General features: G+C 63.5%; 52 protein-coding genes (1 of these 52 cut by a window edge). 27 read left to right on the top strand and 25 right to left on the bottom strand.

Features of this window, described 5'->3' with window-relative positions:
- The 10 genes from ahpF to AC1RQI_RS12010 form a co-directional block, all read right to left on the bottom strand.
- Nucleotides 1-1204: the 5' portion of an alkyl hydroperoxide reductase subunit F gene (gene ahpF / locus AC1RQI_RS12055; protein ID WP_481904974.1), read on the bottom strand. It extends 353 nt beyond the left edge of the window; only the first 1204 of its 1557 coding nucleotides appear in the window; its start codon is at nucleotides 1202-1204; its stop codon lies off the left edge, out of view.
- A gap of 88 nt (nucleotides 1205-1292) precedes the next feature.
- Nucleotides 1293-1856 carry an alkyl hydroperoxide reductase subunit C gene (gene ahpC / locus AC1RQI_RS12050; protein WP_416633256.1) on the bottom strand — a complete coding sequence of 188 codons (564 nt, stop codon included), beginning with the start codon at nucleotides 1854-1856 and terminating at the stop codon, nucleotides 1293-1295.
- A 156-nt stretch (nucleotides 1857-2012) separates the two neighbouring features.
- Nucleotides 2013-2381, bottom strand: a complete 369-nt coding sequence (gene nirD, locus AC1RQI_RS12045) for a nitrite reductase small subunit NirD (protein ID WP_481904973.1) — start codon at nucleotides 2379-2381, stop codon at nucleotides 2013-2015.
- Nucleotides 2382-2393: 12 nt separating this feature from the next.
- Entirely contained in the window at nucleotides 2394-4931 is a 2538-nt protein-coding gene (gene nirB / locus AC1RQI_RS12040) for a nitrite reductase large subunit NirB (protein ID WP_481904972.1), read from the bottom strand.
- Nucleotides 4932-4964: 33 nt separating this feature from the next.
- Nucleotides 4965-6173, bottom strand: a complete 1209-nt coding sequence (locus AC1RQI_RS12035) for an NAD(P)/FAD-dependent oxidoreductase (protein WP_481904971.1) — start codon at nucleotides 6171-6173, stop codon at nucleotides 4965-4967.
- Between the two features lie 244 nt (nucleotides 6174-6417).
- The gene (locus tag AC1RQI_RS12030) at nucleotides 6418-7296 is read right to left on the bottom strand and encodes an ABC transporter ATP-binding protein (protein ID WP_481904970.1); all 879 of its coding nucleotides are present in this window, start codon (nucleotides 7294-7296) and stop codon (nucleotides 6418-6420) included.
- Between the two features lie 17 nt (nucleotides 7297-7313).
- Nucleotides 7314-8306 (bottom strand): ABC transporter permease, encoded by a 993-nt coding sequence (locus AC1RQI_RS12025; protein WP_481904969.1) that lies wholly within the window; start codon nucleotides 8304-8306, stop codon nucleotides 7314-7316.
- A gap of 18 nt (nucleotides 8307-8324) precedes the next feature.
- Nucleotides 8325-9704: a CmpA/NrtA family ABC transporter substrate-binding protein gene (locus AC1RQI_RS12020; RefSeq protein WP_481904968.1), complete on the bottom strand. Its 1380-nt coding sequence runs from the start codon at nucleotides 9702-9704 to the stop codon at nucleotides 8325-8327.
- Nucleotides 9705-9997: 293 nt separating this feature from the next.
- Nucleotides 9998-11161 carry a CmpA/NrtA family ABC transporter substrate-binding protein gene (locus tag AC1RQI_RS12015; RefSeq protein WP_481904967.1) on the bottom strand — a complete coding sequence of 388 codons (1164 nt, stop codon included), beginning with the start codon at nucleotides 11159-11161 and terminating at the stop codon, nucleotides 9998-10000.
- Nucleotides 11154-11780 carry an ANTAR domain-containing response regulator gene (locus AC1RQI_RS12010; protein WP_481904966.1) on the bottom strand — a complete coding sequence of 209 codons (627 nt, stop codon included), beginning with the start codon at nucleotides 11778-11780 and terminating at the stop codon, nucleotides 11154-11156. The genes AC1RQI_RS12015 and AC1RQI_RS12010 overlap by 8 nt, the downstream gene beginning before the upstream one ends.
- A 179-nt stretch (nucleotides 11781-11959) precedes the next feature.
- Here AC1RQI_RS12010 and AC1RQI_RS12005 point away from each other — a divergent pair, with 179 nt between their 5' ends.
- The gene (locus AC1RQI_RS12005) at nucleotides 11960-14719 is read left to right on the top strand and encodes a nitrate reductase (protein ID WP_481904965.1); all 2760 of its coding nucleotides are present in this window, start codon (nucleotides 11960-11962) and stop codon (nucleotides 14717-14719) included.
- Here AC1RQI_RS12005 and AC1RQI_RS12000 read toward each other — a convergent pair.
- Nucleotides 14670-15848, bottom strand: a complete 1179-nt coding sequence (locus tag AC1RQI_RS12000) for an MFS transporter (protein ID WP_416633246.1) — start codon at nucleotides 15846-15848, stop codon at nucleotides 14670-14672. The two genes, AC1RQI_RS12005 and AC1RQI_RS12000, sit on opposite strands and share 50 nt — an antisense overlap.
- Before the next feature lie 34 nt (nucleotides 15849-15882).
- Nucleotides 15883-16557: a carbonate dehydratase gene (gene can, locus AC1RQI_RS11995; protein WP_481904964.1), complete on the bottom strand. Its 675-nt coding sequence runs from the start codon at nucleotides 16555-16557 to the stop codon at nucleotides 15883-15885.
- Nucleotides 16558-16694: 137 nt separating this feature from the next.
- On the opposite strand from can, the gene AC1RQI_RS11990 reads away from it, so the two are divergent.
- Entirely contained in the window at nucleotides 16695-17798 is a 1104-nt protein-coding gene (locus AC1RQI_RS11990) for an NnrS family protein (protein ID WP_481904963.1), read from the top strand.
- Nucleotide 17799: 1 nt separating this feature from the next.
- Here AC1RQI_RS11990 and AC1RQI_RS11985 read toward each other — a convergent pair whose 3' ends face one another.
- Together AC1RQI_RS11985 and AC1RQI_RS11980 are read right to left on the bottom strand one after the other, a co-directional pair.
- On the bottom strand, nucleotides 17800-19017 hold the full coding sequence (locus tag AC1RQI_RS11985) for a cytochrome D1 domain-containing protein (RefSeq protein WP_481904962.1): 1218 nt from the start codon (nucleotides 19015-19017) through the stop codon (nucleotides 17800-17802).
- Between the two features lie 4 nt (nucleotides 19018-19021).
- Nucleotides 19022-19330 carry a c-type cytochrome gene (locus AC1RQI_RS11980; protein WP_481904989.1) on the bottom strand — a complete coding sequence of 103 codons (309 nt, stop codon included), beginning with the start codon at nucleotides 19328-19330 and terminating at the stop codon, nucleotides 19022-19024.
- Nucleotides 19331-19580: 250 nt separating this feature from the next.
- On the opposite strand from AC1RQI_RS11980, the gene AC1RQI_RS11975 reads away from it, so the two are divergent.
- The 13 genes from AC1RQI_RS11975 (at nucleotide 19581) to AC1RQI_RS11915 (ending at nucleotide 30145) form a co-directional block, all read left to right on the top strand.
- Nucleotides 19581-21311, top strand: a complete 1731-nt coding sequence (locus tag AC1RQI_RS11975) for a cytochrome D1 domain-containing protein (protein WP_481904961.1) — start codon at nucleotides 19581-19583, stop codon at nucleotides 21309-21311.
- Between the two features lie 13 nt (nucleotides 21312-21324).
- Complete coding sequence (locus AC1RQI_RS11970) at nucleotides 21325-21789, top strand: AsnC family transcriptional regulator (RefSeq protein WP_481904960.1); 465 nt, start codon at nucleotides 21325-21327, stop codon at nucleotides 21787-21789.
- Nucleotides 21786-22310, top strand: a complete 525-nt coding sequence (gene ahbB, locus AC1RQI_RS11965; protein ID WP_481904959.1) for a siroheme decarboxylase subunit beta — start codon at nucleotides 21786-21788, stop codon at nucleotides 22308-22310. The genes AC1RQI_RS11970 and ahbB (AC1RQI_RS11965) overlap by 4 nt, the downstream gene beginning before the upstream one ends.
- Nucleotides 22288-22767: an Lrp/AsnC family transcriptional regulator gene (locus AC1RQI_RS11960; RefSeq protein WP_416633239.1), complete on the top strand. Its 480-nt coding sequence runs from the start codon at nucleotides 22288-22290 to the stop codon at nucleotides 22765-22767. The genes ahbB (AC1RQI_RS11965) and AC1RQI_RS11960 overlap by 23 nt, the downstream gene beginning before the upstream one ends.
- On the top strand, nucleotides 22742-23257 hold the full coding sequence (ahbB, locus tag AC1RQI_RS11955; RefSeq protein WP_481904958.1) for a siroheme decarboxylase subunit beta: 516 nt from the start codon (nucleotides 22742-22744) through the stop codon (nucleotides 23255-23257). Before AC1RQI_RS11960 ends, ahbB (AC1RQI_RS11955) begins: the two co-directional genes overlap by 26 nt.
- 9 nt (nucleotides 23258-23266) lie before the next feature.
- Nucleotides 23267-24463, top strand: coding sequence for a heme d1 biosynthesis radical SAM protein NirJ (gene nirJ, locus AC1RQI_RS11950; RefSeq protein ID WP_481904957.1), 1197 nt, complete (start codon nucleotides 23267-23269; stop codon nucleotides 24461-24463).
- 10 nt (nucleotides 24464-24473) lie between these two features.
- Nucleotides 24474-25319, top strand: coding sequence for a uroporphyrinogen-III C-methyltransferase (gene cobA, locus AC1RQI_RS11945; protein ID WP_481904956.1), 846 nt, complete (start codon nucleotides 24474-24476; stop codon nucleotides 25317-25319).
- The gene (locus AC1RQI_RS11940) at nucleotides 25316-26875 is read left to right on the top strand and encodes a cytochrome D1 domain-containing protein (RefSeq protein ID WP_481904955.1); all 1560 of its coding nucleotides are present in this window, start codon (nucleotides 25316-25318) and stop codon (nucleotides 26873-26875) included. Before cobA ends, AC1RQI_RS11940 begins: the two co-directional genes overlap by 4 nt.
- 72 nt (nucleotides 26876-26947) lie before the next feature.
- On the top strand, nucleotides 26948-27088 hold the full coding sequence (locus tag AC1RQI_RS11935; RefSeq protein WP_481904954.1) for a hypothetical protein: 141 nt from the start codon (nucleotides 26948-26950) through the stop codon (nucleotides 27086-27088).
- Nucleotides 27089-27150: 62 nt separating this feature from the next.
- On the top strand, nucleotides 27151-27807 hold the full coding sequence (locus AC1RQI_RS11930) for a cytochrome b/b6 domain-containing protein (protein ID WP_481904953.1): 657 nt from the start codon (nucleotides 27151-27153) through the stop codon (nucleotides 27805-27807).
- Entirely contained in the window at nucleotides 27804-28112 is a 309-nt protein-coding gene (locus AC1RQI_RS11925; RefSeq protein WP_481904952.1) for a PepSY domain-containing protein, read from the top strand. Before AC1RQI_RS11930 ends, AC1RQI_RS11925 begins: the two co-directional genes overlap by 4 nt.
- 11 nt (nucleotides 28113-28123) lie before the next feature.
- Nucleotides 28124-28807 carry a response regulator transcription factor gene (locus AC1RQI_RS11920; RefSeq protein WP_416633227.1) on the top strand — a complete coding sequence of 228 codons (684 nt, stop codon included), beginning with the start codon at nucleotides 28124-28126 and terminating at the stop codon, nucleotides 28805-28807.
- A 6-nt stretch (nucleotides 28808-28813) separates the two neighbouring features.
- Nucleotides 28814-30145 (top strand): ATP-binding protein, encoded by a 1332-nt coding sequence (locus AC1RQI_RS11915; RefSeq protein WP_481904951.1) that lies wholly within the window; start codon nucleotides 28814-28816, stop codon nucleotides 30143-30145.
- An 86-nt stretch (nucleotides 30146-30231) separates the two neighbouring features.
- Here AC1RQI_RS11915 and AC1RQI_RS11910 read toward each other — a convergent pair whose 3' ends face one another.
- Nucleotides 30232-31509, bottom strand: coding sequence for an O-acetylhomoserine aminocarboxypropyltransferase/cysteine synthase family protein (locus AC1RQI_RS11910; protein ID WP_481904950.1), 1278 nt, complete (start codon nucleotides 31507-31509; stop codon nucleotides 30232-30234).
- Between the two features lie 76 nt (nucleotides 31510-31585).
- Nucleotides 31586-32728 carry a DUF3530 family protein gene (locus AC1RQI_RS11905; RefSeq protein ID WP_481904949.1) on the bottom strand — a complete coding sequence of 381 codons (1143 nt, stop codon included), beginning with the start codon at nucleotides 32726-32728 and terminating at the stop codon, nucleotides 31586-31588.
- A gap of 87 nt (nucleotides 32729-32815) precedes the next feature.
- Between AC1RQI_RS11905 and rpe the strand changes: the two genes are divergently transcribed.
- Together rpe and gph are read left to right on the top strand one after the other, a co-directional pair.
- A complete protein-coding gene (gene rpe / locus AC1RQI_RS11900) occupies nucleotides 32816-33493 on the top strand; it encodes a ribulose-phosphate 3-epimerase (protein WP_416633222.1) in 678 nt (225 codons plus the stop codon).
- Nucleotides 33494-33545: 52 nt separating this feature from the next.
- Nucleotides 33546-34241: a phosphoglycolate phosphatase gene (gene gph / locus AC1RQI_RS11895; RefSeq protein ID WP_481904948.1), complete on the top strand. Its 696-nt coding sequence runs from the start codon at nucleotides 33546-33548 to the stop codon at nucleotides 34239-34241.
- A gap of 7 nt (nucleotides 34242-34248) precedes the next feature.
- Here gph and AC1RQI_RS11890 read toward each other — a convergent pair whose 3' ends face one another.
- The 3 genes from AC1RQI_RS11890 to AC1RQI_RS11880 are packed head-to-tail and all read right to left on the bottom strand — an operon-like array spanning nucleotide 34249 to nucleotide 38204.
- Complete coding sequence (locus tag AC1RQI_RS11890) at nucleotides 34249-35013, bottom strand: ABC transporter permease (RefSeq protein ID WP_481904947.1); 765 nt, start codon at nucleotides 35011-35013, stop codon at nucleotides 34249-34251.
- Nucleotides 35010-35978 carry an ATP-binding cassette domain-containing protein gene (locus AC1RQI_RS11885; protein WP_481904946.1) on the bottom strand — a complete coding sequence of 323 codons (969 nt, stop codon included), beginning with the start codon at nucleotides 35976-35978 and terminating at the stop codon, nucleotides 35010-35012. Before AC1RQI_RS11885 ends, AC1RQI_RS11890 begins: the two co-directional genes overlap by 4 nt.
- Nucleotides 35979-36035: 57 nt before the next feature.
- Entirely contained in the window at nucleotides 36036-38204 is a 2169-nt protein-coding gene (locus tag AC1RQI_RS11880; RefSeq protein WP_481904945.1) for a TonB-dependent receptor, read from the bottom strand.
- A gap of 196 nt (nucleotides 38205-38400) precedes the next feature.
- On the opposite strand from AC1RQI_RS11880, the gene AC1RQI_RS11875 reads away from it, so the two are divergent.
- Nucleotides 38401-39270 (top strand): sirohydrochlorin chelatase, encoded by an 870-nt coding sequence (locus AC1RQI_RS11875; RefSeq protein WP_481904944.1) that lies wholly within the window; start codon nucleotides 38401-38403, stop codon nucleotides 39268-39270.
- Here the strand turns inward: AC1RQI_RS11875 and AC1RQI_RS11870 are convergent, their stop codons facing one another.
- On the bottom strand, nucleotides 39271-39588 hold the full coding sequence (locus tag AC1RQI_RS11870; RefSeq protein WP_416633214.1) for a DUF3301 domain-containing protein: 318 nt from the start codon (nucleotides 39586-39588) through the stop codon (nucleotides 39271-39273).
- A 92-nt stretch (nucleotides 39589-39680) separates the two neighbouring features.
- Here AC1RQI_RS11870 and AC1RQI_RS11865 point away from each other — a divergent pair, with 92 nt between their 5' ends.
- From AC1RQI_RS11865 to AC1RQI_RS11845, 5 genes are all read left to right on the top strand, one after another.
- Nucleotides 39681-41432, top strand: a complete 1752-nt coding sequence (locus tag AC1RQI_RS11865; RefSeq protein ID WP_481904943.1) for an IucA/IucC family protein — start codon at nucleotides 39681-39683, stop codon at nucleotides 41430-41432.
- Nucleotides 41425-42402 carry a GNAT family N-acetyltransferase gene (locus AC1RQI_RS11860; RefSeq protein WP_481904942.1) on the top strand — a complete coding sequence of 326 codons (978 nt, stop codon included), beginning with the start codon at nucleotides 41425-41427 and terminating at the stop codon, nucleotides 42400-42402. The genes AC1RQI_RS11865 and AC1RQI_RS11860 overlap by 8 nt, the downstream gene beginning before the upstream one ends.
- 13 nt (nucleotides 42403-42415) lie before the next feature.
- Nucleotides 42416-44134, top strand: a complete 1719-nt coding sequence (locus tag AC1RQI_RS11855; RefSeq protein WP_481904941.1) for an IucA/IucC family protein — start codon at nucleotides 42416-42418, stop codon at nucleotides 44132-44134.
- On the top strand, nucleotides 44131-45471 hold the full coding sequence (locus AC1RQI_RS11850) for a lysine N(6)-hydroxylase/L-ornithine N(5)-oxygenase family protein (protein WP_481904940.1): 1341 nt from the start codon (nucleotides 44131-44133) through the stop codon (nucleotides 45469-45471). The genes AC1RQI_RS11855 and AC1RQI_RS11850 overlap by 4 nt, the downstream gene beginning before the upstream one ends.
- Nucleotides 45472-45544: 73 nt before the next feature.
- Nucleotides 45545-47836: a TonB-dependent receptor gene (locus AC1RQI_RS11845; RefSeq protein ID WP_481904939.1), complete on the top strand. Its 2292-nt coding sequence runs from the start codon at nucleotides 45545-45547 to the stop codon at nucleotides 47834-47836.
- Between the two features lie 61 nt (nucleotides 47837-47897).
- Here the strand turns inward: AC1RQI_RS11845 and fhuB are convergent, their stop codons facing one another.
- Genes fhuB through AC1RQI_RS11825 form a run of 4 tightly spaced genes read right to left on the bottom strand, consistent with a single transcriptional unit; the run spans nucleotide 47898 to nucleotide 52361 of the window.
- Entirely contained in the window at nucleotides 47898-49901 is a 2004-nt protein-coding gene (gene fhuB / locus AC1RQI_RS11840; protein ID WP_481904938.1) for a Fe(3+)-hydroxamate ABC transporter permease FhuB, read from the bottom strand.
- Nucleotides 49901-50818 carry an ABC transporter substrate-binding protein gene (locus AC1RQI_RS11835; protein ID WP_481904937.1) on the bottom strand — a complete coding sequence of 306 codons (918 nt, stop codon included), beginning with the start codon at nucleotides 50816-50818 and terminating at the stop codon, nucleotides 49901-49903. The genes fhuB and AC1RQI_RS11835 overlap by 1 nt, the downstream gene beginning before the upstream one ends.
- Before the next feature lie 18 nt (nucleotides 50819-50836).
- Nucleotides 50837-51607 carry an ABC transporter ATP-binding protein gene (locus tag AC1RQI_RS11830; RefSeq protein WP_416633204.1) on the bottom strand — a complete coding sequence of 257 codons (771 nt, stop codon included), beginning with the start codon at nucleotides 51605-51607 and terminating at the stop codon, nucleotides 50837-50839.
- Nucleotides 51588-52361, bottom strand: a complete 774-nt coding sequence (locus AC1RQI_RS11825) for a siderophore ferric iron reductase (RefSeq protein WP_481904936.1) — start codon at nucleotides 52359-52361, stop codon at nucleotides 51588-51590. Before AC1RQI_RS11825 ends, AC1RQI_RS11830 begins: the two co-directional genes overlap by 20 nt.
- Nucleotides 52362-52685: 324 nt before the next feature.
- On the opposite strand from AC1RQI_RS11825, the gene trpE reads away from it, so the two are divergent.
- From trpE to trpC, 4 genes are read left to right on the top strand one after another with little or no spacing between them, the layout of a single operon-like run.
- Nucleotides 52686-54167, top strand: coding sequence for an anthranilate synthase component I (trpE, locus tag AC1RQI_RS11820; RefSeq protein WP_416633202.1), 1482 nt, complete (start codon nucleotides 52686-52688; stop codon nucleotides 54165-54167).
- 18 nt (nucleotides 54168-54185) lie between these two features.
- A complete protein-coding gene (locus AC1RQI_RS11815; protein WP_481904935.1) occupies nucleotides 54186-54779 on the top strand; it encodes an anthranilate synthase component II in 594 nt (197 codons plus the stop codon).
- 6 nt (nucleotides 54780-54785) lie between these two features.
- Nucleotides 54786-55826, top strand: a complete 1041-nt coding sequence (trpD, locus tag AC1RQI_RS11810) for an anthranilate phosphoribosyltransferase (RefSeq protein WP_481904934.1) — start codon at nucleotides 54786-54788, stop codon at nucleotides 55824-55826.
- A complete protein-coding gene (gene trpC, locus AC1RQI_RS11805; RefSeq protein ID WP_481904933.1) occupies nucleotides 55823-56632 on the top strand; it encodes an indole-3-glycerol phosphate synthase TrpC in 810 nt (269 codons plus the stop codon). Before trpD ends, trpC begins: the two co-directional genes overlap by 4 nt.
- A 13-nt stretch (nucleotides 56633-56645) precedes the next feature.
- On the opposite strand, the gene AC1RQI_RS11800 is transcribed toward trpC, so the two are convergent.
- Nucleotides 56646-57287 (bottom strand): hypothetical protein, encoded by a 642-nt coding sequence (locus AC1RQI_RS11800; protein ID WP_481904932.1) that lies wholly within the window; start codon nucleotides 57285-57287, stop codon nucleotides 56646-56648.
- Between the last annotated feature and the right edge of the window lie 137 nt (nucleotides 57288-57424).

Below are 57424 nucleotides of genomic sequence, written 5' to 3'. Positions count from 1 at the left end.
GACTCTTGAGCTTTTCCTGCAGTACGGCGTCGGCCTTGAGCTCGTCCATGACTTCCAGAAGGAAAACCTGCTTCACCAGGCCGGACAGGTCAATGGCGGCTTCCACGCCGGAGTTACCGCCCCCGATCACGGCCACGTCCTTGCCCTTGTACAGGGGCCCGTCACAGTGCGGGCAATAGGCCACGCCACGGGTGCTGTATTCCTGTTCGCCGGGCACTCCCATCTGGCGCCAACGCGCACCGGTCGCCAGGATCAGGGAACGGCTCTGCAAGCGCGCCCCGGAGTCGAAGACCACCTCGTGCACCCCACCGGTCTCGGTGGCCGGGTTCAGGCTGACGGCACGCTGGACGTTCATCACATCCACGTCGTACTGGCGGACATGTTCCTCCATGGCCGAAACCAGGCGCGGCCCTTCGGTTTCCGGAACCGAAATGAAGTTCTCAATGGCGGCTGTATCCAGCACCTGGCCACCAAAGCGCTCCGCCACCACGCCCGTGGTGATGCCCTTGCGAGCGGCGTAGATAGCAGCAGCCGCGCCAGCGGGCCCACCGCCAACGGCAAGCACGTCAAAGGTGCCCTTTTCGTTGAGGCGGGCTGCTTCACGCTCGGTGGCGCCGGTATCCACCTTCGCCAGGATTTCCTCCAGACCCAGGCGGCCCTGGTCGAAGAAGTCTCCGTTGAGGTAGACGCTGGGGACGGACATCACCTCCCGGTCTTCAACCTCCTGCTTGAACACGGCGCCGTCGATCGCCACATGCTCAATCGCCGGATTCAGGATGGCCATGAGGTTGAGCGCCTGAACCACATCCGGGCAGTTCTGGCAGGACTGCGAGAAATAGGTCTCGAACCTCAGCGGCCCCGGCAGCGCCCGGATCTGTTCAATGGTCTCCTCGCTGGCGCGTGGCGGATGCCCGCCCGTCTGAAGCAATGCCAGAACCAGGGAGGTGAACTCATGCCCCATGGGCAGACCAGCGAAGACCACGCCCGTAGGCCCGTCTTCCCGGTTCAGGGTAAAGGAGGGCCGGCGCGCGTCCTGACCGTCAGTGCGCAGCGTGATCCGGTCCGTGAGCGAGACGATGTCCTCCAGCAACGAGCGCATTTCACTGGACTTGTCGCTGTCATCCAGCGAGGCCACGATCTCGAACGGGTTGGTGACCTTGTCCAGATACCCCTGGAGCTGGGTCTTCAGATTCTGGTCCAGCATGAATACACCCTCACTAAAGGCTTATTGAATCCGGGATGGTGGAGCCGGGGAGACGCGGGCGCCTCCCCGGATCAGGCAATGGCAGGCTTTAGATCTTGCCGACGAGGTCCAAGGACGGTTCCAGCGTCTCTTCGCCTTCTTCCCACTTGGCGGGGCAGACTTCGTTGGGATGCGCGCGCACGTACTGGGCCGCCTTGACCTTGCGCAGCAGCTCCTCGGCGTTGCGGCCGATGTTGCCGGCATTGATCTCTTCGATCTGGATGCGGCCGTCCGGGTCCACAACGAAGGTACCGCGTTCGGCGAGGCCGTCTGCTTCCGACAGGATTTCAAAGTTGCGGGAAATGGTCAGTGTCGGGTCGGCGACCATCGGGAACTGCAGCTTGCCGATGGTGTCGGAGCTGTCGTGCCAGGCCTTGTGCGTGAAATGGGTGTCGGTTGAGACGCTGTAGATCTCGACGCCCAGCTTGCGGAACTCGTCATAGTTGTCCGCCAGGTCACCAAGCTCAGTGGGGCATACAAAGGTGAAGTCCGCGGGGTAGAAGAAGAACACACTCCACTGGCCCTTGATGGTCTCGTCGGACACCTCAACGAATTCGCCGTTGTGGTAAGCCTGTGCGGTAAAGGGTTTGATTTCGGTAGTGATCAGCGACATGGGTTGGAACCTCCTTGGTTTTGACAGTGAGCGCTAACTTTTTTAGAAGATGCTAAACTTTGCCCCTGCCGCCCATCAATCATTTTTGCCGATCCGCCCGATAAGACAGGGCTATTGCCTTGCCCTCTGCCGCCGTGCCTGATCCTGCCAGACCCGTCAGGCGACAGTGGCGGCCTGCCCGCTGCCCTGACTTACCTCAATGGCGTTGCCGGCAAGACGGACGGCGTAGACGTTGAGCCGGTAGTCATCAGGGGCTTCCACGCAACGGCCGTCCAGCAATGAGAAATGCTTCTTGTACAGCGGCGTGGCCACCACGGGTTCGCCCTCAATGTCCCCCACGATGCCCCGGGCGATGATGTTCACGCCCGAGATGGGGCAGTAATTATCCACGGCATACAGTGGCTGTTCCAGCTCCGGAATGTAAAAGATAGCGACCTGGCGGTCCCCGAAGCGGGCGCCAACGCCCGCTCCCGCAACCAGGTCCGTGTCCCGGCCAATGCAGGCCCATTCGTTATGCTGTGTCATGGTGGTTCCTCCTCAGACAGACACCGCTGGAATGCGCTCCAGCTTCTCTTCCGGCGTGGCGGGGCGCGGCTGGTCACGCTCTTCCACGGTCACCACGTAAGGGTCATCCCCGTCTTCGTTAATCATCTGGCGGAAGCGCTTGAGCTTCTCAGGGTCTTCGAGCGTGGTCTTCCACTCGCATTGGTAGTTGTTGATCAAGCGTGCCATCTGCTCGTCCAGTTCGGCGGCAATGCCCAGTGAGTCTTCCATGATCACCTCGCGCACATAGTCCAGTCCGCCTTCCAGGTTCTCCAGCCAGCGCGCGGTGCGCTGCAGCCGGTCCGCGGTGCGGATGTAGAGCATCATGAAGCGGTCGATGGTGCGGATCAGGGTGTCGGTATCCAGGTCCTGGGCCAGAAGGTCCGCATGGCGTGGACGCATGCCGCCATTGCCGGCCACATAGAGGTTCCAGCCGTTCTCGGTGGCGATCACCCCAAAGTCCTTGCTCTGGGCCTCGGCGCATTCGCGGGTACAGCCGCTGACGCCGAACTTAAGCTTGTGCGGGGCGCGGATGCCCTTGTAGCGATGCTCAAGGTCAATGGCGAGCTGCACGCTGTCCTGCACCCCGTAACGGCACCAGGTACTGCCGACGCAACTCTTCACGGTCCGCACCGCCTTGCCGTACGCATGGCCGGTCTCGAAGCCCGCGTCCACGAGCCGCTGCCAGATCGCCGGCAGGTCATTGAGCTTGGCGCCGAAAAGATCCACGCGCTGGCCGCCGGTGATCTTGGTGTAGAGTTCGAATTCCTTGGCCACCTGGCCAAGCGTGATCAGGCTGTCCGGCGTGATCTCGCCGCCGGCGACCCGGGGCACCACGGAGAAGGTGCCGTCCTTCTGCATGTTGGCCAGGAAGGTGTCGTTGGTGTCCTGCAGGCCCACGTGCTCTTCCCGGAGTACGTAGTCGTTCCAGGTGGATGCGAGGATCGAGGCCACGGTGGGCTTGCAGATGTCGCAGCCCAGGCCCTTGCCGTGGTTGCGCAGCAGCGTCCGGAAGTCTTCGATGCCCTCAACCCGGATAATGTGTTCCAGCTCCTGGCGCGAGTAATCGAAGTGCTCGCAGACGCTGTTATCCACTTCCATGCCCAGCGCCGCCATCTCGTGGTCGACGATCTCCTTGAGCTGGCCGGCACAGCCACCGCAGCCGGTACCGGCTTTGGTGGCCGCCTTAACATCGCCCACGGAGGTGTAGCCGTCATACACGCACTGGACGATGTCGCCCTTGGTGACGTTGTGACAGGAGCAGATGCCGGCGGTCTCCGGCAGGGCGTCCACGCCCAGCGCCGGGGCGCCGCCCTCGCTCGCGGGCAGGATCAGTGACTCCGGGCTGTCCGGCAGTTCCAGCCCGTTCAGGGTGTACTGCAGCAGGGTGTCGTAGTAGCTGTTGTCGCCCACCAGCATGGCGCCCAGCAGCTGCTTGCCGTCGGCGGAGACCACCAGCTTGCGGTACTCCTGGGCAATGCCATTGGTGTAGCGGTAGAACCGCGCTCCCGGGTTCTGGTTGCCGTGGGCATCGCCAATGGCGCCCACGTCCACGCCCATGAGCTTGAGCTTGGTGCTCATGTCTTCTCCGGTGAAGGCCCGATCGCCCCCGGTCAGCGTGTCCAGGGCGGCCTTGGCCATCTGGTAGCCAGGGCCGACCAGACCGAAGATGCTGTCGTTCCACAGCGCCACTTCGCCAATGGCGAGGATGTCGGGATCACTGGTGCGGCAGTGATCGTCAATCACGACACCCCCGCGTTCGCCCATGGTGAGGCCGGCCTCCCGCGCCAGTCCATCGCGTGGGCGGATGCCGGCGGAAAACACGATCAGGTCGGTCTCCAGCAGGCGATCGTCCTGGAACACCATCTGGTGACGGGCGTTGGTGCCGTCCTCAATGCGCTGGGTCGCGCGGCCGGTCAGCACCTGCACCCCCAGTTCCTCGATTTTTTCTTGCAGGATGCCGCCGCCCTCTTCGTCCACCTGCACCGGCATCAATCTGGGCGCGAATTCCACCACGGCGGTGTCCAAGTCCAGTTCCCGCAGGGCATTGGCGGCTTCCAGCCCCAACAGGCCACCACCCACCACCACGCCGGTATTGGCGCGGGCGGCAGCTTCACGAATGGCATCCAGGTCGTCCAGGGTGCGGTAGACCAGGCAGTCCTCGCGGTCATTGCCCTCGATGGGGGGCACAAAGGGATAGGAGCCGGTCGCCAGCACGAGCTTGTCGTACGCGAGTGTCTCGCCATTATCGAGGGTCAGGGTCCGGGCCTCCCGGTCAATGTTCGTGGCCGCCGTGTTCAGGCGCAGGTCAAACCCCCACTGGGCGTACTGGTCCGCCGTGGAAAACGCCAGGTCATTGGCGGATTTGCCCTGGAAGTACTCGGACAGGTGCACACGGTCATAGGCGATATGGCGTTCCTCACCCAGCACCGTCACCTGAAACCCGTCCGCCTGCCCGCTTTCGGCCAGTTGCTCCAGGAAGTGATGACCCACCATGCCGTTACCGATCACGATCAGGTTCTGTTTGCTCATGACGTTGTCCTCCGGTTGCCAGCGGGCGCCCATTCAGGCCGCCTCGCAGTATGCTTCGCCAAATGCCAGGCTGGCGCGCCAGGCACTGAGATCCGTTCCCTGGCACAGGTGCTCGAACAGCCAGGGGCCCGTTGATGCGTCGCCATAGAGCACGGCACCCACGAGGCGATTGTTCTTCAGGAAGAGGCGGCGGTATTCGCCACCGCGGCGGTCGTGGTACAGGATGGATTCCGTATCCCCGTCACGGGCGTCGATGTCGCCACAGGAGAACACTTCCACGCCGCTGATCTTGAGTCGGGTGGCCAGGGGCGCCTCGCGGTAGCTCTGGTGGCCGCCACAGAGTCGGTCGGCCAGGACGCCGGCCTGGCGGTGAACGGGCTCGACCAGGCCATAGGTCAGGTCCCCGAACTGGCAGCACTCACCAAGGGCATGGATATGGGCATCACTGGTAGTGAGCGTGGCGTCTACATGGATGCCCCGGGCACACGCGAGCCCGGCCTCCTCCGCCAGCTCGCGGTTGGGCTGGGTGCCGGCGGCGATCACCACCAGGTCCGCCGCCAGTACCCGCCCGTCGGCAAGGTGTACTGCCTCAACCTGCTGTTCCCCCTCAATCCGGGCCACGCCGTTGCCCAGGTGCAGTGCCATGCCGCGCTGGCGCAGGGTGGCCGCCAGCATGTTACCGGCAGCCTCGTCCAGCTGGCGGTTCAGGGGCCAGTCACCGCGATGCACCACCGAGACGCTCATTCCCTGGGCCCGCAACCCTTCCGCGGCCTCCAGGCCCAGGAAGCCACCACCGAGCACAATGGCATGGCCTCCGTGGCGGCTGCGCTGTGTCATCCACCGGGCGTCCTTCAGGGTCCGGAAGCCGGTGACCCCGTCCAGACCGGTCCCCTCGATTGCCGGCATCGCGGGGCGCGAGCCGGTGGCGATCACAAGCCGGTCATAGGGGATGCGGCGTCCCGCCCGCGTGATCACGACCCGGGCACCACGGTCAATCCGCGCTACGCCATCGCCGTTGTGCACATGCATTCCGTGCTCCAGGTACCAGCCGGGCGCGGCCAGCGGTAAGGCTTGCGTGGTGGTTTCCCCCGCCAGCCAGGGCGAGAGCAGGATCCGGTTGTAGGCCAGCTCCGGTTCGTCACTGATCACCGTCACGCGCCAGCCGTGGCGTGTTCCCGCCAGCTGCTCCAGCAGCCGCTGTGTGGCCATGCCGTGACCGATAATGACAAGTTCGCCACCCATTGTGTCCTCCAGGGGGTTGCCCCAATAAAAAAGGCGCCTGCCAACCTTCCCGGAGGAAGACTGATCAGGCGCCAATGCCCTTCATGGTTCGCAATGTCCGTGTCCTGAGACACATCCTTCTGGATGCAGACGGCGTGCCAACATTGACCCCACCGTGAATCAGCCACTTACACACCCAGTCTCTTCTCACCCGGGCGCAACCGGGAGCCCTGCTGGTGCACGGCTGGGTACTGTTGCACCAGAATCAGGCGTTAACGGCTCCAACGCCCGACGCCGCTGGGGTCTCCCCCTCGCCCGTGCTGTCCGGCCCCTCACGCTTGGGCATGGGGGTGACTTTCTGCTGCTTTTCGTAAAGGAAGCTGAGCACGGCCTGGCGGCAGCGGTTGTATTCCGGGCAGTCCGCCAGCGCCACACGGTCCCGTGGCCGCTCCAGTGGCACGTCCAGCACCTCACCGATGGTAGCCGCGGGGCCATTGGTCATCATCACGATGCGATCCGACATCAATACCGCCTCATCCACGTCATGGGTGATCGTGATGACGGTATTATTGAGTTCCCGCTGAATGGCCATGAGCGAGTCCTGGAGGTGCGCCCGGGTAAGCGCGTCCAGAGCGCCGAAGGGTTCGTCCATCAGCAGCACCTTGGGCTGCATGGCCAGGGCGCGGGCAATACCCACGCGCTGGCGCATGCCCCCGGAGAGCTCATCCGGGCGCTTGTCGAGCGCGTGGCCCATGTGCACCAGTTCCAGGTTGTGGATGATCCAGTCACGGCGCTGGCGGCGCGTCATGGAGCGACGGAACACCTGGCGCACCGCCAGTTCCACGTTGCCGAAGGTGGTCAGCCAGGGCATCAGCGAATGGTTCTGGAAGACCACGGCGCGCTCCGGACCGGGCTCGGTAACCTCGCGCCCATCCAGCAGGCAACCACCCCGGTTGGCCTGCATCAGGCCAGCGACGATGTTGAGCACCGTGGATTTGCCACAGCCGGAATGGCCGATCAGGGAGATGAATTCCCCCTCGGCCACGCGCAGATTGACATCCTCCAGAGCCGTGAAGGACCCACCCTTGACGGGAAAGCCCATGCCCACGGAAGACAGTTCGAGATGGGGACGTGAATGAGTCATGGGGAAACCTCCCTCGTTCAGTGTGTAGCGCTGGCGCGCTTCCAGGAAAGCAGGCGCTGCAGCATCAGCATGCCGCGATCCAGCACCAGCCCGATCAGGCCAATCACGATCACGGCCACCATGATGCGGCCCAGTGATTCGCTGCTGCCGTTCTGGAATTCGTCCCAGACAAACTTACCCAGGCCCGGGCTCTGGGCCAGCATCTCGGCGGCGATCAGCACCATCCAGGCGATGCCCAGTGACAACCGCAATCCGGTGAAGATCATGGGAATGGCGGAGGGCAGGACCACCCGCCAGACATGGGTGAAAAAGCCCAGCCGCAGGACCCGGCTGACATTGCGCAGATCCTGGCTCACCGCGTTCACACCCATGATGGTGTTCACCAGCGTGGGCCAGAGGCTGCACAGGGCCACCGTGATCATGGAGGTCACGAAGGCCCGCGAAACCATGGGGTCCTCAACGGTGTAGGTGGCGGACACCACCAGTGTGACAATGGGCAGCCAGGCCAGCGGCGAGACCGGCTTGAAGACCTGGATAACCGGGTTCACCGCCTCGTACAGGTACCGGTTCAGCCCCACCACGATGCCCAGCGGGATGGCCAGCAGCGACGCCAGGATGAAACCGGTGAACACCGTCCCCAGGCTCGTCAGGGTCTGGTCGATGAAGGTTTCCTTGCCACTGTAGGGCCGGATGCGGACCTCCGCGTCCGGGTTACGCTCCAGGATCTGCGCATTGCGCTCCTTCTGCATTTCAATGAACTCGGCCGCCCGCTGCTGTTCCTCGACATGATCCGCCCAGAGATTGCCCGCCTGCTCCCAGACGTCGGCGGGCCCGGGCAGACTGCCCAGGGAGGTGGTCACGTTCTGTGCCGCCAGCTGCCACAGCAGCAGGAAGACGAGCACACCGAGCACGGGCATGGTGATGGAGCGCACCAAGCCCTGGGGACTGAACCCGGCCATTTGCTGTTTCACAAAGTCGGTGATCCGCGCCACCGGTGCTGTCTGTTGCATAACGCCTCCTTGGATTGATCAGGGCGTTTCGTCGCCACTGAGGCCGATATCGAAACTGTTGATGTAGGCGTTGGGCTTGCGGCCGTTGTAGGCGTGGCCATCGATGAAGTTGTCCTGCACCGGCTTGAAGCCGTCGATCTCGTCGAAATCCGGGAAATCGGAGGGCTCCATGGTGCCGTCCGCCACCAGCGAGCGCGCCGCCTTCTCGTAGACGCCGGGCTTATAGACCTCGCGCGCTTTCTCCATGTACCAGTCGTTCGACTTGTGCTCGGGGATCTGGCCCCAGCGCCGCATCTGGGTCATGAACCAGATGGCATCGCTGTAGTACGGGTAATTGGCGTTGTGGCGGAAGAAGACGTTGAAGTCCGGCTCCTTGCGCACATCGCCGGGCTCGTACTCAAAGGTCCCCGTCATGGAGTTGGCGATTACGTCTTCATCCGCTCCCACGTAACGCGAGTCCGACAGAATCTCGACCGCTTCCTCGCGGTTGGCGTTGCCGTTCTCATCCAGCCAGTGGGCGGCCCGGATCAGCGCCCGCACCACGCGCAGGTGGGTGTTCGGGTTCTCCTCGGCCCATTCACGCGTGACCCCGAATACTTTCTCCGGGTTGTACGGCCAGATGTCGTGATTGGTGACCACCGGCACCCCGATCTCCATGGCCACCGCCTGCTGGTTCCAGGGTTCGCCCACGCAGTAGCCCTGAATGGTGCCCGCCTCCATGGTGGAGGGCATCTGTGGCGGCGGGGTCACCGACAGGCGGACATCCGCGCCGCTGCGCCCGCTGTTATCCCCTTCCTCAGGGTCATAGAGACCGGGATGAAGCCCTCCAGCAGCCAACCAGTAACGGATCTCGTAGTTGTGCGTGGACAGCGGATACACCATGCCCATATCAAACGACTCGCCTTCTGAGCGGGCTTGCTCCACCACCGGTTTCAGCGCCTCGGCGCTGATGGGATGCGCAGGCTTGCCATCCTCGCGATTGGGAACATGGGGACGCATGGCCTCCCAGACGTCATTCGACACCGTGATCGCATTGCCGTTCAGATCCATACTGAACGCGGTCACGATGTCGGACGAACCACCGCCAACGCCGATGCTGGCCCCGATGGGCTGACCGGCCAGCATATGGGCGCCATCCAGCTCCCCGCGGGCAACCCGGTCCTGGAGCACGCGCCAGTTCGACTGGGCTTCCAGGTCCACGAAGAGACCCTCGTCAAAGAAAAAGTTCTTCTCTTTGGCAATGGCCAGCGGGGCCATGTCGGTCAGCTTGATGAACCCCAGCTTGAGGTCCGGCTTCTCGGCGGGCCCGATCGTTTCGGCGCCCACCGGCAGGGTACTGATCAGGCCTGCCAACAACAGTGCACCCGTACCACGCTTGATCTGCCTGTTCCCGTTCATGAGACTGTCTCCCTCTCAACAACCCAAAAAAAAGCGCCTACTCCCATCCGGGAGCAGGCGCCTTTGCCATCACACATCATTCTCTGGTGTGCAGTTCCCTCTGCACTCGGTCGCCACGCCAGTCCGTGCCATGGCGAACCGTCATCCGTTCCGTGGCCACCCTCCTGAAGCAGGAAGCGTGCCACGTTATTATGTTACTGATTCAAAAAAGATTTCCTGAAATTCTAATAGGCCTGCCCCGTTGCTGGCGAGCGATTCGGGTGCAGCACCACGGCCCTGTGCACCGGCGCGGATCAGCCGCTGCCCCCGGTGGCGATCAGGGCATCGGAAGCGACCTCGACCTGGCCTCGACCGCCCTCAACCACAAACGGCTGGCCGTGTTCGCCCTCCTCCTTGTAGTCCATGGCGGGCGCATCCAGACCCAGGCTGTGCGCCACCCGGCGGTACAGGTCGGGACGGAAGATGGCGTCCAGATCCGGTGAGCCAGACACCTGTGTCCCCTGACCGCTCAACCGCATGCGCGAGAGCAGCCACTGCGCCTGGGATAGCCAGGGGAAATTGGCGCTCTGGCGGAAAAAATGCTGCTGAACCCGGGGATGGAACAGCCACTGACCCGGAGCCCCCATGGGCTCAATGGCATGACCCAGGTAGTCCGGTTGCACCAGATGACGGTAGACCGTTTCCCGATTGGCCGGGTCATCCAGCCAGCGGCAACACCGGACCAGCGCCCGCATCAGCGCCTGGGTCTGCTCCGGGTTGGCCTCCGCCCAGTCCCGGCGCAGACCCAGGCGTTTCTCGGGGGCGTTCTGCCAGACCTGGCAGCCGGTGGCCAGGATCCGGCCAACACCGTGGTACTCCATCAGCGAGTTCCAGGGTTCCCCAACACAGGCCAGATCAACACTGCCTTCGGCCAGGGCCGTCATCATGTCCGGCGGCGGCACGGTCACCAGTTCCAGGCCTGCTCCGGGCTCAAGGCCGCCACTGGCCAGCCAGTCGAGAAGCTGGAGGTAGTGGCTGGACCAGGCGTAAACAATCCCCAGCCGCACCGGCTGGCGGCTGGACGCCACGACCCGCCCCAGCGCGCGGGCTGCCCCGGCGGGTTCGGACAGGTTGAAGCCCGTGGCATCCAGCTGCTCATGCAGGGCGCGGCTGGCCGTGATGGCATTACCGTTGCGGCTGAGCACCATGGGACTGATCACCGGGCATGGTGGCGCCCCAAGCCCCATGTTGATGGCCAGGGTCATGGGCCCCAGCATTTGCGCACCATCCAGCATGCCCACGCCAACCCGATCCCGCAGGCTGGACCACGAGGGCTGGCGGTGAAGACTGACGCTCAAGCCCTCCTGCTCAAAAAATCCCGCCTCCCGAGCCATGATCAGGGGCGCTGCATCCAGCAGCGGAATAAACCCCAGGCGGATGCCGTTGTCCGTTGCCATAATGTTCATCCCGTCACTCATCCATCGCCTCCGGGGATCCGGCACCCTCGCCGCCTTCAAGCGCCTCAATCAGCTGGCGCGCGACCTCGCTGAGTTTCTGGTTCCGGTCCATTGCCAACTTGCGCATACTGTGGAACGCCTCATCTTCGGAACATTTCTGCTTCTTCATCAGCAACCCCTTGGCCCGCTCAATGTCCTTGCGGTCCTCCAGCGCCGTTCGCGTTTCCTCAAGCTGGTTGCGCAGGGACTGGAAGGCCTCAAAGCGCGCAACCGCCACCTCCACGATCGGCTTGACCCGGTGCTGTTCCAGGCCGTCCACAATGTAGGCGCTGACGCCCGCGCTCACGGCCTGCTGGATGGTCTGGCTGTCGCTGTCGTCGCTGGCAAAGAACACCACCGGCCGGGGCGCATGCTCATTGAGCGCTGACATGGATTCGATGGTATCCCGATCCGGGGAATCCATATCGATGATCACCACATCCGGCTCCTCCTGGACCACGGCCGCCACCAGCCCGCGCGCGCTGTTGCGCTGGCCCACCACCTGGTAGCCCTCGGAGGTCAGCGCATCGCACACCATCGCTGCCCGCTCCGGTTCATTATCCACCAGCATGACTCGCACACCGTTCTGATCCGCCGACATGCTTCACCCTCAATCTCGATTCGGCCGTCCCACAGCAAAAGCCACGCCAACCCTCAGTGAAGCCCTCAAAACCGCTTCCAGAGCCCATCACTGCCCCAACACAGTGCAGCCTGCCCCGTAACGGGACACCAGCAGGCCCAACAGCCCCGGTTACAGGCCATTCAGAGCAGGCACGGGAAATGCTTGATGAAACGCAAATCTGCGTCATCACAGACAACGGGCACCGTGGCCCGGTCGCTACCCCTGTTCCGGGGATCGGCGGCCGGGCCTTTTTTATTCAGGGAGACTCCATCATGGGCTGCAAGACCACCTGCCCCTACTGCGGCGTCGGCTGCGGTGTTGAGGCCAACGCCGAGGGCGACGGCCTCGCCCCCGTGCGGGGCGACCCCGATCACCCTGCCAATGCCGGGCGGCTTTGCGTTAAGGGCTCGGCGCTGCATGAAACCCTCGGCGCCCAGGACCGCCTGACGCGGCCCCGAATCCAGGGAAAGGACACGGACTGGCAGGAAGCGATCGCCTACCTGGCCGGTGAAATGGGCCGCCTGCGGCGGGATCAGGGAGGGGAATCCATTGCTTTTTACCTCTCTGGCCAACTCCTGACCGAGGACTACTATGTGGCCAACAAGTTCGCCAAAGGCTTCATTGGTACGCCCCATGTGGATACCAACTCCCGGCTGTGCATGTCCTCCGCCGTCGCCGCCCACAAGCGCGCTTTCGGGGAGGATGCGGTGCCAGGCTGCTACGAGGACCTGGAGCTGGCTGACCTCCTGGTGCTGGCCGGAGCGAATCCCGCCTGGAACCATCCCATCCTCTACCAGCGCATGCAGAATGCGGGCGCCGATAGGCCTGACCGGCGCATGGTCGTCATCGACCCGCGCCGGACCGCTTCCTGTGACCAGGCTGACCTTCACCTTGCCCTGCGGCCGGGCACCGATGCCATCCTCTGGAATGGACTTCTCTGCTGGCTGGCCGATACCGGCACGCTGGATGAGAACTGGATCAACGCGCACTGCAACGACCCCCAGGCGTCCCTGCAGGCCGCCCGCGACAGTGCGCCGGACCCGGAAACGGTTGCGGCACGCTGTGACCTGGCCCTGGAGGATGTACGCACCTTCTTTGAATGGTTCGCGGCCACCCCGCGCACCACCAGCTTCTGGTCCCAGGGCCTGAACCAGTCCCGATCCGGGACCGACAAGGCCAACGCCATCATCAACTGCCACCTGGCTACCGGCCGCATTGGCCGCCCGGGCGCGACGCCCTTCTCCATTACCGGCCAGCCCAATGCCATGGGCGGCCGCGAGGTTGGCGGTCTTGCCAACCAGCTGGCCGCCCACATGGATTACGACACACCCAGCGCCCGGGAGGCCCTGACCCGGTTCTGGCAAGCGCCGGCCCTGCCCACGGGACCGGGCCACAAAGCCATTGACCTGTTTGAGGCTATTGAGCGCGGTGAGATCCAGTGCGTGTGGATCATGGCCACCAATCCCCTGGTCTCGCTCCCGGACCCCGAACGGGCACGCAACGCCCTGGCGCAGTGCCCGCTGGTGATCGTCTCGGACTGCGTGGCGGACACCGACACCCTGGCCCTGGCGGATGTGGCCCTGCCGGCCATGGGGTGGGCCGAGAAGGACGGTACTGTGACCAACTCGGAACGCTGTATCTCGCGCCAGCGTGGCCTGGTTCCCGCCGTGGGCGAGGCCCGCCCGGACTGGTGGATCATCAGCGCCGTAGCCCAGGCCCTGGGATTCCGGGATGCGTTCGACTACGCCGGCCCCGCCGCCATATTCCGGGAACATGCCCGTGCCTCAACCCTGTCCGGACACCCGGGACAGCAGTTCAACCTGGCGGCGCTGGCAGACATGACGGATGCGGACTATGACGCCATGGCCCCCGTCCGCTGGCCGGTCACACCCACGCACCCCAGAGGGCGTGCCCGGCTGTTCGAAGAGGGCGGCTTTGCCACCCCGGACGGACGCGCCCGCTTCATGCCCACCCAGCCGGCCAGCGGCACCACGGTTTCCCGCCCCCTGCGGGTGACCAGCGGGCGCATTCGCGACCAGTGGCATACGATGACCCGCACCGGCCGAGCCCCGCGCCTGCTCCAGCACCTGTGCGAGCCCTTCATCGAGGCAAACCCGGAGGACCTGACAGCGCACCGTATCAACAACGGCGACCTGGCCTGGCTCAGCAACGGCCAGGGCCGGTATCTGGGCCGGGCACGGGCCAGTGAGGGCATGCGGCGCGGGGAGGTCTTCATTCCCATCCACTGGAACCATTGTTTCACCGCCCACGGACTGGCCTCGGCGCTGTTTCCGCGCGTGACGGACCCGTTATCCGGCCAGCCGGAGACCAAGCACAGCACCGCCACGCTGCAGCCCTTCCACGCCCAGTGGCACGCACGGCTGATGGGAGGCGGACCGGAACAGTGGCCGCGCAACCTTTACTGGGCGCGGGTGCCGTTGTCCCAGGTCACATGCTGGCACCTGGCCGGCAACACCACGGTTGCGGATTGGCCGGGCACAGCGCGGCAGTGGCTGGGCCGCCATCCGGACTCGGAAATGCGGGATCCGGGGGCGGGCCGCTACCGCGCCGCCTGGTACGAAGGTGACCAGCTGCAGGCGGTCCTGCTGGTGGAGCCGACCAATGACTTCCCGGGTCTCGATTGGCTGGACAGCCTCTTCCAGGCCCCCCGGCTGGATGACAGCACCCGGCGCCGTGTGCTGGCCGCCCGCGACAGCGACCAACCCGACCCCGGGCCCATTGTCTGTTCCTGCTTCCAGGTGGGCGAACGCCGGATTGAGGAGGCCGTGGCGGAAGGCTGCGATTCAGTGACCAGCCTCGGCAAGACCCTGGGCTGTGGCACCAACTGCGGCTCCTGTGTCCCGGAGCTCAGGCAGTTGGTGGCACAATGCCAGCCTGAACCCTCAGATGGTGGATAACCACCAGTACGGCGGCCAGCGGCCCCAGCAGGTAGAAGGCGGCCATGGCATGGTTGGGAGCCAGTTCGAGCATGAGGCCGCCCACAAGGGTACCGCTGCCGAAGCCGATGGTGTGGACGCTGATCATGCGTCCGGAAACCTGCCCCTGGGCGTCCGGGCGCCGCGCCCGCAGGATGCTGCCGTACCAGGGGGCGGCCAGCGTCAGCCCGGCCGTGATCAGGCACACCGCTGCCCCCACCCCGAACACACCAGACGCGGCGGCCAGCAATACGCCACCCAGGGTAAAAACACCCAGCCAGACCCCGCACAACAGTCGGGGCGTGGGCGACAACCAGCGGTTCCCCAACGGCCCTGCCACAATGGCGGAAACGGAGGCTGCCATCAGCGCCGTTCCCGTCCATTGCGAGGCCGTGACCGAATCCACGCCCACCAGGTTCTGGAGGTAGGGGCCAAGCGCGAACTGGAGCTGCCCTACCCAGAGCGTAATCATGAACCCAAGCCCATAGAGGGGCCAATCCTCGCTCCATGGCGGGGGTTGCGCCTGCTCCCGGTTGCCACCGGGCTCGGCGGCCACCCCGGCTGCGAAGTACCACTGCATGAACCAGAGCACCACACCGAGCACAACAATCAGCACCAGCCCGAGCGGCAGGCTCCAGATCGCCGCCAGGGCCACAATCCCCGGCCCCAGGACCCGGCCGGCATGGGTTGAGGCCTGGATGTAGGCCAGGGTTTCCGGCCACTGGGAGACCGGCTTGTCCGCAAGGGCGAAACGCTGCGCGGAGGGGAAGACGCCGCCTGTGGCAACGCCATAGACAAGACGCGTCACGATGGCGATGGCCGCGATCCAGATCGGGGCCGACAGGGCCAGAACCGCAGCGATCAACAAGCCATAGCTCACCACCACCAGGCCCATGGTCAGGCGCATCACCGGCAGGGGGCCGTGGCTGTCCGTACGCCGCCCCCACACCGGGCTGCTCACCGCCACCAGGATCAGGCTGGCGGCCACCAGCACGGACCAGAACGCGGCGGGAAGCCCGGTGCGGTCAATAATCCAGGGCAGGGTCGCCAATAGCGAGGACTGGAACAGCCCCATCACCGTGACGGTGGCGACCGCCAGAAACAACTTCATGCGTGCTCCTCCTTAAGCAGACCGGGGCTGGAACTCAATCCCCTTGCGGCGTGGGCGCCCCACGGCTCAGGCGTTCCACGGCCTGGCGGCACTGGGCTTCGCGTTCCTCCGTGCTGCGAACGCCCAGCCCCAGGTCCCGCAGTCGGCCATCCGCCAGCCCGTAGATGAAGCCGTGCACGGACAGCTCCTGCCCGCCGCGCCAGGCGTCCGCCACCACCGTGGTGCGGCAGACATTGGCCACCTGGGCCACCACGTTCAGCTCACACAGCTTGTTCGTGGCGGCTTCCTCATCCGGCTGGGCCGCCAGAAGCTCCTGGTGGTTGCTGGCAACGTTCTGGATGTGACGCAGCCAGTTGTCGATCAGTCCCAGGTGCGCATCCTGGTAGGCGGCCTTAACGCCACCACAGCCGTAATGGCCACACACGATGACATGCTTGACCTTCAGCACTTCCACGGCGAACTGCAACACCGACAGCAGATTCAGGTCCGTGTGCACCACCACATTGGCCACGTTCCGGTGCACGAACAGCTCCCCAGGCATCAGGCCCACCACCTGGTTGGCGGGGACCCGGCTGTCGGCACAGCCGATCCACAGATACTCCGGTGCCTGTTGCTGTGAGAGCCGCTCAAAGAAATCCGGGTCCTGTTCCAGTGTGTCCTGGACCCACTGCGCATTGTTGTCGAAAAGATGCTTGAGTGCTGTTGCCACGATTCCCCCTCCTAAACCCTCTGTGACCGAGGCTCCCATCTTACCGGGCAAGCCAGCACCCGGGAAACCGGCATTGCAAGCCGCCAGCAAAGGATTTATGTTCCCTGCATCTTTTGGCAGCCCCGGGTCCTCCTCGCATGCCGAGCACGCGCTCCGCCCGCCTGAAGAGCCACCGCCTGTTCTTTCCGGCGGCCTGCCTTTATGCCGCCACCGCCCTGCCCTTGTCCATGGCGGCCATGCTGTTGGACTGGCCCTGGATACCGGGGCTCATTGGCGCCCAGCACGGCCACGCAATGATCTTTGGCTTCGCGCTCGCGGTGGTGGCCGGCTATACCCTTGGCCCCCAGCCGGCGCGCTGGCTGGCACCCCTGTTCGGGCTCTGGGTAGCAGCACGCCTGGCTACAGCGGTTGCCCCCGGTCTCTGGTTGAGCCAGCTGCTCAGCCCCGCCTTCGCGCTACTGCTCGCCTGGCGGGTCGTGCCCCGGTTCAATGCTGCCAAGAAATGGCGCAACCGGATGCTGGTGCCGCTGCTTCTGGCGCTTTGCGGCCTCCCGTTGCTCTGGCTCATCCCCGGCGCCACGCCGGCACCCAGGACGACGACCCTGTTGCACACCGGGGTACTGCTCCTGCTGCTTCTGATGACCTTTATGAGCGGGCGCCTGATTGCGCCGGCAGTGGCGGGAACACTGGAAAAGCGCGGCATCACGCAGACAGCACGGGTCCAGCCGCGCATCGAGGCCGCGTTGATCCTGCTGCTCGGTGGCGCGGCACTGGCAACGCTGCTGCCATTGCCGCCGGTATTGAGCGGCGGCCTGTTGCTGGCATCAAGCCTGCTGATCCTGGTCCGGACCCTGAGGTGGCGCCTTTGGCTCTGCCTCGACAGGCCGGACCTGCTGGGGCTGGCGCTGGGTACGCTCTGGCTGGCGGGCGGCGCGGGTGCAATGGGAGCGGCAAGAGTGGGCAATCAGGATCCCTCCGCCGTGCTGCACCTGGTTACCGTGGGCGCTCTGGGCACACTGACCATCGGTGTCATGCTGCGCGGCCACTACCATACCACGCGCCGAAAGCCGCCACCGGTGGCAGTGCTGCTCGCCACCCTTGGCCCCGTGACGCTGGCCGTACTGGCGCGCCTTGCCGCTGGCGCCCCGCCCTGGCATTCGCCCATGCTGCTTTGGAGTGCGACCGGCTGCTGGGCTGTTGCCTACACGGTTACCGCCGGGGCATTGCTGGCCCACCGCTGAATCACAGCCCCAACCTGTGGGCCCTGCTGGTAAAGAAGATGCCGCTGGGATCCTTCGCCTTGAGCGTGGCCACCTTCTCCAGACTCCGGGTGTCATAGACCGTGACCCGGTTGCTGTCCCTCGCGGAAATCCAGACCATCTCGCCCCTGGGGCTGAACTCCATGTGCAGCACCGCCTCACCGGGTTCCAGGGTACGGATGATTTCCGAAGTCCGTGAGTCGATAACCTGAACGACGTCGTTATTGGGATGGGCGAAGCTGACCCATACACGGCGGTGATCAGGGCTGGCCATCACGAACACCGGCTGGCCCTGAACGGGAATCCGTCCACTGAGCTCCCAGCTCTCCATATCCACCTGCAGCACCTCATGGCCACCAACAGCCGGCACGAAGGCACGATCACCGGCAATCGCCCAGCCTTCCAGGTGCGGCATCTTGTAGACCGGACGCCGTTCCTCGCCCCGGCCGTAGTCCGGGAGGATGGTCCGTGTCCCCTTTTCCGGATACCACAGATCCAGCAGTGACAGACCGTCCTCGCCGAAAAGACCGGCAATGTAATAGCGGCCCTGGCCGGTGAGCAGCGCATCGTAGGGCTTGCTGCCCGCCTCATACCGGGTCACCTCCGGCTCGCCATTGTCCATATCCAGGGTCCAGATTTCGCCAGCGTCAAAAAGGCTGAACACGAACCGGTTGCCCGGCGCATCAACCAGGCCGACGGTCTTGGACTGGCGGGTTTCACCATCCTCACCCTCGTACTCGGCCGGGATGCTGGCCACCGGCTCCAGGGTCTCGCTGTCAAAAACCTTGACTCCGCCCGGCTCATAGTTGGACACCGCCAGGTACTGACCGTCCTGGGAAATGGCACCGCCAATGCTGTTGCCGGACTGGATGATCCGCCTGTCGATGGACCGGGTCAGAAGGTCCACCTTGGTGAGGCCCCCGTCGCGGCCGAAAACATAGCCGTAACGCCCGTCCCGGGAATAGACCACCGAGGCGTGGGAGAGGTTCCCCAGCCCCTCGACCCGCCCGAGCACGGCTTTTTCCGTGGTATCCACCACCAGCACCGACCCCGAGGCCCGTTCCACAATCAACCCCAGGTCACCGGTGCCACGCAACGCTGGTGACGGCGCTCCGGATGGCGGCAGCATCTGGCAGCCCGCCAGAAGCACAACAGCCAGTAGCGGAGCGAGGACTCGGAGCCGATAGGGCATGGGGGTCATAAAGTCACCTTGGGTCGTTACCACGGAGCAGGGAACCGGATTTCAGTTTCCGGCTGATCCACTGGATTTCCTGTTCACTGAGAAGCGCCTGCCACGGGGGCATGGCAGTGTCCGGGACCCCGTTACGGACAATCGCCGCAATGGCGTCAACCGTAAGACCTTCAAGATCCCCGGCACGCAACCCTGGCCCCAGCCCACCACCAAGCCGCAGGCCATGACAGGCGCCACAGTCCTGGCGGACCAGTTCCCGCAGCTGCGCGCTGTCAGACGCCGCTGCCTGTGCCGGTACCGCCAGGCTGGCGATGCTGACCACTACCAAAACCATTCGCCTGCAAAAGCCCACAGCGCCACCTGCTTCTCACTGTTTCATGAATCATGGCTAAGCTTGCGTCACGATTCATTGATAATAATTAAATGTTTGGCCACATCCGGACTCATTGTAAGTACTCCTTGCGGGGTAATGACCTGCTTTTGTTGCGCGACCATGACTTTCCTCAATGATGACACCATTAATAAAAAGAAATATGGGAGATGTATTAAATGGGCACCGAGGAGAACAGCCGATGAATACCACCCACCATTTCTTCAAACCCATGGCGCTGGCTGCGGCCCTTGCCATCACTGCCGGTACGACGGTGCACGCCTCTCCCAAGGAGGCGGATGACCAATCCGGTGCCGCTTACAAGAGCGCACCCAGCGCCGTTGATCCGGATTCCACCAAGGACCTGGTTACCTCCCCGGGAGCGCCGGACCTGACCAAGGCGCAGTTCAAGAAGGCGAAGGAAATATTCTTTGACCGCTGTGCTGGCTGCCACGGAGTGCTGCGCAACGGCGCCACGGGCAAGCCCCTGACACCGGACATCACTCAGGACAAGGGCCTGGCCTACCTCAAGGCCTTCATCAACAGCGGCTCGCCCGCCGGAATGCCGGCCTGGGGCAAATCCGGCGAGCTCACGGACGACGAAGTCGAGCTCATGGCCAAATACGTCATGCATGAGCCACCGGAGCCGCCGGAGTTTGGCATGGAGAAAATGCGTGAGAGCTGGGAGCTCTATGTCCCCCCGGAAGAACGCCCCACTGAGCCGCAGAATGACCTGAACCGGGATAACCTGTTCAGTGTCACACTGCGTGATGCGGGTCAGGTTGCCCTGATCAGCGGCGACACCAAGGAGATCGTGGAGGTCATCGAAACCGGCTATGCGGTCCACATCTCACGCATGTCCGCCTCAGGCCGCTATGTTTTCGTCATTGGCCGCGACGCCCGCGTGACCATGATCGACCTCTGGATGGAGGACCCCGCCAAGGTGGCCGAAATCACTGTGGGTCTGGAAGCCCGCTCCGTGGAAACCTCCAAGTTCGAGGGTTATGAGGATGACCTCGCCATTGCCGGCAGCTACTGGCCGCCGCAGTACACCATCATGGATGGCCAGACGCTGGAGCCGAAGAAGATCGTCTCCACACGTGGCATGACGGTCAATGAGCAGGAATACCATCCAGAGCCCCGCGTGGCGGCGATTGTTGCCTCCCATGAGCATCCGGAGTTCATCGTCAACGTGAAGGAAACCGGCAAGGTCAAGCTGGTCAACTACGAGGACCTCAACAACCTGTCCGTGACCACCATCGATTCCGCCCCTTTCCTGCATGACGGCGGCTGGGACCGGACCAAGCGCTACTTCCTTACCGCCGCCAACGAGTCCGACAAGATTGCGGTGGTCGACTCCAGGGAACGTGAACTGGAAGAGCTGGTGAACGTGGGCAACATCCCCCACCCCGGCCGTGGCGCCAACTTCGTGGATCCGGAATACGGCCCCGTCTGGGCGACGTCCCACCTGGGTGACGACACCGTCCAGCTGATCGGCACGGACCCGAAAAACCATCCGGAACACGCCTGGGAGGTTGTTCGCACCCTGAAGGGCCAGGGCAGCAGCTCGCTGTTCATCAAGACCCATCCGGAATCCGACAACCTGTACGTGGACACCCCGCTCAACCCCAATGACAAGATCAAGCAGAGCGTTGTGGTCTTTGACATCAACAATCTGGATGAAGGCTACGAGCGCCTGCCCATTGCCAAGTGGGCGGACCTGGGCGAAGGGCCCAAGCGGGTTGTGCAGCCCGAGTACAACAAGGCCGGTGACGAGGTCTGGTTCTCGGTCTGGAACGGCAAGGAGCAGGAATCCGCCCTGGTGGTTGTGGATGATGAAACCCGTGAGCTGAAGAAAGTGATCAAGGACGAGCGCCTGGTTACCCCCACGGGCAAGTTCAACGTCTACAACACACAGCACGACGTGTACTGAACCGGGTGACCTGATGCGACTGGACGCGACCGACAGGCAGCTGATTGACCTCTACCAGAGGCAGATGCCCGTAACCGCCCGCCCCTTCCTGGCAATGGGTGAAGCGGTGGGCCTGTCCGAACAGGCGGTCATCGGCCGGCTGGAGGCGCTCCAGGCGCAGCAGGTCATCAGCCGGGTTGGCCCGGTTTTTGAACACAGCCGGGCGGGCGCCAGCCTGCTCGCGGCTGTTGCGACACCGGAACACCAGATTGATCGGGTCGCCGACCGGATCAATCACTTCCCGGGCATCAACCACAACTATGCCCGGGAACACACATTCAACCTCTGGTTTGTCATGACCGCGCCGGATGAAACAACGCTGGCGGCGCGCCTGGATGAGCTGGAGGAGACACTGGCACTGCCTGTTCTCAGGCTGCCAATGGTTGAGGCCTATCACATCGACCTCGCCTTCAACATCGACTGGGAGGCACTGCCATGAGCCGTATGCCCCAGGCTGTCACCCCCACCCTGAGCGAGGCGCAGAAACGGTTGCTACTGCGCCGCAAACTCGAAAGCGGGCTGCCGCTGTGCTCCCGGCCCTATCAGGTGCTCGCGGCGGAATGCGGTCTTACCGAAAACCAGGTCCTTGAGGCCGTCGCCGAATGGCAATCCGAGGGCCTGATCAAACGCATGGGGCTGGTGGTGCGCCACCGTACCCTGGGGTATCGCGCCAATGCCATGGTGGTCTGGAACCTTCCGGACGAGGCGGTTGCCACCATTGGCAACGCGTTTGCGGAAGAGCCCTTCGTGACGCTCTGTTATCAACGGCCCCGGCAACGCCCGGACTGGCCCTACAACCTGTTCTGCATGATCCACGGCACCGACCGGGAACAGGTGCTGGAGCAGCTGCGGCAACTGCGTGAGCGCCACGGCCTTGAGAACGCGGAGCACGACGTGCTGTTCAGCCGCAAGGCCTATCGACAGTGCGGAGGCCGTTATGTCGGTCATGAACGCTGCTGACCCAGTGCCCGCGCTGAGCGCGACGGAGCGGGCTATCCTCAACCGCCTTCAGGATGGTCTGCCCCTGGTCCCTCACCCCTATGCAACCGTGGCACAGGAGCTCGGCATCGGGGAGGCCACCCTACTGGCCCACCTTCGTTCCATGCTGGACGCCGGCCTGCTGACCCGGTTCGGGCCCATGTTCCATGCCGGGGAAATGGGCGGCGGCCTGACCCTGGCGGCCATGGCCGTCCCGGAGGCGGACTTTGAAACCGTGACGGACCAGGTCAACAGCTTTCCGGAAGTGGCCCATAACTACCGCCGGGAACATGACCTGAACATGTGGTTCGTGCTGGCCACCGAGGAGGAAGACGCCATTGCCCGCGTCATCCATGCCATCGAATCGCTGACCGGCTACCCGGTCTACAACATGCCCAAGGAGGAGGAGTTCCATGTCAACCTCCGCTTCTACGTCTGAGCCAGCCCCCCTGGGTAACCTGGACCGCGAGCTGATCGTCGCCACCCAGCAGGGGTTGCCGCTGGTATCCGACCCCTGGGCAGCAGTGGGCGAACAGATCGGCATCAGCGGCGACGAAGCCCTGGAGCGGTTCCGGCGCCTTCAGGCCAGTGGCGTACTGCGCCGCGTCGCGGCCGTGCCCAACCATTACCGGCTGGGCTACCGGTTCAATGGCATGACCGTCTGGGATGTGGCCGATGACCGGATCCAGGAGCTGGGCCAGGCAACGGGCGAACTGCCCTTTGTCAGCCACTGCTACCGACGGCCCCGCCATCCGCCGCTCTGGCCCTACAACCTGTTCGCCATGGTCCATGGCACCAGCCAGGCGGAAGTGGAAACCAAGGCCGAACGCATTCACCAGCTGTTGGGCGATGCCTGCCAGGGGCACCGGATCCTGTACAGCTCCGCAATCCTGAAAAAGACCGGATTGCGCCTTCAGCGCAAACAATAAGGGGGCGCCATGTTCAGAATGACCCGCTACATCAAGAGCCTTATGCACCCCAGCCCGGTGCCACCACCCGCTAAGCCATCGGGCCCCGTGGTCATCTGGAACCTGATCCGGCGCTGCAACCTCACCTGCAAGCACTGTTACTCGGTCTCCGCGGATATTGACTTTGAGGGCGAGCTGGAGACCGACGAGGTCTACACCGTGATGGACGACCTCAAGCACTACGGCGTGCCGGTGCTGATTCTGTCCGGTGGTGAGCCCCTGATGCGGCGTGACATCTTCGATATTTCCCATCGCGCCAAGCAGATGGGGTTCTACGTGGGCCTGTCCACCAACGGCACCCTGATCACCGAGGCCAACATCCAGCAGATCGCGGATGTGGGTTACGACTACGTCGGCATCAGCATTGACGGCCTCGAGGCCACCCATGACTGGTTCCGCCAGAAGCAGGGCTCGTTCGCCGACTCGATGAAGGCCGTGGCACTGTGCCAACAGGCCGGCATCAAGGTGGGGCTGCGCTTCACCCTGACCCAGGACAATTTCCATGAGCTGCCGGATATACTGCGGCTGCTGGATGAATACGACATCGACAAGTTCTACCTTTCGCACCTGAACTACTCAGGGCGTGGCGGGCGCAACCGCAAGCGCGACACCTGGTACGACATGACCCGCCAGGCCATGACCATGATGTTCAACCATTGCCACAGCGAGCTCCAGCAGGGCATTGAGCGCGAATACGTCACCGGCAACAACGATGCCGACGGGCCCTTCCTGATGGAATGGGCACGGGAACACTACCCGGACCAGGTGGAGAACCTGTGGCAGCGGCTCGTGAACTGGGGGGGCAATGCCTCGGGCGTGAATATCGCCAACATCGACAACCTGGGCAATGTTCACCCGGATACATTCTGGTGGAACTACACTCTGGGCAACGTTCGAGAAACCCCCTTCTCTCAGCTCTGGAGCGACGAGAGCGATCCGCTGATGGCCGGTTTCCGCCAGCGTCCGAGGCCGGTGAAAGGGCGCTGCGGCGCCTGCCATTACCTGCCCGTGTGCAACGGCAACACTCGGGTCAGGGCCTATAACGTCTCCGGCGACTTCTGGGAAGAAGACCCTGGGTGTTACCTGACCAACGAGGAAATCGGGGTCGCTGAAAGCGACCGCCGGGTGGCCACGCCCGCCATGGAGATTCCGGTCCATAACCTTTAAGGAGCGCTGTATGGACAACACCAACCCGACAAAACGCCTGGTGGAATTCCAGCTGGCGGAGCCCCCCTTCCGGGCCGGGGATGTGGCGATCGTTGGGGCCGGCCCGGGTGATCCCGGCCTGCTGACCCTGCGGGCGCTGATGCTGATCCAGCAGGCGGACGTGGTCCTCCATGACCGGCTGGTTTCCCCACAGGTCATGGAACTGGTCAACCCGTCCGCGGAATGCCTCCATGTGGGCAAGCGCAGCGGCAACCATGCCGTGCGCCAGGAAGACACCAACAGCCTCCTGGTGCAACGGGCCCGCCAGCAGCAGCGCGTGGTCCGCCTCAAGGGCGGTGACCCCTACATTCTGGGCCGGGGCGGCGAGGAAGCTGAATACCTTATGGAACAGGACGTGAACGTCCAGGTCGTGCCGGGAATCACCTCCGCATCAGGCTGTGCCTCACACTGTGGCATCCCCCTGACCCATCGGGACTATGCCCAGAGCGTGACCTTCGTAACCGGCCACCGCAAGGCGGACCAGAGCCTGGACCTGGACTGGGCAGCCCTCGCGACCCCCAACCAGACCCGGGTCTTCTACATGGGACTAAGCAACGCCGACGCCATCGCGCGCAACCTGCTGCACCACGGTGTGCCGGAAACCTGCCCGGTCGCCCTGGTGGAACGGGGGACAACCGAGCAGCAACGCACGACGGTTACATCGCTTGCCGGACTCCCGCGAACAGTCGAGCAGGACGGCTTCCAGCCCCCAACGCTGATCATTGTTGGCGAAGTGGTGGCCCTGGCGGCCCGCTTGATGCCGTCCCAGAGCCCCCAGATCCGCCCTGCCATGGCCCACCAGGGAGTATCACCGTGAAGACCACCATCACGACGACCGCATTACTGTTCCTTCTGACCGTGGCTCCGGCCCTTCAGGCCAGCAATAAGGCCAGCGCCACGGCCTCGCTGTATCAACAGCACTGCGCCAGCTGCCACGGCTCGGACCGGCTTGGCGTAACAGGGCCAGCCCTGTTGCCGGAGAACCTGTCCCGACTTTCCCGGGACGAAGCCACCAGGGTCATCCGCGAGGGACGGGCCGCCACCCAGATGAGTGGCTATGAATCCGTCCTTTCGGAGGATGAAATTGGGCAGCTGGTGGACCACATCTACACCGAGCCGGACGAGGATCTGGCATGGAACAAGGAGGCCATAACGGCCTCACACCGTGTTCCCAACCCGGTCGACACGCTCGCCCCCTTCCCCATCTATGTGGCGGACCTGATGAACCTCTTCCTGGTGGTTGAGAAAGGCGACCATCACGCCACGCTCCTCGACGGCGACCGCATGGCCCCCATTGCCCGCTTCCCGACCCGCTTCGCGCTCCACGGCGGGCCCAAATACGGCCCCCAGGGACGCTTTGTCTACTTCGGTTCGCGGGATGGCTGGATTACCAAATTCGACCTGTACACCCTCAAGGTGGTGGCCGAGGTGCGCGCCGGCATCAACATGCGCAATATTGCCGTCTCCGCCGATGGCGAACACGTGCTGGCGGCTAACTACCTTCCCCACACTATGGCTCTGTTCGATGCCGAGGACCTCAGCCTGATGGAGGTTATCCCCGCGGCACGTCCGGATGAGAACCAGTCCGCCAAGACCAGCTGGCACAGCCTGGAATACCAGGATGCCGTACCCCAGGCGATGGAAAGCTCCCGCGTCAGCGCCGTCTATACGGCGCCACCGAGGAACAGCTTCATCGCCGCCCTCAAGGACATTCCCGAGGCCTGGGAAATCCGGGTCGTCGATGGTGAAGCCCAGGTCCGCCGCATGAAGACAGAAACCCACCTGGATGATTTCTTTTTTGATCAGGATTACCAGCACCTGATCGGTGCTGCTCGCGACGGCAAGAACGGGCACGTGATTGACCTGGACACGGGCGAGACCATCGCCACCCTGCCACTGCCTGGCATGCCGCACCTGGGCTCCGGGATCACCTGGGACTATGAGGGCCGGCGCGTGATGGCCACGCCGCACTTCCGCGCCGGTGCCGTCTCCATCATCGACATGGAGAACTGGGAGGTGCTCAAGACACTCGAGACCGCCGGCCCGGGCTTTTTCATGCGCAGCCACAAGAACTCACGCTACGCTTGGGTGGATGTCTTCTTTGGCCCCAACAAGGACAAGGTCCACGTGATTGACAAGCAGACCCTGGAGATCGAGAAAACACTCCAGCCGGAACCCGGCAAGACGTCCGCCCACGTGGAGTTTGACCGTAACGGCGAGACGCTTCTCCTGAGTATCTGGGACGACGACGGGGCCGTCATCGTCTACGACGCCGACACCCTGGAGGAAATCAAGCGCATTCCCATGAAGAAGCCCTCTGGGAAGTACAACGTCTGGAACAAGATCCAATACAAAGAGGGCACCAGCCACTGACACAGGCGGTTACACGGGTTGGCGGACGCATTAGCGAACGCCAACCCGAGCTCGAAAACGCCAACCTGATGGATGAAAGCCACCAATCCCCGGGTGGTCTCCATGGTGGTCCGCCTGCTGATTTCCACCGTGCCGATTCTGATCGCACTGCCGGCGTTCTACGCCATCCTCAGCGACCCTGGCCTCACCAGTACGGACGCGGATGCCTTTTAAGACTGAATTAAGGTTGCACCCCCAGGCTGGAGCCTGAAGACATGGACAGCGGAGAACCAACCTTGAATCAAGACAACCAGGTCCGGGTCTGGGACCCGTTCATACGCATCTTTCACTGGCTTCTGGTCGTGGCCTTCTTTACAGCCTATCTCACCGAAGGCGAGCCCGAATGGCTGCACGCCTGGGCGGGCTACCTCATTGTGGGGCTGCTGGTATTGCGCATTATCTGGGGCTTTATCGGAAGTGAACACGCCCGTTTCAGCAGTTTCGTGTTCTCTCCCGGCACCATACTGGCTTACCTGCGCGACAATATCCGGGGGCGCGCCGAGTACTACAGGGGGCACAACCCGGCAGGCGGTGCCATGATCCTGGCGATCATCCTCTCCCTGCTGATCACCTCCGGTGCCGGCATGGTGATCCTGGCAGGAGAAGAGGGTGAAGGGCCACTGGCGGGGTGGCTGGTCGCCTCACCGGAGATGCAGGCAGAGGGCGCCCCCGTCGAAACACATGAGGAATCGGAAGGCGAAGAAGAAGCCCACGCAGACACAGAGCACGAGGAAAGCGCCCTGGTGGAAAAAGCCGAACAGGTCCACGAGCTGTTTGCCAACCTGACACTCGCCCTGGTAATTCTGCACGTGATCGCCGTCATCGTGGAAAGTCTGCGCGAGCGCCAGAACCTCGTTCGGTCCATGTTCAGCGGTTACAAGCGAGGCCAATGATGACAGTCACTCCCCCTTGGCGGCGGCTTATAACCGCTGCCCTGCTGCTGGCAGCGGTCATTCCGATTGCTGGCGCGGATCATGACAGGGTACGAAAGCTACACCAGAGCCAGGACATCGTGGGCCTTGAGCAGATTCTAACCACCTTCCGCGCCCATTACCCCGACGGCCGGTTCCTGGAAGTGGAACTGGAGTGCAAGGACGGCCAACACATCTACGAGCTGGAAATCCTGGATTCATCAGGGAAAGTCCGCGAACTGCGCTTTGACGCTGTTACGGGCGGACTCCTGAACGAAGGCGATTAGGTGATTGGCGCATGAGACTGTTGCTGATTGAGGACGAAACCGCTCTTGTGGAACAGCTCAGGAGCGCGCTGAGTGATTCGGGCTTTGCCACGGATGTGACCGGCGACGGCATCGAAGCACAGTACCTCGGCGAGGAAGAAGCCTACGACGTGGCCGTTCTGGATCTCGGACTCCCCGGCCGTTCAGGGCTGGAGGTTCTGCGGAACTGGCGAAGGGCGGGTAACGCCCTGCCGGTTCTGATCCTCACCGCCCGGGATGCGTGGCATGAAAAGGTGGATGGGTTCAAGGCCGGGGCCGATGACTACCTGGGAAAGCCCTTCCACACCGAGGAGTTGATTGCCCGGCTCACTGCTCTCATCCACAGAGCCAGCAACCAGCCCGGCGGTGCCCTTACCGCAGGCGGGCTGACACTGGATGAAGAGCGCCAGGAAGCCATTCTGCCCTCTGGAACCCAGATGGAACTCACGGGAACCGAGTTCCGGTTATTGCGCTACCTGATGCTTCATCCCGATACCCTCCTGTCGAAAAGCCGCCTGACAGAACACGTGTATGAGTACGATCAGGATAGGGACAGCAATGTCATCGAGGTCTACATCAACCGGCTGCGCCGAAAGATTGGACACGAAGCCATTGAAACGAGGCGTGGCCAGGGTTATGTCTTTCACCCCGACGTTTTCCGTTCACAGGACGCCTGAAAGGGGATGAGGGTACCTACCAGCCTGCAATCCCGGCTTGCCATTGGCATTGCCATCCCGGTGGCGATCGCGACACTGCTGACCGTGGTCCTCGTCAGCTATGGCGCCCCTCAGCTGGTGGACGACTTTGTCCTGACCCGCCTGGAACACGATCTGGAGACCCTGGTCGCCGGCGTGGAGCTGCCCCCTAACGCGCCCCCACATCAGGGCAAACAGCTCACCCAGGTCTATCAAAAGCCCTATTCCGGTCACTATTTCCAGATTGAAACGGAGGGCAACGCACCCCAGCGCTCGCGTTCCCTTTGGGACCATCAACTGGACCTGCCGGACCTTGAGCCTGGCGAACGCAGCACTTTCCGCACCCAGGGGCCAGAGGGCCAGCCACTGATGGTACTGGCTGAAGGTTTCAGCCAGTCGGGGCGCTGCGCTGTGGTCGGTGTCGCTGAGGATCTCGGCCCCCTGAGCGCTACCATTCACCTCCTTCAGCTCAGCATCGGCGGTCTGGGAATGCTGCTTCTCATCCTTATTGTGCTGGCACAAACGGCGCTGATCCGTCGCGGCCTGGCACCACTCAACGCATTGCGACAGGAACTGCATCGCCTGGAACAGGGCGATATCACGGAGCTCAATACCAATCGGGTTCCCGCCGAGATCCAGCCCCTGATCCGGGAGATCAACCAACTCATCAGGCTGCTCTCCAGCCGCTTAACACGCTCCAGAAAAGCCCTGGGAAACCTTGCGCACGCACTGAAAACGCCATTGACCATCCTCGATGGGCTGTCTGAGAACGGGGAGCCCGCAACCAGCGACGAACTCCGCCGCCAGGTGACAACCATGCGCAACATTGTTGAACGCGAACTCCGCCGCGCACGCCTTGCCGGCGGCGGTATGCCGGGACAAACACTGGCACCGGAGACCGCCCTGAATGAACTTGTTGATGTATTCTCGAAGGTGTACGCGAACAAACGCATCGCCTTTGATATCCAGGCATCCTCCGACATGAGGCTGCCCCTGGACCGGGAAGACTTCCTGGAGCTGGCGGGGGTGCTTCTCGACAATGCATGCAAATGGTGCCACCAGAAGGTCCAGGTGGCCGTGGAACGCACTGAAGAAACGACATTGCTCACTGTTGACGATGACGGCCCTGGCTGCCCCTCGGAACAGCGTGACTCACTGGCGGAAAGGGGCTGGCGGGTGGACGGGGATCAACCGGGGTCCGGCCTGGGATTGGCTATCGCTGCCGATATCATCGAACAATACGAAGGGCGGTTAACCTTCCATGATTCACCGATGGGTGGGCTGCGGGTGAAAGCCACGCTTAAAACAGGAAAGAACTGATTTCCCCAGCGGAGAACGGTTCGTCTTCCCTTAAAGATTCATTAAGCAATAAGCCCAGCTGAGCGCGCAGCCGGGCTTACCCTGGTTCAGACCTGCGATGCCTCCAGAGCCTGCTCAACGTCCGCCAGGATGTCATCCACGTGCTCAATACCAATGGCGAGACGCACCAGATCCCGGGAAACGCCAGCGCTGGCCAGTTCCTCGTCATTGAGCTGACGGTGGGTGGTGCTGGCGGGATGGCAGGCCAGTGTCTTGGCATCACCAATGTTCACCAGCCGCACGATCATCTTCAGCGCATCAATGAAGCGGGCCCCTGCTTCGTCGCCCCCGTTGATGCCAAAGGAGAGGATGCCGGAGGCCTGGCCGCCCATGTATTTCTGCGCCAGGTCATGGTACCGGCTGGATTCCAGTCCCGCGTAGCCAACCCAGTTCACGGCCGGATGCTTCTCCAGGTACTGGGCCACCTTGAGGGCGTTCTCGCAATGGCGCTCCATACGCAGGTGCAGGGTTTCAATGCCCTGCATCAGCTGGAACGCGTTCATCGGCGAGAGGGCGGCACCCATGTTGCGCAGCGGTACCACCCGGCAGCGCCCGATGAAGGCGGCCTCACCCATGGCTTCGGTATAGACCACACCGTGGTAGGACGGATCCGGTTCATTCAGCATGGCGAAACGCTCCGGGTAATCGGCCCACGGGAAGCGGCCGGAGTCCACGATGGCGCCCCCAAGGGTGGTGCCATGCCCGCCCATGAACTTGGTCAGTGAATGGATCACCACATCGGCGCCATGCTCAAAGGGCCGCCATAGGCAGGGCGTGGCAACGGTGTTGTCCACAAACAGCGGCACACCGTGGCGGTGACCGATCGTGGCCAGCTTTTCGATGTCCACGATATTACCGGCCGGATTGCCCACGGTCTCGCAGAAGATCAGCTTGGTACGATCATCGATACGAGCCTCGAACGCATCCGGGTCGTCGGCGCTGACAAACCGGACCTCGATCCCCTGCTTCGGGAACGTATGCGCAAACAGATTATAGGTTCCGCCATAGAGCTGGGTGGTGGTGACGATATTGTCCCCGGCCTCGGCAATGGCCTGGATCGCCGCCGTGATGGCGGCCATGCCCGAGGCCATGGCCAGCGCGCCCACACCGCCTTCCAGAAGCCTTACACGCTCCTCGAGGAAGGCATTGGTCGGATTCATGATCCGGCTGTAGATATTGCCCTCGACTTTCAGGTCGAACAGGTCGGCACCGTGCTGGGTGTCGTCAAAGGCATAGGATGTGGTCTGGTAAATCGGGGTTGCCACCGCCTTGGTGGTAGGGTCGGGCTGGAAGCCGCCGTGAATGGCAAGAGTATCCGGTTTCATGAAGGGTCCTCATAATCCAGTTTTTATGACGTTGTCTGGTACGGGCTCAAGTATGCCAGCTCAGCCCAGACGGGTACTATTGGTCCGTACGGCTCTGCCTCGGGTTTTTCAGATGATTGCCAAGCCAGCCCCGGATGCGCGCCGGGATCCGCCGATGGTCCCGGGCAGCCTCGCCGAGCGGGATGGGGAGAGCCGACTGGGTATAGGTCTCAAAGCCGGCCCTTCGGGCAGCGGCGGCGCGGTTGCCGGCGCGGCTGTCCGAACCCAGTCGCCGGTCATACAGATCCAGAATCGGGATGGGGTAGCCCTGTCCCAGTTCGGTTCCCAGGTCACTGCTGAACGGCGCCCTGAGCCGGGGCGCGACCCAAACCATGCCGAACTGCTCAGGGGCAAGGGCAGCGGCATTGGCACGAGCGTAACGCAGGGCCAGATCCGCGCCATCGCCAATGCCCACAAGCACGATGACGCCCACGCCTTCATCCCGCAGCACCTGGACGGCTGCCTCCAGCCGCCCCAGCGCCCGGCTTTGCCAGTCCTCCCCCCGTTCCGGGGTGCCGCCGTCTTCTGCCACCTGGATGGTCATGTCCGGCGAGTCACCCTCTTCGCCGCCGGCCTCCGTATCGTCATTACCCCCGTCACCGCCGCCGTTCTCCGGTGCCTGCTCTCCATTATCATCCCCGGCCCCATCCGGCTCGGCCTGGCCACCACCGCTTTCGCCGGGCTCCAGGACCCGCTCTGGCATATCCGCCACCGGCTCAGCCGGCTGCCCGAGGGACAACGTCAACCAGCCGGCCTCGGGCAGCTGGCGACGCACCGCCCCGGTCAGGCCCTGATCCGCCGACTGGCCGGAGGCAGCCACCACCACAACGCCCCCATGGCGCTTCGCGGTGGTTTCCCGCTTCAACAGGCCGGTAAAGGTCGCGCCCTCCTGGCCAATCTCCCGCGCCTGATCCGGATAACGTGATGCCAGCGCTCCCCCGGCACGATTCGGCCCAAAGTGCACCATCGTGACACTGGGCGCTTCCGCCTCCTTCTCCGTCTTGCCATTCGATGCCTGTTCCCCCTCGCCGGAGCCCGGTTCCGCCTCCCCTTGCTCTTGCTCTTGCTCTTGCTCTTGCTCTTGCTCTTGCTCTTGCTCTTGCTCTTGCTGGGCGACAGCCGGCAGTGCCAGGCAAAGCAGGACAAGGCCGACAGCCATTGCAGGAATGGAGCGACGCATCAAGAAACCTCCTGTGGTGCGGGGTGAGTTGGAAGCGTTAAACTGGTGTCTTTCCGGAACAGTCTATCAACAATGGCGGATCCTCCCATGAACGAACCACTGATTGCGCCCTCCATCCTCTCCGCCGATTTCGCACGGCTGGGGGAGGAAACCGACAACGTCCTGGCCGCGGGCGCGGACATGGTCCATTTCGATGTGATGGACAATCACTACGTGCCCAACCTCACCATCGGCCCCATGGTCTGCGAGGCCCTGCGCAACAATGGCGTGACCGCGCCCATCGACGTCCACCTGATGGTGAAGCCGGTGGATGACCTGATCCGCATGTTCATCGACGCCGGCGCCAGCTACATCACCTTTCACCCGGAAGCGTCAGAGCACATTGATCGTTCCCTGCAACTGATCAAGGACGCCGGGCTCAAGGCAGGGCTGGTCTTCAATCCGGCCACGCCGCTGCATTACATGGATTACGTGATGGACAAGCTGGACATGATCCTGCTGATGTCCGTGAACCCCGGTTTCGGTGGCCAGTCCTTCATCCCGGGCACCCTGGACAAACTGGGCGCGGCCCGCCGGAAGATCGATGCCTACGGTCGCGCCATCCGCCTGGAGGTGGATGGCGGCATCAAGGAGGAGAATATTGGCGAGGTTGCGGCAGCCGGGGCGGATACCTTTGTGGCCGGCTCCGCCATCTTCAGGAAGGACGATTACGCCAGCGTGATTCAGGCCATGCGCCAGCAGATCGAGCACGCGCGCTCTCCGTAAAAGACGGAGACCATGTGAACGGGCGCGACCGCCGACCAATACGGATGGGGAGGTGTTCAACCTGAAAACACAGACACTGCCTGACACGCTGCTACTCGACCTGGACGGCACCCTGGTGGACAGCGCTCCGGACCTGGCGGCCGCCGTGGATGCCATGCTGGCGGAACTGGAACGCCCGGCTGCCGGGCTTGAAAAGACCCGCCTCTGGGTGGGCAATGGGGCCCGCAAGCTGGTGGAACGGGCTCTGGCCGATGCGTTTGGCGACTCTGTTTCTGCGGAGGCGGAGCTCCTGGAACGGGCGGAATCCCTCTTCTTCCGGGCCTACCACAGCTGCAATGGTCACCACAGTCGCCTCTATCCCGGCGTGATGCGTTTTCTCGAAACGGCGCGAGCCCGGGGCTGCCGGCTGGCCATTGTCACCAACAAACCCACCGAGTTCACCCTTCCCCTTCTGGAGCGTCTCGAGCTTGCCCCCTTCTTCGGGGCCACGGTCAGTGGGGACAGCTTGATGGACCACCACGGCACCGTTATCCGCAAACCGGCAGCGGGTCACTTAAAGCTGGCACTGGACCGGCTCGGCACGACTGCTGAGAGCACTTGGATGATCGGCGACTCCGAGTCGGATATCGTGGGGGCCCGCAACCTTGGGGTCCCCAGCGTGGCGGTAACCTATGGCTACAGCCAGGGCACACCTGTGGCGGATTACGGACCGGACCAGCTGGTCGATGATCTGACGCAGCTGCTGTAAGCCGCCATCAGGCGCGCGCCAGGCGCCGGTTCAGCGCCCAGAGCGATAGCGGCGCGAATAGCAGGGTAATGACGCCGGCCCAAACCAGTGACCACAGCGCGGGCTCCAGCACGCGGCCGCCACTGAGCAGCCCGCGCGCCGCCTCCGAAAGCAGGGAGACCGGGTTGGCTGCCACCACTTGTTGGACAAATGGCGGCAGCGTCTCCATGGGCACAAAGACGTTGCTCAGAAAAGTCACAGGGAACAGCGCGGTGAATCCGAAAAGCTGAACGTGCTCCGGATCCCGGGCGAGAACCCCGACCAGGACCATGACCCAGGACATGGCGAAGGCGAAGACCAGGAGCAACGCCAGCATCACCAGGACACCACCCAGTGGCGCCTCCACCCGGAACCCCAACAGAAAGCCAACCGCAAGCAACAGCACAACGCACCACGCCTGCTTGACCATGTCCGCCAGGATACGCCCCGCCAGCGGCGCCCACCGCGCAATGGGCAGAGCGCGAAAACGGTCGAAAACGCCCCGGGTCAGGTCCGTGTTGAGCCCATGGCCCACATAGACGGTGACAAAGACCAGATTCATCACGATCACGCCAGGCAGGATGAAGTCCAGGTAGGCCGCCGTGGAGCCGGCAACCGCACCCCCGAAAACGTAGAGGAACAAAAGCAGGAACAGCACCGGCTGAATGCTGAAATCCATCAGCTCCCAGGGGTTGCGGCGCAGCTGCAAGAGGGTGCGCCATGCCAGGGTCAGGGTCTGCTGGAGGCTGTTCACGGGGCCACCTCTGGAGCCTGTTCCGGGGTCTCGACATCGGTATGGCGGCCGGTCAGCGTGAGGAAGACATCATCCAGGCTGGCGCCGCGCAACGTCAGCTCCCGGGCCACGATGCCGGCCTCGTCCAGGCGCCGGACGACAGCGGGCACCAGAGCCGGGTCACTGATCGGAACCCGCAACCGGACACCGTCCACTTCGGGCGTGCGGCCCACAATGCCAGTGACAACAGACCGGGCGAGCTCCCGATCCGCTCTATGCTGGAACGCCATTGCCAGGGTCTGCCCTCCCACACGCGCCTTGAGCTGTTCCGGGGCGCCACTGGCGATAACGCGGCCCTGGTCGAGCACAACGATCTTATCCGCAAGGCTGTCGGCCTCCTCCAGGTACTGGGTCGTCAGGAGGACGGTGGTGCCCTCGGCCACAAGTTCGCGGATCAGGTTCCATAGCTCCAGGCGGGCACGCGGGTCGAGCCCTGTGGTTGGCTCGTCCAGGAACAGAATAGGTGGGCGTCCAACCAGGCTGGCCGCCAGGTCCAGGCGCCTGCGCATACCGCCGGAATAGGTCTGGACTGGCCGGTGAGCCGCATCCTCAAGACCAAACGCCGCCAGCAGCTCGCCCGCCCTTGAGCGGGCATCCCGTCGCGGGAAACCCAGAAGGCGGGCAATCAGGATCAGGTTCTCGCGACCGGTGAGCTTTTCATCCACGGAGGCGTACTGGCCGGTGAGCCCGATACGCGAACGCACCGTGGCGGCCTCAGTGACCACATCGTACCCATCCACCCGCGCCTGCCCGGCATCCGGCGCAAGCAGGGTCGCCAGAATCCGGACAGCAGTGGTCTTGCCAGCCCCGTTGGGGCCCAAAAGACCCTGAACGGTGCCACGCGGCACGCTCAGGTCAATACCATCGAGCGCCCGGGTGGCACCGAACTGCTTCACCAGTCCCTCAGCGCCAATTGCTTCATCCATGGCCGTTACCCCGGTTCAGTGGAAAGCAATCAGCATAGCGCCAGCAGGCGCTGGACACTACCAGTGAACGGAGTAACCAACGCCCATGGTCCGGCCCTGGCCCTTCACCCGGCTGGTGGCGCTTCTGGACGAGTCAATCTGGTAATACGCCTGGCTGATCGCCGGATAGTAGTCCTTGTTCAACAGGTTCCGGACGGACAGCGTTGCCTCCCCGGGCCCAGCGTCAATGCGGGCGACATAATCCACGACGGTGTAGCTCTCCACTTCGCCCTCACCGAAGGCCGTTGAGCCTTCAAACTGGTCCCGGCTGCCGATATGGGTGAACTGGAGCCGGTTATGCCAGCCGTTCAGGGTCTCGTCTTCCAGATAGCCCGTTACCTTCAGCGGCGCGATCCGTGTGCCCGGCAGTCGCTCGCGTCCGCCGTCGGCCGTGTCCCTCAGCCCTTCGGACCAGGTCAGTGTGCCCCCGATCGTCGTCGCGGACGTCACACCATAGTCGACAGCACTCTCAACCCCCCAGACGTCTTCCTCGTTCTTCTGGATGTTCAGATTACTGTCAAAGGTGGTCCCGCCATTGGAGGTGCTGTAGAACACGGCAGCAGTGGCGCCCAGACTGCCATTGCTGTAACGCGTCCCGAGTTCGTAGTTGTCCACCTTCTCAGCTTCCGACTCAAACTGGCCGGCCTGGAAGGTCTGTTCCGAGTAGCCCTGGGTTCCGGGATAGGGGCCGGCATCCCGAAGCACACGGCCGACATCCGCGATGGAAAAGCCCTGGGAATAGCTGGCAAAGACATCCGTACTCTCCGAGACGTAGAACACCGCCCCCAGGTTGAACAGCGGCTCGGAATAATCCAGGGTCCCGGCCTCGACGCGGTGGCCGTTGCCGTTGGGATCAACCGTGTCCGTATCGACGCTGATGTCCTCGTAACGCAGGCCGCTTCGCACGACGGCCACCTCCCCCAGCGGAACCTCCAGTTGGGCGTAGCCCGCAAAGGCGTCCTGGTCCATGGCGGGCGAGGTCGCGGGTACCTCACCGCTCTGGTCATAGTTGCGGGACTCTGTCTCGTCAGACAGGTAATCAACACCCCAGGTGAGGCTGGCGCCCGCCGTCAGCTCATCCAGCGGGGTCGTGACCGAGGTCCTCACCCCGAGCTTTTCGGATTCAATGGCACTCTGGGGATAGGGACCGGCACCCGGGTAGTAGTATTTGGGAAATGCCTGACGGGAATCCCCGTAATAAACATCCGCCTTCAGGGAACTGCCGGCGATGGACTGATGGGAATAGGTGACTTTCGCCGACGTGAAATCCTGTTCCGGGTCAATAACCGGCACGGCCTGGGTGGGCGCTTCCTCCAACGGTACCGCCGGGGTTTTGCTGCCTCCCTCTGCAAAGCCGAACGTATGGTCTGAATCCTGTTCATTGTTGAATTCATTGAGCATCAGCTCGATGCGCTGATCGCCTCCATCAAAGTCCAGACCGGTCTTGGCGAGCACGTTGTATTCCGTCGTATCCGCAAACCCGCCCTGGGTGCCTCCTGGGCCACCGGGAGGGATTCGGTCCCCGTCAGCGTCAAACCGGCCCCCGCGTTCCACGAAAGAGCCGGACAGCACATAATCCCAGTTGCCCTGGGTACCGCTGACACGGTGTTCTGTCTCATAGTCCAGGGACTCATCAAAGTGCTCGGTGGAAAAGCGCGCGCCAGCCTGGGAATAACCGGCTACCGCCTCATCGCTGGCCTGCTTGGTGATGACGTTGATAACACCGCCCTTGGCCCCAAAACCATAGATCGCGGTACCGCCACGGATGACCTCAACACGCTCAATAGCTGAGGCGGAGATGCTGTTAAGACCGCGGGAGGCGTCACGCAGAGGCGTCGACTGCGGGATGCCGTCAATCAGGACCAGGAACTTGCGGCCCCGCAGCGTCTGGCCGTAGTTGGTGGTCCCCTCGGTACTCGGCCCAAGGCCCGGCACCGTTTGCGCCAGGATGTCATTCAGGTTCCGGCTGACCCGCGCCTGCTCATCCAGTTGTTGCTCATCCAGTACAGTCACGGATCGGGCCGTTTCCGACACCGAGGTTTCGTTCCGCGTTGCGGAAACGACAACCGGATCAATGCTCATGCTGGTTTCTGACTGCGCCTGTACCGCCAGCGACAACGGAGCCAGTGACGTTGCCAGTGCCAGCGGCATAATGCGAGCGCGTGCGGCGATGCTCCGGTGTTTCAAGACAGGGTCTCCTCATCCGGGATGGGTTGCGGGGGATCATTATAAAGGAATGCGAATTATTCTTTTTATTGTGCCGCATGTAAAGCATTCTCACCCCTAGCCGCCCTGTCCGGTTCAAAGATCCTGTAAAATGGAGGGTGATCAAGGCCCGCTCCGCGTCCGTATTACCGGAGCAAACCCCTTTCCTGGAGCAGTCATGACCCACGTTTTCCTCGTCGACAACGGCTCCCTGCGGCCTGACGCCACCCTGAACCTGAGGCGTGTTGCCAGTGCTCTTGGTGATCAAACCGGCATGCCAGTAGAAGCCCGTTCACTACTGCATTCCAACAAGGTACCAGCGGACCAACTGGACGGTATTGCCGCCTCCACGCTCGGCCCGGCTGCTCATTGGCGGGCCGAGGCGGGCGTTACGAACATGGTGGTCCTGCCCTTCTTCTTCGGCCCCAGCCGGGCCCTCAGCGGTTACCTCCCGGAGCGCCTGGGCGAGATGCAGGCCTCACACCCCAACGTCCACGTCCGGGTCGCCTCGCCGCTGGTCGATCTCCAGGCGCCCACGGACCTGAGGCTGGCGCGCGTGCTGCGCGATGGCATTGAGGAACAGCTCCAGCAACTCCCGGCGGGAACCAGACCCGCCGTGGTACTTGCCGACCATGGCAGCCCCATCCCGGAGGTGACGGCCGTGCGCAACGTTCTGGCCGGTCAGGTGGCGGCACTGATGGAGGGGCGGGTCCGCAGCGTGACGCCGGCTTCGATGGAGCGGCGGGAGGGGGACGAATACCGGTTCAACGAGCCCCTGCTCGAGAACCTGCTTGATGCGCCCGGGTTCAGCGAGGGCCCTGTCATTGTTTCCATGCTGTTCCTGTCGCCGGGGAAACACGCTGGGGTGGACGGGGACGTGGTCACTATCTGCGAGCAAGCTGAAACCCGCAACCCGGGCCTGGAAACCCGGATAACGCGTCTTGCGGGAGAGCATGACGGGACCCTGGCCATCCTCGCGGACCGGCTGGATCAGGCCTTGAACGGCGAGCGTTACCTTCTGGACCTGCCAGCCCCGGACATGACCTGATCAGAAGCGGTGGGGCTCGAACGCCACCGACTCGGTTCGCTGCCCCAGCAACACCAGCCGCCCCCGGTAACGCCCTTCACCGGTGGCGGTAAAATCGAAACTGAAGGTCCGCCGAAGTCGTAGCCGCCCCTGTCGGTCTCTCTGCACCCCCAGTCCGCTCAGGCAGACGCTCTGGTCCAGCAGGTCCACATCCGCGCGCTCACAGGCCCGCCGCGCCACCTGGAGCGCCAGCTCCTTGGTGCCCAGGGCACGCCACCAGTACCAGGCCCCGAATCCGATGGCGAAAAGAAGGGTCAGGGTCTTTAATCCGATCTGCATTCGACGCTAACACTCCTGAACTATTAATTGACAACGATTCTTATTCGCTAATACATTAAGCCTAACTATTGGCATCGTAACCGAGTTCCGTCATGCCCCATGACCCTTCACTGAACGCGTTCTTCAACGCCCTGATCCGGGAATGGCCCCTGGCACGCTACCACGAACCAGGCGCCCTCAACGCCAGCGCCCCGATTGCGGGCCAGGGTCATTTCGAGATCCCCGGGCCCGACAATACAGCGCTGCTCATCCCCTGTCGCTTCAGGGCCCGGACCGGCCGCCACCTGTTGGCCGCCCCCCTGCTGCTCGACCATCAGGGCGAACACCGGCCAGTCACCTTTGAACAGGCCGTGGAATGGTGCATGGCTCTTGAGCCGCTGCGGCAGGAAACCTCGGCAGGCGCGCTTGAGGCATTGAAACAGAGAGTCCATGCAAGCCGACAGAACCTGGCCGCCGCCCAGCCACACCGGGAACCTCAGCTGGATCACCTGTTCCGGGAACCACTGACCTTTCTGGAAGCGGAACAAGCGCTTTTCAGCGGCCACTCCATTCACCCCTGCCCCAAGGACAGGGGCAACATGGACAACGAGGACGCCCGGCGCTATGCGCCGGAATACGGTGGCCATTTTCCCCTGGCCTGGTACAGCGTCGCCCGGGACCACCTGTTCCATCGCGACACAGAAGGTCTGGATCCAACCCATGGCGTTGACGCCCTTCTCGAAACGGAGCCGGCCGCCGATCACATGCGGGCACGCCTGCCCAGCGGCCACTGCCTGCTTCCATGCCACCCGTTCCAGCATCGCCAGTGGCAGGCCTCCGCTGCCCTGGCACCGCTGCGCGATGCCGGCAGCCTCTGTTACCTGGGCGAGGGCGCCGCCCACTGGCGGGCCACGTCGTCATTAAGAGCCATCTACTGCGAGTCAGCCCCCTGGATGCTGAAGTTCTCGCTGAGTGTCTGGCTCACCAATTCCCGGCGCCACCTGCAGCCGGAAGAAGTGGTGCGCGGCGCCGAGCTCTGCCGCGTTCTGGATAGCGGCCCGGTCCGGGAATGGCTCCGGAACAGGCCCGCTTTTGAGGTGTTGCGCGAACCCATCGCCGCCGGTATCCGGGGAAGCGAGGGCCAGCCCCTGCCGGAAACCCTGGTTGTCTGGCGGGATAACCCCTTCCGCGGCAACAGGACCAGCAACACGGAAGTGCTCGCCACCCTGCTCCAGGATGACCCCCGCAGCGGTGAGTCACGCCTCTCGCAACGGCTCCGCCAGGCGGGGCTGGATGCCAGCGCCACGCGCGACTGGTTCCGGCGCTTTCTCGACGTGGCCGTAGCGCCGCTACTGGAGGCGCAATCGCAATTCGGCATCCTGTTCGGCGCCCACCAGCAGAACCTGGTTCTGGGCCTGAACGGGGTCTGGCCCGAGACGCTGTTCTTCCGGGACTGCCAGGGCACGGGGTTCACCAGCCTGGCACCCCAACGCCTGGGCGATGAACTGGGCAACCTGGCCGAAGACAGTGAGAACCTTCTGCCGGACGAACTCGGCATCCAGCTGTTCTGCTATTACCTCTTCATCAATGCCACCTTCAACGTTATCGCGTCACTGGCGGCGGGCCGGCTTGCCAGTGAGACCGACCTGATCCGGACGCTGCGCGACTGGTTGCAGGCCCGCCTGGCCGAACAGCCCCCGGACGACCGTGCCATCCGCTACCTGCTTGAAAGCCGGGAGCTCTACGCCAAGGGCAATTTCCTGTGCACGCTCCGGGCGTTGAACGAAAACACACTGGATGACGTCTTTTCCATCTACCACGCCCTGACGAATCCACTTTATAGGGAGGCCGAGTGCCATGTTTGACGGTAATCACAGGGTCCACCTGACCCTGAGCTCCAGCGGCGACCAAGCATACCTGCAAGCCGGACCCCAGAGCTGGCAACTGAGACTGAGCGGCGAGGGAGCCCACCGGATCCTGACCGGCTGGGAAGGCCCGCTACCGGAGAGCCACCTGGTCTATCCCCTGCTTGACCGGCTGTTCAGTGGTTTCGGTCTTGACTCCCTGGCCCTGACTGCTGACATCGCGGAGCTGTGCGCACTGGCGCACCCGGCCTGGCAGGCTCATGACGACGGCACACTCTCCATCAGCAGGGTCGCCTTCTACCAGATCCGTGAAGCATGGCTGGCGCCGTCGTTATGGCCGGTCATGCCGGAAGTCCCCGAACAGACGGGAGAAGTCGTCCATCCCCGCCGCCCCCGTCTCCCGGATACCACCCTCTACCGGCGCTACCACCCGGGTGTGGACAAGGTGCTTGAGCTGCGCCCGCCCACCGTTGAAGCCGATGGCGAACGCTTCCACCGCTGGCACAACCTGCCGCGGGTCGCACGGTTCTGGGAATACCCGTTCAGCCGGGAACGGCTGGATGCCATGCTCGAGGAACGACGCGCCGCCGCCAACAGCTTTCCGCTGATCCTGGAGGCCGACGGGGATCCGGTCGGCTATTTCGAAACCTATTTCGTGCCGGAGGACCGGCTGGGCCCCTATTGCGATGCCGGCCCCTTTGACCAGGGCGTGCATGTGCTGATCGGCGAGGACCGCTACTGCGGTCAGGGCCAGGCACCGGTGTGGCTCAACACCATCAGCCATTACCTCTTCCTGACCGATCCCCGGACCACAACTCTCTATGGCGAGCCCGACGCCGCCAACGAAGCCATTTTCCGCCAACTGCGCCACCTCAGCTGGCGCAAGCACTACGAGTTCGACTTCCCGCACAAGCGCGCCGCGCTGGTGACCACGGAACGGGAAAGATTCTTCCGTGACACACGACTCTAGCAGGAACGCCGCAATGGACGGACAAACACTCTGGCACCGGGCCAACCAGCGACTGATGGCCAAGGTCATCGGAGAAACCGCCTATGAGGGCTGCCTGTCCCCGGAGCTCACCGGCAACGGCCACTACCGGCTGGTGCTCGGGGAGCATGAGTATGGTTTCCGGGCACGCTGCAGCTGTTGGGGGTGGCTGCGCCTGGCTCCCAACAGCCTCACCCGTAACGGGCAACCCGCAACCAATGCCGCCCAACTGGTGATTGATGCCCAGCACGCCCTGGGCATGAGCGACATCGTACTCGCCAATTTCCTGGAAGAACTCCAGAACACCCTGGCAGGCGACCAGATCCAGCTGGCACGTCTGACCCGGCTCACCGCCGACGAGATGCTGGAGCTGCCCGCACCGGAGCTGGAAGGGCTCCTGGACGGCCACCCCAAATTCCTGGCCAACCGGGGCCGCATGGGCTGGGGCCAGGCCGACCTTGAAGCCTACAGTCCGGAAGCCAACAACCCGTTCCGGCTGCGGTGGCTGGCGGTCGCCCCCTCGCTGGCAGGCGCCCATGTGGGAACGCCGCCCCTTGAGCAATGCCTCGACAGCAGCGAGCACGCGGCATTGGTCCGGGGCTCCGGGGGCGCCGGACACTGGCCCCTGATCCCGGTACACCCCTGGCAATGGGACAACCGGATCCAGAGCCAGTATGGCGAACTCCTGGCCCGGGGCCTGATCCGCGACCTGGGCGTTCACGGGCACTGGTACCACCCCCAGCAGTCATTGCGAACCCTGACCAATACCAGCGTCCCCGGCAACTGCGACGTTAAGCTCGCACTTACCGTCCTGAACACCTCCTGTTACCGGGGTATCCCTGCAGGCCCCATCGCCCTCGGCCCCGCCCTGTCCCAGTGGCTGTGGGAGCAGAGCCGGGCGGACACCGAATTCCTGCAGGCCGGGCTGGAGGTCCAACGTGAGCTGGCCGGCAGCCACGTGCCCCATCCCCAGCAGTCACAGATCGCGGGCGCGCCTTATCGCTACCACGAGATGCTCGGAAGCGTCTGGCGCGAGAGCCTCTCCGGCAAGACGGACGCCGGCGAACACCCCATGCTGATGGCCGCTCTCGCGCAATGCGACGGTGAGGGGCGCTCCCTGATCGCCGCGCTGATCAGGCATTCCGGAGTGAGCCCCGAGGTCTGGCTCACGCACCTGTTCGAGCGCGTCACCATACCGCTTTATCACCTGATGTGCGCCTACGGGATCGGCGTGGTCGCCCACGGCCAGAACCTGGGACTGATCCTGAAAGACGGCCTGCCGAAACGCATGGCGCTCAAGGATTTCCATGGTGACCTGCGCTGTACGGACCAGCCGATGCCCGAACAGGCGGGCATGCCGAAACACCTTGTGGACGGACTGACGCGCCTGCCCCCTGAACATCTGGTGCATGACCTCATTACCGGTCATTTCATCACGACCCTGCGCTTCATCTCCCCCCTGGTCGAGGACGAACTGGCACTGCCGGAAGCGCACTTCTACAGCCTTCTGGCCGAGCGCCTGCGCGCCTATCAGGCGCGTCACCCCGAGCTGAGTGAACGGTTCGAGCTGTTCCCGCTGCTGACGCCCACCCTCGACCGGGTCTGCGTTAACCGGGTGCGGTTCCGTGTGGGCTACGAGGACCATGCGGACCGTCCCCGCCCCGAACTGGGTGAGCCACTGAGCAATCCGTTACTGACTGGAGAGACGCCATGAATACCCCATTGGACCTTGCCGGACTGGGTATCGGCCCGTTCAACCTGAGCATCGCCGCCCTGGTGCGGGAAGTGCCGCAACTCCAGGCGGCATTCTTCGACCGCAAACCGGATTTCAACTGGCATCCAGGCATGATGCTGCCCGGCGTCCGCCTCCAGACCTCCTACCTCAAGGACCTGGTCACTGGCGTCGCGCCCTGGAGCCCCAACAGCTTCCTGAATTACCTGGTGCAGAACGGCCGCTTCTATGCCTTCATGAATGCCAACCTGCCCGCCGTCAGCCGCGCGGAGTTCGCGGACTACATGGCCTGGGTGGCGAACGGCCTGGATACGCTTCACTTCGGGAGGAACATCGAACACGTCGATTTCGATGGGGACCTTTTCCAGATCCATCTCCGGGAACACGCAGAGCCGATCCAGGCCCGCAACCTGTGCCTGGGCACCGGCCAGACGCCCGTCATCCCGGAAACCTGCCAGCCCTGGCGGGGCGATGACTGCTTCCACAACATGGAGATGACCCTGAGACAGCCCGATGTAACGGGCCAATGCGTGACCGTGGTTGGCGGTGGCCAATCGGGCGCGGAAGTGGTTCTGAGCCTTCTTCGAGGAGACTGGGGCCGGCCCGAGCGCATTCACTGGCTGTCGCGCCGTCCGAATTTCCAGCCCCTGGATGAAACCCCTTTCACCAACGACCATTTCACGCCGGGCTACGTGAACACCTTCCATGACCTGCCTGAAGCCCAGCGCCTGGCGATGGTTCAGGACCAGAAACTGGCCGCGGACGGGATATCGCCCGACACTCTGGAAACGCTCTACCAGACGCTCTATGAAAACCGGATTACCGGTGGTGATGCGCCACGCGTTGTCCTGCAGCCCCACCGGACCCTGGAGACCATGAGCGGGCCCGCCCCGTACCGACTGACGGTCCATAACGGGCTCACCAACACACGCGAAGCGGTAACGACCGACCGCGTCATCCTGTGCACCGGTTTTGAATGGCAGCTTCCCCCTTATCTCGCCGCACCGCTGAGACAACGGCTGGAGACGGACGACCACAGCCAGCTCAGGCTGGGTGCCGACTTCCAGGCGCACTGGGACGGACCGCCGGGCCGACACATCTATGCCGTCAACGCCGGTCGCCATTCCCACGGCATCGCCGAGCCCCAGATGAGCCTGATGTGCTGGCGCTCCGCCCGGATCATCAACCACCTGGCGGGGGAGACACTTTTCCCGGTCAACGAGGGGGTTGAGCTGGTCGACTGGCGCGGTACGGAACCATCAGCCAGGCACGCGGATGAGGATGAATCACTGCTGAGCCTTCTCAAGGATAAAACGTGATAATCATTTGCATTACTGTTGCGTTCTGTTAATCTCTCGACCCGGAATAATCCTCAAAATCAGGAGTCTTTCTATGCGGCAATTGAGCAGTTGGTCGCGCAATCCCCTGGCAGTTCTCTTCATCACGGGCGCAGCCATGGGGACAGCCCCCGTGGCACTGGCCCAGCAATCCATTGGATCCCTGGATGAAATGGTGGTTGTGGGCAACCGCGCCCCCTCCCAGATCAGTGAAGTCCCAGGCACCGTCTGGGTCCTGGAAGGCGAGGAGCTGCAGCGCCAGTTCGACGGTGGCAAAAGCCTCAAGGACACGCTGGGCAACCTGGTTCCCGGCATGGACCTGGGCACCCAGAACCGCACCAATTTCGGCCAAAAACTGCGCGGACGCGGCGTGCTGGTGATGATCGACGGGGTCTCGCTCAATTCCTCCCGTGGGCTCAGTCGCCAGCTGGACAGCATCGACCCCTTCAACATCAAGCGCATTGAAGTGCTCTCCGGCGCCACGGCCATCTACGGGGGCGGCAGCACCGGCGGCATCGTCAACATCATCACCAAGAAGGGCGAAGCCGGTGAGCCGTCTTTCGAGACCGAGATCGGTGCGAGCAGTGGCTTCAACAACAGCAACGACCGGGACCTGAGAGGCGGCCAATCCATCAGCGGCGGCACTGACTTCGTCAAGGGCCGGCTGGCGGTGGCAGGCCAGGATAACGGCGCCTTCTACGATGGCAACGGCGATCCCGTCCTGCCGGATATCACCCAGACGGACCTGCAGTACAACCGTACCGTTGACGTGATGGGGAACCTGGAGTTCGATTTCAGCCAGACCCAGAGCCTCACCCTGACCGCGCAGTACTACAACTCCAAGTTCGACGGCAGCAAAGGCCTCTACCTGGGCCAGGGGCTGTCACAACTGGACAACCCACAGATCCGGAATGGCTTTTCAACGGACCGCCCGCCCGAGACCGACCGCTATATGGTCAATGCTTCATTCCGCGATACCGACTTTCTCGGCCATACCGCCTACCTGCAGCTGTCTTCAAGGCAGGAGGAAATGAGCTTCCAGGGCTTCCCCTACCAGGGCGACGAAGCAGCCCTGAGCTACTACCGGAACAACGGCACCTTTCCGCCCGGCAGTAACCTTGGGGGACTCGCGGATGTGGACCTGTCCTATGTGGGCTCGTCCAAACAGAACACCAAGCAGCACTCGCTCAAGGCCATGCTGGTCAAGCAGATTGGGGACGTTCAGCTGACTTATGGCGTCGACCTTGACCGGGAAGACTTTGACGCCAGCCAGATGATTTTCAACAGCGGCGAAGCGCTCAACTCAGGCCTGATGACGCTGAACGAGCGCTACCGCACCGCCCGTTACCCTTCCTTCCGCGTCGACGGCATCGCGAGCTTCCTCAATGGGGAGTGGCAGGCAACCGAGCGCCTCCAGCTCAGCGCCGGCGTGCGTTATCGCCATGCCAGCCTGGAAACCGGGTCCATCGTGCCCGTACAGAAAGTGGTTAACACCAATGGCAATACCTTTGTTCAGGGCGGATTGGCCACAGGCGCGGAAGCCATCCCGGGAGGTGAAAACGATTACAACGTCTCACTGGTCAATGCCGGCGCCATCTACGACCTGACGCAGGACCAGCAGGTCTGGGCCAATTACAGCCAGGGGATGGAAATCCCGGACCCGGCCAAGGCCACGGGCCAGGGGAATTACAGCCTGGCGGCACCCGGCGGTCAGTATCAGCTCCAGGAATATCTGGATCTGGATGACAACAACCTGCCGGCACTGAAAACCGACCAGGTGGAGCTCGGGTGGCGCCAGTACACCCCGGACTGGGATGCCCAAGTCGCGACCTACTACACCTGGTCCGACAAGGACACGGTCGTGAACACGGACGACTTCACGATCGACGTCGTGGACAACCGGGTACGGACCTACGGCGTGGAAGCCAGCGGTACCTGGCGGATCACCCGTCAGTGGCAGCTCGGCGGTACCGGCCACTACGTCAAGTCGGAAACCAAGCAGAATGGCGACTGGCAGGACCAGGTCGTTACCGACGCCAGCCTGCCGAAGACGACGGCGCATATTAAGTGGGGCAATGCCGACACCAGCGTCCGCTTCCAGGGAGTACGCGCCTTTGACATCGACGATGGCCAGGGCAACGAGATCGATGGCCATACCACCTTTGATCTACAGGCCACGCAGAGCCTGGCCGGCGGTGAGCTCACGCTGGGGATCAACAACGTGTTTGATAACCAGTACACCACGGTCTGGAGCCAGCGGGCCAAGGTGTTCTACGGCCTGCCCGAGGTTACGGACTTCAAGGGCCGTGGTCGCACCTACTCGCTCTCCTACACCATCGAGTACTGACGCCAGGTCAGCGCCCTTCCCTCCCCGGCCATGGCCGGGGAGCTTCTCCTGCTTCCAGGTGCTACCCCAACCGGCGCCGCGTCAACAGAAAAATGAAGTAGCTTCCCCCGAGCAGTGCCGCCATCAAACCGGCCGGCAACTGGTCCGGGTAAAGCAGCGTCCGGCCCAGCCAATCAGAAAGCGTCATCAGTCCCATCCCCACCATGGCCGCCAATGCCAGCTGGGGCCGAACCCGGCGCGCGCCCAGAAGCGCTGCTACATGGGGAGCCAGCAGACCCACGAAAGCAACCGGCCCCATCAGGGCGGTTACCAGCGCGCAGAGCGCGCACACCACCAGAAGCAGCACCAGCCGTGCCCGGGCCACGTTGACCCCTCGGGCCCGAGCCATCGGGTCCCCGATGGCGATCAGCGTCAGCCATCGGCTCAACGCCACAACCAGCAGGACCAGGACCGCCACGCCAGCCGCCAGTAGCAGAGCCCTGTCGGTGGAGGCCCGGTAGGTGGAACCAGACAGCCAGCCCAGAATGATGTGGGCGCTCTGGGTGCCCTGGGCCAGCACGAAATGCACCAGTGCCTCCATCAGGGCCGCGAGTGAAATGCCCACCAGAATCACGATACCCGGCGCATAGTGGGAGCGCCGCCCTACGAGCAGAAGAACGCCGAGCACCACCAGACTGCCCAGAAACGCCACGCCCGGCCCGGCGTGATAGATGGAGGTGCCGGTCCAGATGGTGAAGATGACCAGCGCGAGTGTTGCGCCCGCGGACATGCCCAGAATATCCGGGCTGGCAAGCGGATTGCGGATCAGGCGCTGAAGAATGAGCCCGGCAACCGCCATACCAACACCGGCGGCGGAGGCGGTCAAAAGGCGCGGCGCACGCAGCGACCAGACCAGTTCCGAGGGCCAGGCAAAAGGCAGGCTGGACAACGACAGCGGGGTGGCCGGCGTATAGGTCAGGGTCAGGACAACCAACACCAGTAGCAGGACCACGGCGCTGACCCAGGTCAACCAGGTCGTCTGGCGCGCGCCTTGAGGCAGCGCCAACGCAGTCTGGTCTCCATGGCCCAGCTTGCGGTGCGCGAACACCACCAGCGCTGGCGCACCCACCATGGCGGCAGCCGTTCCACTGGGCACCAGCTCCCCGAACCAATCGCCCGCTGCCTGGGCCAGCGAGTCCGTTGCCAGCAGCAGCCCGGCTCCCAGCACCGCGCTGTAGGCCAGCTCATCTCCAGCCCGGCGCGCCCCCATGGAGCGGGCTATGTTGGGCGCGATCAGCCCCAGGAACCCGATGATCCCGACAGCGGTGATACTACTGGCCAGGATCCATAACGCGCCAACGAGCAGCACCACCAGCACGGGCCCATAGCTGAAGCCGCGCCCGCGTGCGCCGGCCTCCCCGAGTCGCATCAAGGTCAGTGGCCTGGGCGCCAGCACCAGCATCAAGGGCACAACCAGAAGCCGCGGCCAAAGCCATTGGACCCAGTTCCAGTCATTCTGGGTGAGATTGCCGGCACCCCAGATGAAGACACCCTGTGCCGCCTCCTGGTTCAGCAGAATGATGGCCGAAGCCGCCGCCCCCATCAGCAGATGGGTTGCCATACCGGCAAGCACCACCGGCAACCCGCCAATGCCGTTGCGCCCGGCAATGGTCAGGACAAGCCCAACCGATGCCATGGCGCCACCCATGGCGATCAGCGCCCGTTCATCGGTGGCCAGTGCCGGCAGCCAGACACTGGCACAGACCAGAGCCAGCCAGGCGCCGGAGGAGGCGCCAACCGTTAGTGGTGAGACCAGTGGGTTGCGGGTAACCTGCTGCAGGAGACTGCCCACGATGCCAAGCACCGCCCCCACGAGGACGGCAAGCAAGGCACGCGGCAAGGCTGTGTAATAGAACTGGACCTGATCAAAGCCGCTGGGCTGGCCCCCTGTCACCAACCGCCACTGTTCGGCCAGCAACAGGCTGCTGCCGAACTGCAGGTGGCATACCACCAGCACGAGCGCAGCCGCCAGGGCAACCCCATAGCGGGACAACGGCGCTGCCAGCAGGGCCCAGGTCGACTGCATCAGGGCTCAATGGTCAGAAGGGCATCCGTCATGTTCTCGGCCAGGTAGCGCAGCGACATGGCACCACCATAGACCCAGGTGGGCTCAATGGGCGCCACCCGACCGGCTTGGACCACTGGAAGCGCATTCCAGAGCGGCTTCTCCAACAGATCGCCAGCGAGGACAGTGGGCTTGAAATAAAGCAATACGTCCTCCTCGCCGATCCGATTCAGGTCCGCCACTTCCTTCTGGGTCTGCCCCCATTGGCTGGCCGGCTGAGGCATCGCCGATTCCAGGCCCAGCTGGCGAAGGGCGTACCAGGGCATGCTGTTGCGTCCAAAAACCCGGACCACGGTCGGGCTGGCAAAGCCCACGCTGGTCACCCGGGGCAGTTCGTCCCCGAAATGATCACGGATACGGCCACGCAGCCAGATCAAACGGGCTTCCAGCGCCTTGAGTTTATGCCGGGCCTTGTCCTCGCGGCCGAAGAGCCGGCCCAGTTCCAGAAAGATTGAGCGTGCCTTTTCAGCGTTACTGTGATCCTTGCGGAACGCATCGAAAAACAGCACCGGCGCCACCCGGCTCATCTTGTCGGCCAACCCGGCCTGGTCCGTGGAAAGCACAATGACGTCCGGTTCCAGGGACGCAATCTTCTCCATGTTCGGTTCCGAGCGCTTACCCACATTGGCCACCGACCCCGGCAGTTGTGGGCGCACCACCCACTTGCGGTAACCGGCGACGTCCGCCACGCCAACGGGATCAACGCCAAGCTCCACCAGGTTCTCCGCCATGGACCAGTTCAGAACCACCACGCGCTCAGGGACCGATTCGAACGTCTGCTCGCCCCGGCTGTCGGTGACGGTAATCTGCGCCTGAGCGGCAAGCGTCAGGCCAATGCCCAGGATCAGGGTCAGGTAATGTTTCAGTTGCAGAGCCATGAGTGCGGGCAACTCCTGTCAGGCGACCACCGCAACCGGGCGCTGTGTGCCGGGCTGGGCGATCAGGTTGATGTCGATGCCGTACAGCATCGTAAGCAGCTCGGACGAAAGCATCGCTTGCGGGGTGCCATCAAAAGCCACCTCGCCCTGCTTGAGCGCGATCACCCGGTCCGCGTAACGCGCCGCCAGATTCACATCGTGCAGGATCACCGCCACGCCACGACCAGCAGACTGGTTAAGGTCGCGCAGCAGCGCCATGCATTCGTACTGGTGGGAGAGATCCAGTGCCGAAGTCGGCTCATCGAGCAACAATAGCGGCGCCTCCTGGGCCAGCAGCATCGCGATCCAGGCGCGCTGGCGCTCACCCCCGGAGAGCTCGTCGACCAGGTGCGTAGCATAATCCGCCATACCGGTCTGTTCCAACGCCCAATCCACGGCGCAGGCATCGTCCCGGTGCCAGCGACGCACCAGACCACGCCAGGGGAAGCGGCCCAGGCGGACGAGCTCACGCACATCCAGCCCCGCCACCTCGGGAAGCTGCTGGGGCAGGAAGGCCATGCGCCGGGCCAGCTCCCGTTGCCCATAACCATCAAGCGGCTGATCATCAAGGCGGATCATGCCCTCGTCGGGCTTCATCTGGCGCGCCATTACCTGCATCAGCGTGGACTTGCCAGAGCCGTTATGGCCCAGAATGGCGGTGAACTCGCCGTCCCGCAGCCCAAGCTCATCCACGCCCAGTATGGTGCGGCCGTCCCGGTGGACCCGGATATCAGACAGTGACAGCTTCATGGCTCAACTCCTCCAGTTGGCGCCGGGTGCGTTCGGCATGCGCCAGTTTGGGACAGGATGAACAATAAGCGCCGTCATCCCGCCGGTAGTGCATGCAACAGGCACGGCGCTCCAGCCCCAGCACCTCCTGCCCATCAGGCAGCTGCAAGGGCAGGAACCGGCTTTGATCGTGCAGCCCGGTTGCTGCCAGCCAGGCCTCACCCCACGCCTGCACGCGTTCATTACCCACCCCGTCGAGCCCCGCTGCCATGCGCTGCAGCGCCATCAGAAGGATATCCGCCATCAGGCGGTTGGCGATGAGTGGCTTGATCCGGGTTACCTGTTTCAGCTCCGCCAGCAGTCCATCCCTGGCCCTGAGAAGACGGGCAGCCGCATCGCGGATGCGTTCGATTTCCGAGCCCGGCGCCGTTGGCCAGGCTTCCGGCAACCGGAAGCCGGCGACAATGCCCTGCTCAACCCGCTGCCAGAGACGGTCAACCGGCGCTACAGCGCCGGTTCCATGCACACCCAGAACGGCCAGGAAGACCGGCTGCCAGATGAGCAGCGTCCAGGTCCGTACCGCCGAATACGGCTGTCCGGCTTCCGGATGGGCCTGTTCCCAGACCGCATGGACGGCCTCCACCACCCCGGTATTATCCGCGTCATGTGCCAATCCGGGCTCGCCGGAGGGTCCTGCGTGACCGTTGAGCCCGGGGTGCAGGCGTGCCGCCAACGTCAGAAACCCTGCTGTACTGGAATGCTCCGATGCTGTCATAGCCGTGCCCGCGGATCCGGAAGCCGGTAATAGAACCTGTGCGTATTGTGCCGCGTAGGGGGGAATACCGCAAATAAGAATCCGTATCATTCGAGCCCTCATGGCGGGCCTGGCGGTTGCTTCCGCAACCTCTGTCCGCTAGTCTAGTGCACCAGTTCCAATCATCGGGAGAGCGGCCGTGACCGCCGGACTGAAAGAAGCAACGCTGATCGTGCATCCCGCACGCTGGGCTAATCCGCGCTGGCGATGGTGACGCATCACCTTTGAGCGCCCGTGGCCAGGACCACGATTTCCCAATGCCCATGCTTTTTTCAGGAAAGACCCATGACGCCCGAACAGTTCGACGCCTACGCCGAGGAAGGCTTTAACCGCATTCCCGTCCACCGGGAAGTGTATGCCGATCTCGATACCCCACTGAGCACTTATCTCAAGCTGGCCGATGGCCCCTATTCCTATCTGCTGGAATCCGTCCAGGGGGGCGAGAAGTGGGGCCGCTATTCCATCATCGGTTTGCCTGCCCGCGAGCGGCTGCGGGTGAACGGCCACGAGGTGGTTCATGAATCCGATGACGGCGTAATCGAAGCCCTGACCGCCGAGGATCCGCTGGCGTATATCGAGGCCTTCCAGGCCCGCTACCACTCGCCCGACCTGCCGGATATGCCCCGGTTCAATGGCGGCCTGGTGGGCTATTTCGGCTACGACACGGTGCGCTTCATCGAACCCCGGCTGCGCGACAGCATGCCGCCGGACGAGCTGGGAACCCCGGACGTGCTGTTGATGGTGTCCGACGAGGTGGTGGTCTTCGACAACCTGCGGGGCAAGCTGCACCTGATCGTCCAGGCCAGCCCGGCGCAGACCGGCAGCTATCAGGCCGCCGTCCAGCGGCTGGATGAACTGGAAAAGCAGCTGCGCGAGACCCGGGTCACCAGCCCCGTATCCGAGGACACGGGCAATCGCATCGAAGAGCGTGATTTCCATTCGGACTTCACCCAGGCGGATTTCGAGGCCGCTGTCGAGCAGATCCGCGAGTACGTACTGGCGGGCGACGTCATGCAGACGGTGCTGTCCCGGCGCATGTCGGTGGCCTTCGAAGCACCGCCGCTGAACCTGTACCGGGCCCTGCGCTGCCTCAACCCGTCACCCTACATGTACTTCCTCAACCTCAACGACTTCCACATTGTGGGCTCCTCACCGGAGATCCTGGCACGGGTGGAAGATGAAGAGGTCACGGTCCGCCCCATCGCCGGTACGCGCAAGCGCGGCGCCACCCGCGAGGCGGACGAGGCGCTGGAGCAGGAGCTGCTGGCAGACCCCAAGGAGCGTGCTGAACACCTGATGCTGATCGACCTGGGGCGTAACGACATTGGCCGCGTGAGCGACACCGGCTCTGTCACCCTCACTGACACCATGACGATCGAGCGCTATTCCCACGTCATGCACATCGTCTCCAATGTCACCGGTCGCCTGCGGGAGGGGTTGTCCTGTACAGACGTGCTGCGCGCCACGCTGCCGGCGGGCACCCTGAGCGGCGCGCCCAAGATCCGCGCCATGGAGATCCTGGACGAGCTGGAGCCGGTGAAACGCGGCGTCTACGCCGGCGCCGTGGGCTATCTCTCCTGGAGTGGCAACATGGACACCGCCATCGCCATCCGCACCGCCGTTATCAAGGACAACACCCTGCACATCCAGGCCGGGGCGGGCGTGGTAGCGGACTCCGTGCCGAACCTTGAATGGGAGGAGACCCAGAACAAGGGCCGCGCCATCTTCCGGGCCGCCGACATGGCCCTGACGGATTTTGACCACTGACCGGAGAGGGAGCACAGCATGCTTTTAATGATCGACAACTACGACTCCTTCACCTACAACGTGGTCCAGTACCTTGGGGAGCTTGGGGCGGATGTGGTGGTGCACCGCAACGACACCATCACCGTGGACGAGATCGAGGCCATGGCGCCCGAGCGGATCGTGATCTCCCCCGGGCCCTGCTCCCCGGATGAAGCGGGCATCTCGCTGGAGGTCGTCCGCCGCTTCGCAGGCCGTTTGCCCATCCTCGGCGTCTGCCTGGGCCACCAGTGCATCGGCCAGGTTTTCGGCGGCACTGTCATCCGTGCCGGCCACGTGATGCACGGCAAGACCTCCCTGATCCACCACCAGGAGGAAGGCATTTTCGCCGGGCTGAGCAACCCGTTTGAAGCCACACGCTACCATTCTCTGGTTGTGGATAAGGCCCACTGGCCCGGCGACGAGCTTGCCATCACCGCCTGGACCGAGAATGAGGACAGCTCCATGGAGGAGGTCATGGGACTCCGGCATCGTCGTCTTGCCATCGAGGGCGTGCAGTTTCACCCCGAGTCGATCATGACGCGCCACGGTCACCAGCTGCTGCAGAACTTCCTGAACATGCCGAATCGAGGGTAAAGCACCATGGACATCCAGACGGCCATCGCCAAGGTGGCAGAGCGACAGGACCTGGGCACCGCGGACATGAAAGCGGTAATGCGCACCATCATGCAGGGCGAGGCCACGGATGCCCAGATTGGCGGCTTCCTCGTGGGCCTGCGCATGAAGGGCGAAGCCATCGACGAGATCACCGGCGCCGTGGAGGTGATGCGGGAGCTTGCCACCGGCGTCGCGCTGGATGTGCCCAATGTGGTGGACATTGTGGGCACCGGCGGTGACGGCGCCAACCTGTTCAACGTCTCCACTGCCGCCACCTTCGTGATCGCCGCCGCCGGCGGCCATGTGGCCAAGCATGGCAACCGCTCCGTGTCGTCGCGCAGCGGCAGCTCGGACCTGCTTGACCAGGCCGGGCTGCGCCTGAACATGGCCCCGGAGCAGATCAGCCGCTGCGTGCACGAGCTGGGCGTGGGTTTCATGTTCGCCCCCAACCACCACACCGCCATGAAACACGCCGTGGGTCCCCGCAAGGAGCTGGGCATCCGGACGCTGTTCAACATCCTCGGCCCCATGACCAACCCGGCGGGCGTGAAACACCAGGTGATCGGCGTATTCAATGGCGATCTCTGTGTGCCCATGGCGGAAGTGCTGCGCCGGCTGGGCAGCGAGCGTGTCCTCGTCGTCCATGCTGAGGACGGCCTGGATGAGATCAGCCTTGCAAGCCGCACCCGGGTGGCGGAGCTGAAGGACGGCGAGGTCAGCGAGTATCACATCCGCCCCGAGGACATGGGCATTAAAGCCCAGGCCATCACGGACCTTCAGGTGGCTGACGCTGGCGAGTCACTGGCCCTGATCCGTGAGGCGTTGAGCCCCAATCCCCGTGAGCGTGCCGCCCTGGCGCGCGACATGATCGCGCTCAACGCGGGCGCAGCGCTCTACGCCTCGGACCTGTCCGACACCCTTCAGGCCGGCGCCGAAAAAGCCCACGCCGCCATGGCTAATGGCGCAGCACTGCAGCGCATGGAACAGCTCGCCACCCTGAGTCAGCAGATGGAGCAGCAGGGATGACGGGCACACCAACAGTCCTCAAGCGCATCGTCGCCCGCAAGCACGAAGAAATCGCGGAGCGTCGTGGCCGGCTGTCGCTTGAGGATTGCCGCGCCGAAGCGCGCAAACAGCCAGAACCGCGTGGTTTTGCCGCCACCCTGGAACAGCGGATGGATGCGGGCGAACCGGCGGTCATCGCCGAGATCAAGCGCGCCTCCCCCAGCGCTGGCGTGCTGCGCGATCCCTATGACCCGGCTGCCATTGCGCGGGATTATGAGGCCCACGGCGCAGCCTGCCTGTCCGTGCTCACCGACAGGGATTTTTTCCAAGGGTCCGAGGCGGATCTGCTCGCGGCCCGGGAGGCCTGCACTCTGCCGGTGCTGCGCAAGGACTTCATGGTGGACGAGTACCAGATCCATGAAAGCCGCGTTGCCGGTGCCGACTGCATCCTGCTGATCGCCGCCTGCCTATCCACCACCCAGATGCAGGATTTGGCTGGAGTGGCCCGGGAGCTGGGCATGGACGTGCTGGTCGAGGTCCACAACGGCGAGGAGATGGCGCGGGCCCTGCAGGTGAAGAGCCCGCTTCTGGGCATCAACAACCGCGACCTGCACAGCTTCGAGGTCTCACTGGAGACCACCTTTGATCTCCACCAGCAGGTCCCGGACGATCGCCTGACCGTGACCGAAAGCGGCATCCATACCCGCGAGGATGTGGCCACCATACGCCACCAGGGCATTCACTCGTTCCTGGTGGGCGAGTCCTTCATGCGCTCAGCCAGCCCCGGCCATAAGCTGGCTGAGCTGTTTTTTCCACCTCCAGCCTGACTGACTCCTGGGACTACTGGCCGCTACGGGGATCCTCAGGCATCTTATACCAAGCCAAAAAGTACGCTTCTAGCGGTTCATTGGTACGCACACGAACCGCCCTATAACGATGTTCGACCGGGAAGCGAGCCTGGTCATCCCTTGATCCTCGGCCGGCCTTGGGGAGAACGCCGAAATTATAGGATACAGGTGAATACGACCCCCGCCCGAAGTGAGTGATCCCATTAACCCCCACTCGAACTCGCTCACCCTCAGCAGTAATCAACTCTACTTCAGGGTAAATGACCTTACCATCCTTCACTCTCTCGGGAAGCCATGCCTTGATGCCGAAAGGCGTTTGTTCGCTCAGGCTTTCCTGTGCACCTCCCCTCTCATCATCGGCAAGCGTCCTGGGTCTGTAATGCCTGGGATTGAGTGCAATCCCAAAGACCTGAATGGCACTTTCATCCACCACGAGAGGACGCTCAAAGCGGACTGTCGTCCACTCGACATCAAACTCGAATGGACCATCAATGGCCTGTTCATGCGTCCCAGTCGCGACAGACGCCACGCTGACGCCGCCCGCCAAATCTTCGTAACCCTGACTACACCCTGTAAAGCTTAAAACTGCTAAAAGCGTAGTGATGAAAGCGGATCTCGATTGCCTTACTAACATCTGATGCCTCCCTGCAAAGGTACCGATATAGGTATGATTCGTTAGGTGCAATTACATTATCCTGAATCCGTTACTTCAATCGACCAGAAATGCGCCCAAAGCCTGCAATAACAAGGCTTTGAGCGATATAATAGCAA

It is taken from the genome of Salicola sp. AFF1 (assembly GCF_056783195.1).
Note: the sequence above shows the minus strand (reverse complement) of the source record. Positions and strands in the feature narration are given on the sequence as shown.

Coding starts and splice junctions, on each gene's coding strand:
- ahpC (WP_416633256.1), bottom strand. CDS start 1,856: ATGTCGCTGATCACTACCGAAATCAAACCCTTTACCGCACAGGCTTAC.
- nirD (WP_481904973.1), bottom strand. CDS start 2,381: ATGACACAGCATAACGAATGGGCCTGCATTGGCCGGGACACGGACCTG.
- nirB (WP_481904972.1), bottom strand. CDS start 4,931: ATGAGCAAACAGAACCTGATCGTGATCGGTAACGGCATGGTGGGTCAT.
- AC1RQI_RS12035 (WP_481904971.1), bottom strand. CDS start 6,173: ATGGGTGGCGAACTTGTCATTATCGGTCACGGCATGGCCACACAGCGG.
- AC1RQI_RS12030 (WP_481904970.1), bottom strand. CDS start 7,296: ATGACTCATTCACGTCCCCATCTCGAACTGTCTTCCGTGGGCATGGGC.
- AC1RQI_RS12025 (WP_481904969.1), bottom strand. CDS start 8,306: ATGCAACAGACAGCACCGGTGGCGCGGATCACCGACTTTGTGAAACAG.
- AC1RQI_RS12020 (WP_481904968.1), bottom strand. CDS start 9,704: ATGAACGGGAACAGGCAGATCAAGCGTGGTACGGGTGCACTGTTGTTG.
- AC1RQI_RS12015 (WP_481904967.1), bottom strand. CDS start 11,161: ATGAGTGACGGGATGAACATTATGGCAACGGACAACGGCATCCGCCTG.
- AC1RQI_RS12010 (WP_481904966.1), bottom strand. CDS start 11,780: ATGTCGGCGGATCAGAACGGTGTGCGAGTCATGCTGGTGGATAATGAA.
- AC1RQI_RS12005 (WP_481904965.1), top strand. CDS start 11,960: ATGCTTGATGAAACGCAAATCTGCGTCATCACAGACAACGGGCACCGT.
- AC1RQI_RS12000 (WP_416633246.1), bottom strand. CDS start 15,848: ATGAAGTTGTTTCTGGCGGTCGCCACCGTCACGGTGATGGGGCTGTTC.
- AC1RQI_RS11990 (WP_481904963.1), top strand. CDS start 16,695: ATGCCGAGCACGCGCTCCGCCCGCCTGAAGAGCCACCGCCTGTTCTTT.
- AC1RQI_RS11985 (WP_481904962.1), bottom strand. CDS start 19,017: ATGACCCCCATGCCCTATCGGCTCCGAGTCCTCGCTCCGCTACTGGCT.
- AC1RQI_RS11975 (WP_481904961.1), top strand. CDS start 19,581: ATGAATACCACCCACCATTTCTTCAAACCCATGGCGCTGGCTGCGGCC.
- AC1RQI_RS11970 (WP_481904960.1), top strand. CDS start 21,325: ATGCGACTGGACGCGACCGACAGGCAGCTGATTGACCTCTACCAGAGG.
- ahbB (WP_481904959.1), top strand. CDS start 21,786: ATGAGCCGTATGCCCCAGGCTGTCACCCCCACCCTGAGCGAGGCGCAG.
- AC1RQI_RS11960 (WP_416633239.1), top strand. CDS start 22,288: ATGTCGGTCATGAACGCTGCTGACCCAGTGCCCGCGCTGAGCGCGACG.
- ahbB (WP_481904958.1), top strand. CDS start 22,742: ATGTCAACCTCCGCTTCTACGTCTGAGCCAGCCCCCCTGGGTAACCTG.
- nirJ (WP_481904957.1), top strand. CDS start 23,267: ATGTTCAGAATGACCCGCTACATCAAGAGCCTTATGCACCCCAGCCCG.
- cobA (WP_481904956.1), top strand. CDS start 24,474: ATGGACAACACCAACCCGACAAAACGCCTGGTGGAATTCCAGCTGGCG.
- AC1RQI_RS11935 (WP_481904954.1), top strand. CDS start 26,948: ATGAAAGCCACCAATCCCCGGGTGGTCTCCATGGTGGTCCGCCTGCTG.
- AC1RQI_RS11925 (WP_481904952.1), top strand. CDS start 27,804: ATGATGACAGTCACTCCCCCTTGGCGGCGGCTTATAACCGCTGCCCTG.
- AC1RQI_RS11920 (WP_416633227.1), top strand. CDS start 28,124: ATGAGACTGTTGCTGATTGAGGACGAAACCGCTCTTGTGGAACAGCTC.
- AC1RQI_RS11915 (WP_481904951.1), top strand. CDS start 28,814: ATGAGGGTACCTACCAGCCTGCAATCCCGGCTTGCCATTGGCATTGCC.
- AC1RQI_RS11910 (WP_481904950.1), bottom strand. CDS start 31,509: ATGAAACCGGATACTCTTGCCATTCACGGCGGCTTCCAGCCCGACCCT.
- AC1RQI_RS11905 (WP_481904949.1), bottom strand. CDS start 32,728: ATGCGTCGCTCCATTCCTGCAATGGCTGTCGGCCTTGTCCTGCTTTGC.
- rpe (WP_416633222.1), top strand. CDS start 32,816: ATGAACGAACCACTGATTGCGCCCTCCATCCTCTCCGCCGATTTCGCA.
- AC1RQI_RS11885 (WP_481904946.1), bottom strand. CDS start 35,978: ATGGATGAAGCAATTGGCGCTGAGGGACTGGTGAAGCAGTTCGGTGCC.
- AC1RQI_RS11875 (WP_481904944.1), top strand. CDS start 38,401: ATGACCCACGTTTTCCTCGTCGACAACGGCTCCCTGCGGCCTGACGCC.
- AC1RQI_RS11870 (WP_416633214.1), bottom strand. CDS start 39,588: ATGCAGATCGGATTAAAGACCCTGACCCTTCTTTTCGCCATCGGATTC.
- AC1RQI_RS11865 (WP_481904943.1), top strand. CDS start 39,681: ATGCCCCATGACCCTTCACTGAACGCGTTCTTCAACGCCCTGATCCGG.
- AC1RQI_RS11860 (WP_481904942.1), top strand. CDS start 41,425: ATGTTTGACGGTAATCACAGGGTCCACCTGACCCTGAGCTCCAGCGGC.
- AC1RQI_RS11855 (WP_481904941.1), top strand. CDS start 42,416: ATGGACGGACAAACACTCTGGCACCGGGCCAACCAGCGACTGATGGCC.
- AC1RQI_RS11850 (WP_481904940.1), top strand. CDS start 44,131: ATGAATACCCCATTGGACCTTGCCGGACTGGGTATCGGCCCGTTCAAC.
- AC1RQI_RS11845 (WP_481904939.1), top strand. CDS start 45,545: ATGCGGCAATTGAGCAGTTGGTCGCGCAATCCCCTGGCAGTTCTCTTC.
- fhuB (WP_481904938.1), bottom strand. CDS start 49,901: ATGCAGTCGACCTGGGCCCTGCTGGCAGCGCCGTTGTCCCGCTATGGG.
- AC1RQI_RS11835 (WP_481904937.1), bottom strand. CDS start 50,818: ATGGCTCTGCAACTGAAACATTACCTGACCCTGATCCTGGGCATTGGC.
- AC1RQI_RS11830 (WP_416633204.1), bottom strand. CDS start 51,607: ATGAAGCTGTCACTGTCTGATATCCGGGTCCACCGGGACGGCCGCACC.
- AC1RQI_RS11825 (WP_481904936.1), bottom strand. CDS start 52,361: ATGACAGCATCGGAGCATTCCAGTACAGCAGGGTTTCTGACGTTGGCG.
- trpE (WP_416633202.1), top strand. CDS start 52,686: ATGACGCCCGAACAGTTCGACGCCTACGCCGAGGAAGGCTTTAACCGC.
- AC1RQI_RS11815 (WP_481904935.1), top strand. CDS start 54,186: ATGCTTTTAATGATCGACAACTACGACTCCTTCACCTACAACGTGGTC.
- trpD (WP_481904934.1), top strand. CDS start 54,786: ATGGACATCCAGACGGCCATCGCCAAGGTGGCAGAGCGACAGGACCTG.
- trpC (WP_481904933.1), top strand. CDS start 55,823: ATGACGGGCACACCAACAGTCCTCAAGCGCATCGTCGCCCGCAAGCAC.
- AC1RQI_RS11800 (WP_481904932.1), bottom strand. CDS start 57,287: ATGTTAGTAAGGCAATCGAGATCCGCTTTCATCACTACGCTTTTAGCA.